Annotated in this window: 39 protein-coding genes, 2 pseudogenes and 1 other annotated feature (1 of these 42 cut by a window edge); of the genes and pseudogenes, 17 read left to right on the top strand and 24 right to left on the bottom strand. The window is 55.1% G+C overall.

Going from position 1 to position 45,237, the window contains the following annotated elements; genetic code table 11:
* The 4 genes from ACJ5NV_RS13920 to ACJ5NV_RS13905 all read right to left on the bottom strand — a co-directional run.
* A partial coding sequence (locus ACJ5NV_RS13920; protein WP_459167124.1) for a hypothetical protein occupies window positions 1–278 on the bottom strand: 278 nt, incomplete at its 3' end.
* Complete coding sequence (locus tag ACJ5NV_RS13915; RefSeq protein ID WP_411644613.1) at window positions 275–580, bottom strand: hypothetical protein; 306 nt, start codon at window positions 578–580, stop codon at window positions 275–277. The genes ACJ5NV_RS13915 and ACJ5NV_RS13920, both read right to left, overlap by 4 nt.
* Before the next feature lie 3 nt (window positions 581–583).
* Window positions 584–766, bottom strand: a complete 183-nt coding sequence (locus tag ACJ5NV_RS13910) for a helix-turn-helix transcriptional regulator (RefSeq protein ID WP_411644611.1) — start codon at window positions 764–766, stop codon at window positions 584–586.
* A gap of 700 nt (window positions 767–1,466) precedes the next feature.
* A complete protein-coding gene (locus ACJ5NV_RS13905) occupies window positions 1,467–2,021 on the bottom strand; it encodes a hypothetical protein (RefSeq protein ID WP_411644609.1) in 555 nt (184 codons plus the stop codon).
* A gap of 1,064 nt (window positions 2,022–3,085) precedes the next feature.
* On the opposite strand from ACJ5NV_RS13905, the gene ACJ5NV_RS13900 reads away from it, so the two are divergent.
* Window positions 3,086–4,144, top strand: a complete 1,059-nt coding sequence (locus tag ACJ5NV_RS13900; protein WP_411644608.1) for a DNA cytosine methyltransferase — start codon at window positions 3,086–3,088, stop codon at window positions 4,142–4,144.
* A 47-nt stretch (window positions 4,145–4,191) separates the two neighbouring features.
* Here ACJ5NV_RS13900 and ACJ5NV_RS13895 read toward each other — a convergent pair whose 3' ends face one another.
* The 3 genes from ACJ5NV_RS13895 to ACJ5NV_RS13885 all read right to left on the bottom strand — a co-directional run bounded on the left by ACJ5NV_RS13895 (window position 4,192) and on the right by ACJ5NV_RS13885 (window position 10,379).
* Complete coding sequence (locus tag ACJ5NV_RS13895) at window positions 4,192–5,862, bottom strand: response regulator receiver domain (protein WP_411644606.1); 1,671 nt, start codon at window positions 5,860–5,862, stop codon at window positions 4,192–4,194.
* Window positions 5,863–8,844 carry an ATP-binding protein gene (locus tag ACJ5NV_RS13890; RefSeq protein WP_411644605.1) on the bottom strand — a complete coding sequence of 994 codons (2,982 nt, stop codon included), beginning with the start codon at window positions 8,842–8,844 and terminating at the stop codon, window positions 5,863–5,865. It abuts the gene before it with no gap.
* A gap of 326 nt (window positions 8,845–9,170) precedes the next feature.
* The gene (locus ACJ5NV_RS13885) at window positions 9,171–10,379 is read right to left on the bottom strand and encodes a tyrosine-type recombinase/integrase (protein WP_411644603.1); all 1,209 of its coding nucleotides are present in this window, start codon (window positions 10,377–10,379) and stop codon (window positions 9,171–9,173) included.
* A gap of 478 nt (window positions 10,380–10,857) precedes the next feature.
* Between ACJ5NV_RS13885 and ACJ5NV_RS13880 the strand changes: the two genes are divergently transcribed.
* A complete protein-coding gene (locus ACJ5NV_RS13880) occupies window positions 10,858–11,916 on the top strand; it encodes an integrase (protein WP_411644602.1) in 1,059 nt (352 codons plus the stop codon).
* Window positions 11,917–12,559: 643 nt separating this feature from the next.
* Here ACJ5NV_RS13880 and ACJ5NV_RS13875 read toward each other — a convergent pair.
* Window positions 12,560–12,718, bottom strand: coding sequence for a hypothetical protein (locus ACJ5NV_RS13875; protein WP_411644600.1), 159 nt, complete (start codon window positions 12,716–12,718; stop codon window positions 12,560–12,562).
* 576 nt (window positions 12,719–13,294) lie between these two features.
* Here ACJ5NV_RS13875 and ACJ5NV_RS13870 point away from each other — a divergent pair.
* The 3 genes and pseudogenes from ACJ5NV_RS13870 (at window position 13,295) to istB (ending at window position 15,891) form a co-directional block, all read left to right on the top strand.
* Window positions 13,295–14,570, top strand: a pseudogene (locus ACJ5NV_RS13870) (IS3 family transposase).
* Window positions 13,582–13,698: a sequence feature (AL1L pseudoknot), on the top strand. (Overlaps the previous pseudogene by 117 nt.)
* A gap of 45 nt (window positions 14,571–14,615) precedes the next feature.
* Window positions 14,616–15,110, top strand: a pseudogene (locus ACJ5NV_RS13865) (IS21 family transposase); the annotation flags it as partial.
* Complete coding sequence (istB, locus tag ACJ5NV_RS13860) at window positions 15,100–15,891, top strand: IS21-like element helper ATPase IstB (protein ID WP_411644599.1); 792 nt, start codon at window positions 15,100–15,102, stop codon at window positions 15,889–15,891. The pseudogene ACJ5NV_RS13865 and the gene istB, both read left to right, overlap by 11 nt.
* A gap of 222 nt (window positions 15,892–16,113) precedes the next feature.
* On the opposite strand, the gene ACJ5NV_RS13855 is transcribed toward istB, so the two are convergent.
* Window positions 16,114–16,581 (bottom strand): AraC family transcriptional regulator ligand-binding domain-containing protein, encoded by a 468-nt coding sequence (locus ACJ5NV_RS13855; protein ID WP_411644598.1) that lies wholly within the window; start codon window positions 16,579–16,581, stop codon window positions 16,114–16,116.
* Here ACJ5NV_RS13855 and ACJ5NV_RS13850 point away from each other — a divergent pair.
* Both ACJ5NV_RS13850 and ACJ5NV_RS13845 read left to right on the top strand, forming a co-directional pair.
* Window positions 16,575–17,723 (top strand): efflux RND transporter periplasmic adaptor subunit, encoded by a 1,149-nt coding sequence (locus tag ACJ5NV_RS13850; protein WP_411644596.1) that lies wholly within the window; start codon window positions 16,575–16,577, stop codon window positions 17,721–17,723. The two genes, ACJ5NV_RS13855 and ACJ5NV_RS13850, sit on opposite strands and share 7 nt — an antisense overlap.
* Before the next feature lie 9 nt (window positions 17,724–17,732).
* Window positions 17,733–20,792 (top strand): efflux RND transporter permease subunit, encoded by a 3,060-nt coding sequence (locus ACJ5NV_RS13845; protein ID WP_411644594.1) that lies wholly within the window; start codon window positions 17,733–17,735, stop codon window positions 20,790–20,792.
* A gap of 425 nt (window positions 20,793–21,217) precedes the next feature.
* Here the strand turns inward: ACJ5NV_RS13845 and ACJ5NV_RS13840 are convergent, their stop codons facing one another.
* Complete coding sequence (locus tag ACJ5NV_RS13840) at window positions 21,218–21,901, bottom strand: GntR family transcriptional regulator (protein ID WP_411644592.1); 684 nt, start codon at window positions 21,899–21,901, stop codon at window positions 21,218–21,220.
* A gap of 130 nt (window positions 21,902–22,031) precedes the next feature.
* On the opposite strand from ACJ5NV_RS13840, the gene ACJ5NV_RS13835 reads away from it, so the two are divergent.
* The 6 genes from ACJ5NV_RS13835 to ACJ5NV_RS13810 are packed head-to-tail and all read left to right on the top strand — an operon-like array spanning window position 22,032 to window position 29,200.
* Entirely contained in the window at window positions 22,032–23,528 is a 1,497-nt protein-coding gene (locus tag ACJ5NV_RS13835) for an FAD-binding oxidoreductase (protein ID WP_411644627.1), read from the top strand.
* Window positions 23,529–23,549: 21 nt separating this feature from the next.
* Entirely contained in the window at window positions 23,550–24,524 is a 975-nt protein-coding gene (locus tag ACJ5NV_RS13830) for an MBL fold metallo-hydrolase (protein WP_411644590.1), read from the top strand.
* Between the two features lie 12 nt (window positions 24,525–24,536).
* Window positions 24,537–25,484, top strand: coding sequence for a Bug family tripartite tricarboxylate transporter substrate binding protein (locus ACJ5NV_RS13825; RefSeq protein ID WP_411644587.1), 948 nt, complete (start codon window positions 24,537–24,539; stop codon window positions 25,482–25,484).
* A 60-nt stretch (window positions 25,485–25,544) separates the two neighbouring features.
* Window positions 25,545–25,973 carry a tripartite tricarboxylate transporter TctB family protein gene (locus tag ACJ5NV_RS13820; RefSeq protein ID WP_411644585.1) on the top strand — a complete coding sequence of 143 codons (429 nt, stop codon included), beginning with the start codon at window positions 25,545–25,547 and terminating at the stop codon, window positions 25,971–25,973.
* A 9-nt stretch (window positions 25,974–25,982) separates the two neighbouring features.
* Complete coding sequence (locus ACJ5NV_RS13815; protein ID WP_411644583.1) at window positions 25,983–27,536, top strand: tripartite tricarboxylate transporter permease; 1,554 nt, start codon at window positions 25,983–25,985, stop codon at window positions 27,534–27,536.
* Window positions 27,536–29,200 (top strand): sulfatase-like hydrolase/transferase, encoded by a 1,665-nt coding sequence (locus tag ACJ5NV_RS13810; protein ID WP_411644581.1) that lies wholly within the window; start codon window positions 27,536–27,538, stop codon window positions 29,198–29,200. The genes ACJ5NV_RS13815 and ACJ5NV_RS13810 overlap by 1 nt, the downstream gene beginning before the upstream one ends.
* On the opposite strand, the gene ACJ5NV_RS13805 is transcribed toward ACJ5NV_RS13810, so the two are convergent.
* From ACJ5NV_RS13805 to ACJ5NV_RS13770, 8 genes are read right to left on the bottom strand one after another with little or no spacing between them, the layout of a single operon-like run.
* Window positions 29,197–30,138 (bottom strand): hypothetical protein, encoded by a 942-nt coding sequence (locus ACJ5NV_RS13805; RefSeq protein ID WP_411644579.1) that lies wholly within the window; start codon window positions 30,136–30,138, stop codon window positions 29,197–29,199. The genes ACJ5NV_RS13810 and ACJ5NV_RS13805 overlap by 4 nt on opposite strands.
* A gap of 23 nt (window positions 30,139–30,161) precedes the next feature.
* Entirely contained in the window at window positions 30,162–30,938 is a 777-nt protein-coding gene (locus ACJ5NV_RS13800; protein ID WP_411644578.1) for an SDR family NAD(P)-dependent oxidoreductase, read from the bottom strand.
* The gene (locus ACJ5NV_RS13795; protein ID WP_411644576.1) at window positions 30,935–32,038 is read right to left on the bottom strand and encodes an NAD(P)/FAD-dependent oxidoreductase; all 1,104 of its coding nucleotides are present in this window, start codon (window positions 32,036–32,038) and stop codon (window positions 30,935–30,937) included. The genes ACJ5NV_RS13800 and ACJ5NV_RS13795 overlap by 4 nt, the downstream gene beginning before the upstream one ends.
* The gene (locus ACJ5NV_RS13790; protein ID WP_411644574.1) at window positions 32,035–33,435 is read right to left on the bottom strand and encodes an FAD-dependent oxidoreductase; all 1,401 of its coding nucleotides are present in this window, start codon (window positions 33,433–33,435) and stop codon (window positions 32,035–32,037) included. The genes ACJ5NV_RS13795 and ACJ5NV_RS13790 overlap by 4 nt, the downstream gene beginning before the upstream one ends.
* Window positions 33,435–33,719 (bottom strand): 2Fe-2S iron-sulfur cluster-binding protein, encoded by a 285-nt coding sequence (locus tag ACJ5NV_RS13785; protein WP_411644572.1) that lies wholly within the window; start codon window positions 33,717–33,719, stop codon window positions 33,435–33,437. Before ACJ5NV_RS13785 ends, ACJ5NV_RS13790 begins: the two co-directional genes overlap by 1 nt.
* Complete coding sequence (locus ACJ5NV_RS13780; RefSeq protein ID WP_411644570.1) at window positions 33,716–34,615, bottom strand: dihydrodipicolinate synthase family protein; 900 nt, start codon at window positions 34,613–34,615, stop codon at window positions 33,716–33,718. The genes ACJ5NV_RS13785 and ACJ5NV_RS13780 overlap by 4 nt, the downstream gene beginning before the upstream one ends.
* A 4-nt stretch (window positions 34,616–34,619) precedes the next feature.
* Window positions 34,620–35,495: an SMP-30/gluconolactonase/LRE family protein gene (locus ACJ5NV_RS13775; RefSeq protein ID WP_411644568.1), complete on the bottom strand. Its 876-nt coding sequence runs from the start codon at window positions 35,493–35,495 to the stop codon at window positions 34,620–34,622.
* Window positions 35,492–36,655 (bottom strand): CaiB/BaiF CoA transferase family protein, encoded by a 1,164-nt coding sequence (locus ACJ5NV_RS13770; RefSeq protein ID WP_411644567.1) that lies wholly within the window; start codon window positions 36,653–36,655, stop codon window positions 35,492–35,494. Before ACJ5NV_RS13770 ends, ACJ5NV_RS13775 begins: the two co-directional genes overlap by 4 nt.
* Before the next feature lie 82 nt (window positions 36,656–36,737).
* Here ACJ5NV_RS13770 and ACJ5NV_RS13765 point away from each other — a divergent pair, with 82 nt between their 5' ends.
* Together ACJ5NV_RS13765 and ACJ5NV_RS13760 are read left to right on the top strand one after the other, a co-directional pair.
* Window positions 36,738–38,075, top strand: coding sequence for an aspartate aminotransferase family protein (locus tag ACJ5NV_RS13765; RefSeq protein ID WP_411644566.1), 1,338 nt, complete (start codon window positions 36,738–36,740; stop codon window positions 38,073–38,075).
* Between the two features lie 3 nt (window positions 38,076–38,078).
* A complete protein-coding gene (locus ACJ5NV_RS13760; protein ID WP_411644565.1) occupies window positions 38,079–38,957 on the top strand; it encodes a beta-keto acid cleavage family enzyme in 879 nt (292 codons plus the stop codon).
* Window positions 38,958–38,959: 2 nt separating this feature from the next.
* Here the strand turns inward: ACJ5NV_RS13760 and ACJ5NV_RS13755 are convergent, their stop codons facing one another.
* Complete coding sequence (locus ACJ5NV_RS13755) at window positions 38,960–39,748, bottom strand: IclR family transcriptional regulator (RefSeq protein WP_411644563.1); 789 nt, start codon at window positions 39,746–39,748, stop codon at window positions 38,960–38,962.
* 74 nt (window positions 39,749–39,822) lie between these two features.
* On the opposite strand from ACJ5NV_RS13755, the gene ACJ5NV_RS13750 reads away from it, so the two are divergent.
* Window positions 39,823–40,422, top strand: a complete 600-nt coding sequence (locus ACJ5NV_RS13750; protein ID WP_411644561.1) for a dioxygenase family protein — start codon at window positions 39,823–39,825, stop codon at window positions 40,420–40,422.
* 3 nt (window positions 40,423–40,425) lie between these two features.
* On the top strand, window positions 40,426–41,094 hold the full coding sequence (locus tag ACJ5NV_RS13745) for a dioxygenase family protein (RefSeq protein ID WP_411644560.1): 669 nt from the start codon (window positions 40,426–40,428) through the stop codon (window positions 41,092–41,094).
* A 25-nt stretch (window positions 41,095–41,119) separates the two neighbouring features.
* Here the strand turns inward: ACJ5NV_RS13745 and ACJ5NV_RS13740 are convergent, their stop codons facing one another.
* The 5 genes from ACJ5NV_RS13740 to ACJ5NV_RS13720 all read right to left on the bottom strand — a co-directional run.
* Window positions 41,120–41,620, bottom strand: coding sequence for a TroA family protein (locus tag ACJ5NV_RS13740; protein WP_411644558.1), 501 nt, complete (start codon window positions 41,618–41,620; stop codon window positions 41,120–41,122).
* Window positions 41,569–41,898, bottom strand: coding sequence for an ABC transporter substrate-binding protein (locus ACJ5NV_RS13735; protein WP_411644556.1), 330 nt, complete (start codon window positions 41,896–41,898; stop codon window positions 41,569–41,571). The genes ACJ5NV_RS13740 and ACJ5NV_RS13735 overlap by 52 nt, the downstream gene beginning before the upstream one ends.
* 249 nt (window positions 41,899–42,147) lie before the next feature.
* A complete protein-coding gene (locus ACJ5NV_RS13730; protein WP_411644554.1) occupies window positions 42,148–43,104 on the bottom strand; it encodes an ABC transporter substrate-binding protein in 957 nt (318 codons plus the stop codon).
* 287 nt (window positions 43,105–43,391) lie between these two features.
* On the bottom strand, window positions 43,392–44,369 hold the full coding sequence (locus ACJ5NV_RS13725; RefSeq protein WP_411644552.1) for an ABC transporter substrate-binding protein: 978 nt from the start codon (window positions 44,367–44,369) through the stop codon (window positions 43,392–43,394).
* Between the two features lie 52 nt (window positions 44,370–44,421).
* Window positions 44,422–45,237, bottom strand: partial view of a FecCD family ABC transporter permease gene (locus tag ACJ5NV_RS13720; RefSeq protein WP_411644551.1) — the 3' portion only. 237 nt of this gene lie beyond the right edge of the window; the window shows 816 of its 1,053 coding nt (coding positions 238–1,053); the start codon falls outside the window, past its right edge; the stop codon is at window positions 44,422–44,424.

Here is a 45,237-nt window from a genome sequence, read left to right as displayed (position 1 = left end):
TTGCTGGCTTTCTCGGCGCGGGCGCGCGCCGCCTGACGTGCCGCCCGATCATCTGCCCGCGTCTCGTGGGTATTCACCGGGCGCAGATCGGAGGACAGCGCGGCGCTGATTGCCGCATAGCTGCAGCCCGCGTGACACTTGAGCAAAACCCGCCCGCTTGTGCCATCCGCGATGCTGAGGCTCGGGGTCTTGTCGCCATGGGCGGGGCAGCACGCCACCCCGTAATGCCCCCGCCAGGACCCGCGCAAAGCGCGGGTCAGCTCTTGTGCGGCACTCATGACAGACCTCCTTTGCGGAAGTTCGGCGGGAGTGCCTCCAATTCCGGCCACGCATGGCCGCTATACTCCAGGGCGATACGGATCAGCGATGTTTTGGAAGCGACATAGGCGAGATAGTTCCACCCCGTTCCCCCCGGCTTAAAACGCTTGCGACGTTTCTGGAAAATCCACTGATGGTCATCCCGGCAAATGATAACGCGATATGGCCCATGGCGGACGATGACGCTATGATAGGTATCATCGGTTTCCCGGTGACTGACGGCGGGCGCGGCGCTGCGGGGCTGTTCAAGAACTGCTTGCATCGTTCAGCCCTCCACCTGGCGGCTGTTCAGCCAGGCGCGCAGATCGGCTTCGCGCCACCCAACGGCGCGCTTGCCCAGCTTGACCGGCTTCGGAAAGCTCCCTTCCGCGATCATCGCGTAAATCGTGGAGCGTGACAGGCCGACCATTTTCTCAACATCGGGTCGGCGACAGATATATTCGTGCATTGGCACACCTTTCCTGGCCCCGCGCCAACCCTGTTGACGCGGGAAAGTGGGTGGCAGTATGTCTGAGATCAGGGCGCCTCTCGGATGTCCCAAAGTCTCGTCGGTTCCGATGTTGGCGCATCGGGACCGACATGAAGCAAATACCGCCGATAAGCGCTTCGTAAGACCGATTAACACTCTAAAAATCGATCTGTGAAGGGCGCGCCAAGGCGGGCAATTACAGGCGCCATTTCAACCACTTGAGGCCATTTCAGGGGGCCTTATGTTAGGTAGCAATCTTCATGGGTTCCGAACTTATTTTTGAAACGCCAAAATCGCCTTGTTTTGTTGAAAACCGCCCGATGCGGCACACCTGGCGAAAACCGCAAAATGCAATCTATGGTTGCTAAAATGACATGAGCTATACGAATCACTGACGCTTGAAATGACCGGAAACGGCCCATTCCTGCCTTTCACGTCCCGGTCGGGATGCTGCAGTGCGGCCCGTCATTGCGGACTTTCGCCGCAACCGCAAAATCAGGTGAGGGGCGAATTCACACAATGCGGACGAAGCAGTCATAGAATTCCGAACCTTCGCTGCCGCAGCATATATCCGAATACTTAGCGTGTCCGTTGCTGCGTAGTGGGCCAAATCGTCGAAGCGGTCGTTGGCATTTGGTTCAAGGATGATGAAGCGCGTTAGAAGAATATCTTACGCTGGCTAGGTAATAACCGCCCACAAAACCTGAAACAGCCTCTCAAGGACAATAACGGCAAATAGAAAAGCTGACGACAGAAACAGAATGGCGCAAATCTTGCCGGCGCGCCCTGAACTTTCTGAGAAATGGAAATACGATTTCTGGCAATGCTCCAAGCAGGCATCAAATTTGTCTTGAGGATACAGAGAGGCAGACTTTTCCTTAATCTTGAGCATTTCGAAATACATGTCGTTTGGGCTAGCGAAGCGTTTGACTATAACTGGACAGAAAATATCGTAGATCAAGTTTGCAACGGCAAGGCACAAACTAGAGAAAAAACTGGCGATCATGACCCAATTGTACAACCCTAGCGCTTCAGTTACCGCATCATATCGGGCAGTAACTGGAACTAAAAAAAGAACTAAATAGGAGACTTTGAGCGCGGGAATACTGCCAACGGATCGCAACCCCCACCAATTGACACGCCCGTTAAGGCCCCAAAAAGGCTTATCGTATATGAATTCAACTAGTGCAAGCTTAGCCTGCTGATAGGTTCTTGAGATTTTGAATTTGGTCATCAGGCACCGGCAAAGTTCTACCCACTTTGTCCCAACGAACTAGGAGTGTGTGGGCGTGAGGTATGTGATCGATTTTCTTGGTGACCATGCCTTGGTCGCCAACACTGATAGTCGTCTGCAGATTAGGCCCGCCAATCTGCTGTTCGATTGTCAAAAAACTGGAGATACAAACACATCTATCTCCTACGCCCCAGCCATGGCACCCCATCTTTAAGTCCCTCTCGACCATTTATGATCGGAGCCTAGCCCATCCTCATCCAAAGGTAAACTTTAGCGAGTTTTTGCGAGTCTGGAGGATCGTAGTACGCCCATCCATCGTGAACACGGAAACGAAAACTTCCTGCGGGTTGTGCCTTTTCTAAACGGGTGCGTCAGTGCTCGACGAGAGCGACGCTGAGACCGGCATGTCCACGATCCGCACTGACGGGCGCCGAACACGGGCGTTGCACTTCGTAGGTTGCCAAATTTAGAACCCGACGCTTAGTCATTAGAAAGAAAGTCCGCGACATTCAGATCGCCAGCTTATCTTCGCTGCGCCGATTATTGATGGCCGATTTTCGCGCCGCGGCGCGGCGTCATCCTCGTTGCAAGCTTAGCGCTTTTCTTGCCGCGAGCGCGCGCAGCACAGTTTCGATAGGTCCGGTGTGGGCTCCCTGCCGCCGTTAGATCGGTTGCAGCATATTCGATTGTGAGGTCGTCCACCCCATCATGGACGGCCCAGTCCGGACATTGACCAGAGGGTCAAGATGCTGCGGCGCGGCGCTCCAGAGCTGCCATTCATCGCTCGTGCTTGACACTGCAGGTGACGCTTACGTTGCTTCCTTCTTCGGAGAGCAACAGTATGTCCGGCTAGTTGCTGTGGATCTCAGTGCCGGTGGAACGCTAGGACGCAGCTAAAACCGACTTTTCCTGTAGCATCAGGTACCAAATCAGTTGCAGCCAAGCAGGAAAATCATAGTATCTTGAAAAAATCTTTGGCATTGAGTATCTTCTCAACTAAAAAAATACAACAATACCAGTAACTTATGCGCCGTTAATCGGCGCGCAATTGGGCGAAAACAACAATGAGCGGGAAATCCCCCAAAAGACACGACAACAGATTAACAGCCGTAGACCTCTTTTCTGGCGCTGGCGGACTGACACTGGGACTGAAACAAGCGGGCTTTAACGTGTTGGCTGGTGTCGAAAAGGAAAAAACCCCCGCAGCAACTTATCGGCTTAACCACCCTGATGTTCATTGCTTCGAAAATGACATACGTGAAGTGGGAGCGGCCGCGTTGTTGAAGACCATCGGCCTGAAACGGGGAGAACTAGACTTGCTGGCTGGCTGCCCACCTTGTCAGGGTTTTTCAACGCTACGAACTCGCAAAAAATCTAATGCAGTCGCAGATGACCGTAACGATCTTCTCTTTGAGTTTCTGCGGATTGTTGAGGCTGTTTCACCCAAAGCTATCATGATGGAGAATGTGCCTGCTTTGGCTCAAGATAACCGTATCAAGACTTTCCTTAAGAGAATATCGGTCCTCGGATACAAAGTTGGGCGGAAAAACGTAAGGGTGGAGGATGCTTCGGAATACGGTGTTCCTCAACGCCGACACAGAATGATTTTGCTCGCATCCAAGATTGGCCAAGTCGAGGGTGCTGAAAAGTCAGAGATTATTACGGTTCGCAAATGTCTCGATGCCGTTCGGCTTGCGCCAGTTGGTGAAGCAGGTGACCCGCTACATGACCATATTCCAAACAGAGCTCCACATGTAGCGGAAATCATCCGCAATATACCGAAGGACGGGGGATCGAGAATATCGCTACCAGAACATCTGGTGCTTGATTGTCATAAGAACAAAAAGTCGGGCTTTCGCGATGTTTATGGACGGATGTCTTGGGACAAGGTGTCGCCCACAATGACTGGTGGCTGCGGAAATCCGTCAAAAGGGCGATATCTTCACCCAGAGGAGGATCGTGCAATAAGTCTACGTGAAGCGGCACTGTTTCAAACGTTTCCTGCTGACTATCAGTTTGATCTTTCCGAGGGTCGCGGCAAGGTTGCTCTTATGATCGGTAACGCATTGCCGCCAGAGTTCATCAGGCGGCATGCTGTGGAAATAACGAAGGCGTTGACATAGGTTCCAGAAGCTCGCGCAACTTACACCGTATAGTATCCCGTTGTTAGCTACTTGAACGGTTCAAATTCATCGAAGCCGATCCTAGACATCTGTTGGCTGACATTTTGAGCAATTCGTAGTGCTCTCTTGTACTTTAGGTTTGCCAACCATCGGTACTCATTTTTTTCGGCGTCCAGCACTTGGAATACGCCATTTTGTTCATCAAAATTTACGGGAATTCGACCGATCTTGCTGTCGATGGTACCGAAGTTCAATGAAAGCGATTTTGTGTAGCACTTTGGGGGTACTTGAAGCCCTATGTAATTGGGTTTTCCTTCTTTGCATTTGTGCGGCACCACTATTTCAGGGGAAGCGGTTGCAGCAACTAGAGGCACGAAGAAAAACAGTCCATCGCCACGTACAGCGTCACAAGTGGCTTGTAAGCAAAGCAAGTAGCCTAGTTTTTCGGAGAAAACTACCGATCCGAGTTCCAACTTCGGCAGTACTTTCCGATGCACTAAGCTCAATTCGCTAGACCTAGAATTGGTCAAGAACGAAAAGTGCATCATTGCATCTGTGGCTGCATCCCTGGATTCGGAAAAAACTGTCGAAAAATATTTCTTGAAGCCTTCTTTAGTTGGCTTTGGGTTGCTCGCGTTCTGCTTTCTTGCCTCGGCCACCTTTCTTAAATCTTCCGGCCATTTCTCGTGTCCGTGCTCTATAATTGCCTCAATATCATCCAAGCAAAAGTTGAACTCTTTTTCTTGATCTCCTTTGAGATAGCGCAGAGTGAAATCGTCACTTCCATTCGCCATTGCTTGAAGACGTCGCCTTACTGCGTCTGTAGTCGTAAATCTCTCTGCAATCTCGGACTTATTGACCTCAGATTTCAAGGCGCTAATCACAATTGAAACCGCATAGTCCATTGATTCTGAGGGGTTTTCGAGAAGCGCACGATGATGAAAGAACGGACCGTCGAGCGCTTCAGAAAACTTGCTTAGCACGTGATGCGTTGTGTCCCGCATAGCTGAGATTGTCGCAAGTGCGACATTTGACAACAATCCGGACGAAAGCTTGGCAAATTCGGCCAAGAGCTCCTGTGGAAGCTGTGCCTCACTGACTGCGCCCTCCAACTTTTCGTTTAGCATTGCTTTCTGCCGCCAGACTAAGCGAAGTCCAGTCTCGTTGGTAAGAACCTGACCCATTCTGACAACTTCAGTATTTTGATCTTTTCTATCATTCAACCGTGCCTCGATTTGTCCAAGAATTTTCTCTTCATTATTGTTGCCGGTGTAGATCGCAATTAACCGCAAGCGGCCTCCAATCGCCGCATCGTTGCGAAGGATTTCAGCAATGATTTCACATGCCAAATCTCCATCATCATCGCCATGCATGTGCCAATCAAGAGAGATGATATCCGCGCGGATTGAAGCTCTGGCCACACCTTTCGCGACATTGTCCTCATCTCCGCTTGGATTAACCACAGAGCAGACCAAGCCCAAATCCAGCGCGCTTTTTATCAAGGCTTTTGCATCCAAAAGATGCGTAGTCTTGCGTTCAGGTTCAGCAACTGGCTGGTCCGGCGCGCTTGATGCTTCTTTAGCGTCTCGCCTACCGGGAGTTTGAGTTTTTGTGATAGTTTCCGCCTCAGCGGGATCAGCGATGGGTTCATCATCGACAACTATCATCGTATGGGCGAAAGCGCTGGCTGCATTGACTTGATCATCTGCAAAAGTCATCTAAACAAACTCTTCTGAAGAAATTTTTGAAATACGGAAACACGCACCAGAACTGGGCGTCGGTGGATCTATGTTCAGTTCGTAACCAAGCCGGCCAAGCGCCTGCCTTGAAATATGCAGTCCCATACCCCTCCCGCCCGGCTTTCGAGTAAAGCTGAGCTCAAAAATGTTTCGGACATCAATGCTACTCACTCCACGACCGTTGTCTCTGACACAAAGGTCGCCATTGTCTTCAATCAGTTCAATGATGCCCGCGTCGTTTCTCGCACTGGACGCCCAATAGATCGCATTATCGATTAGGTTGACGAAGACAGGATAGAAGTCTGCGTGAAACCCATGAAGAGTATGAGCCTTAAACCCCTCATCAGCGACCAGCTGTACATTGTGACGTTTAAGCCGCTTTTCAAACAAGTCAGACACAAATCGAAATATGTCACTGCCTTTGATATCGACGGCTGTCGACTGAAGCTTCCGGTCTAGTGGGTTGAACAATGCCAAGTAGCTGTCCAAGTGATCAAAATTGACGCGCATGTCATCGTATAGGCGCTTCATGTCAGGATTGGCATGGGCCCAAGATTTCATGCGTCTAAGGCCGTCTCGCAAGCTACCAGCCGTCTTTCCAAATTCATGATTAATCGTGTTAAGCGCCATCCCAATTTGGGCGAGCTCAAAATCGACCTCTTGGCGCTCGCGAAGCGCGACGACTTCCTCTTCCAGCGCTTCAGTGACTTCGACCATATCTGAACCGCTGGATTGGGTTGATGAGAGAACAGCGTCGAGTTGACTGTAGATCTTCCGCAGTTTTTCGCTCTCTTCTTCGAATGCGTCAGCCACCAAGGTCTCGAAAGCCTCCCGCTGTTTTGAGAAATCGAACTCTGCCTGCTTCTTACCTTTAACGGCCTCAAGTTCGGCGAGGACCTCATCAACGACTTTCGACACGTTTCGAAAGCTGTTTTTTGTTGTATCCCTTACCGTGCGTGTCAGGTCGGTGAGCGTCTCCTCTGTCTGCGTCCGCAGGGATTTCATGGTTGAAAGGGTCTCTCTTGTGTGCTTTTGGACAGCTGCATTTAGCCGCAGACCCGGTTCAAGGTTCAGCTTGTTGTTTTTTACGGTTGTTGTGACGATGTTCTCAATCGCCTTTTCTGCCGGCAACACCAGATCATTCGTTATCCGGCCCATTTCTGATTGGTAGGCCTCCCAGTTGTTGCGCAGTTCAGTGTTAAGACCAACGCCTCGAGGTTTTGAGATAGCATGTTCCTTACGGAGTTGGTCCAAATGCAACTTCGCTTCTGCTTCTAGGCGGCCAATTGCAAGCGCCTTCGCTTGCGGATTCTTCTTGCTATTGAGTTCGGAAAGTACGTCCGCTTCAAAATCTGAAACGGTACTGGAGATGGTTTTTGGCAGCTGCCCTGAGTCTATTACCTTGAAGAACCTCTCTAACTGTTCACCGAACTTGTCCTTCTTGCCCCTTGACTGTTTCTCTCGGGCCTTTCGGACCTTATCAAGGTGTTGCAATTCTTCACGCTTTTCAACCCATTCTTCCGAGTACTTACCGCCATTTTCCCTAAAGAAATCGGCTGCCGACTGTATGAAGAAATTGATCAATATGCTTCGGAACTGTCGATAAGCTTTATCCTCGCGGAAACCTTCCCTCCCTGCTTTCTCGACCAAGTTGGGGTTGTCTCTTGATGTTAGTTCAACAGCCCCCATGATATTTCGGAAGGAGTAGTACGCTGTTGCTGCTCGCAAGTTCCGCCTGCGTTCAACATCGAGGAAATCGAAGTCAGGGCCACCATACGGCTGAACTCGGACGCCGTCTTTGTAGATGTAAACACCGCCGAAGCGAGCGAGTTTATTTTTGATTTTGGCATGTTCGATAGGGTCAACCAACGAGTCAATTGACGTCGGTTGGATCACTGCCATGGAAAAGTCGAACGGACCACAACTGGTTGGCTTGCCATCAGAATTTTGCCAGTTGAGAATATATTTCGTTGGTAGCATTTGATATACACCAACAGAGCCCCGAAATTGACCATATTCATCAAAGCGTCCTCGGAAATGATGATCGACTTGCCTGAACTCGTCAGGGCTAAAGAAGGCTTTTTCTCCAACTCTCTCTAGAGCTTCTCCTTCGTCTACATGATCTCTGAATCTGGTAGTGATCTTTGGCTTCCGGAAGTCTGGCGTCATGGTATTTGTGAAGCCAATGAGGTTTTTCTCGAACCTTGTAGCCTTGGTTGATTCATCCCTGTTATCAATATCTTCTTGGATAATCTCATCTGCAGGCAGTATATAGAAATGGGTGCCTGAACGATTCAATTCGAAAGAAGGCTGGCCAAGGTAGGTTGATGCGTCTCTAGGATCTACTTTGAAAGCCTCCATGTCATCGCGGATAGTCTTAGCAACCTTCTCGTCTATTCGGCTGGATAGGGTTTCCAAGCCATCCCGGGCTTTCGCTACCATCTGTTGCACGTCTTCAAGGTTCGGCAGGGTGTCAGCTTTGAAAGTTTCAAGTGGGATAATTATTTCGTCGAGATCGATCCCAGGTAGCTCAAACAAGCCCCAATGGATGTAGGCAGCGGTAATGCTGTCCTCAGCTTTTCCGTCAACTCTCGCGCGAGTTAGTACCAGTACTTGTCTGCCGATAACTGCAATTGCTAGCCGTCCTATACCCTTTTCGCCAAGTAGCGGACGAATCTCTTGCCCGCTGTCAACCGGGGGACGCTTAAGGCCTGCAAACGAACCAACCTTGCTATCGGTTCCGAGTGTTAGCCAACGATCTTCAAAGTCCTGCTTGGTCATCCCAAGGCCATCGTCTCTTAAGACAAATAAGCCATCGTCTCGAAAATAGTCGACTTCCGCTGTTGTGGCATAAGCATCATGTGCATTTTTGAAGAGCTCACTTATCGCCGTCGAAATGCTGGCAATCTGTTGACGACCGAGAAGGTCGATGGTTCTTGCTCTGATGTGAAACTTAGCCACTTTATTGCTTTCTAAGTTGTGTGCTCTAACGCTGACTTCTCGGCCAGCAATAAATCATTGGTTTTTCAAGATTCATAGTGCAATCAGGCTCCTGCCAAACGGCAGCTTGGCAAGAGATGTAACGTGGGGCGCGGCTCGATTGCAACGGCGAGCTCAATGTCCACTGTGATATGAATGGCTCAGAGATCTTGCATTCGCAGCGAATGACCGGAATCCGCCCTTCGTGTGAGCACGCCGCCCCAAGGCGAAACCTCGACAGTCTAGCGTCCGCTTTGCCGCCGTCGGATCAGCTTGAGCGCTCCTGCAGCAAAAGTACGATTTCCGCCCTACGCTCCCACGAACTCGGACCAATCTTGCATCAGTTCCACCCGGCGCTGCACCAAGTCTGATCGACGATAGGCTCGCTCAACGGTGCTGCCGACATTATGCGCCAAGGCGAGTTCGGCCAAGGTATGGTCAACGCCGCGCTCTGCGGCCCAGTCTCGGAAGGTGGAGCGCAAGCCATGCGGCACGGCGGGCAGATTGGACCTTGCGTCCAGGAACCGCTTGCCATTCTCAGCTTGGGCGCTTTCGTCCATGCGCCGCATCACGGCTGAGAGGGACATATCGGACAATTGCCCGCCTTTGTTGGAATAAAACACGTAGTCGCAACCCCGCATACGCGGCAGGCTGCGCAACAAAGCCACAGCGGCGGGCGACAGCGGAACCCGATGTTCCCGGCGCGCCTTCATCCGGTCTTTGGGGATAATCCAGAGCGCGGCATCCAAGTCCACCTCGTCCCAGGTCATGCCGCGCACCTCACCGGATCGGGCGACAGTCAGGGTCACGAATTGAAGAGCTGCAGCGCCCATGCCATCGCGTTTGCCCAGCTCTCGCCAGAACCCAGGCATATCCGCGATCTGTACCGCCGGGTGGTTCTTCTTTTGCTTGACCCGGTCTGGCTTCGGAAGAACCTCGGAAAGATTGCCTTTCCAGACTGCCGGATTGGTGGCCTCCCGGTGTCCCGATACAATGGCCCAGGACAGGACGGCCTCCATCCGCTGCCGCAGCCGTGTGGCGGTTTCGGTTTTCACAGTCCAAATGGGTTCGAGAACAGCAAGAATGTCCTGCCGGGTCAGGTCCCGCACCGGCTTGGTTCCGACAATCGGACTGGCATAGGTATCCAAGGTCGCGCGCCACTGCTTCTTGTGCTTTTCGTTTCGGAACTCAGAGACCTTGATGTCCAGATAGGCATCTACTGCCTCGGCAAATGACATGACGCCGCGCTGCCGTTTCTGCTTTTCTTCTATTGGGTCTAAGCCAGCACGAACCGCCCTTTTGTTGTCCAAGGCCTCATTTCGCGCGTCTGCGAGCGATACGATAGGGTAGCGCCCCAATCCAGCCTCGCGTACCTTCCCATTGAGCGTGAAGCGTTGAAGCCAATGTTTGCGCCCATCTGGCTTGACCCTCAAACGGAGACCCAATCCGCCCTTGTCACTGTAGACTCCCGGCTCCTTAATATTCTTTACAAAAACTGCCGTCAGAACCCCATTCATTTTGCGCGCACCATATAACTTTGTCCCCCTTATTGTTCCCCCTTTTAGTGCTGGATGTCGCCGGAAAAAGCAAGACCGCTTCGGACGCTATTCCACGAATTATCTCTTATAAACAAAGACTTTACCGGAAAGCAAAGTAACCTGTCGGACCTTGTAACAGCGGACTTCGTCTCCGCCATGACCAAATCTTGAAAACCCAATATTTGCGAGTAGTTAGCCCTCACGCGGGTTATTTTCTCGCCTTTCAGGGCCGCGAAATAGCCCAAAACTGCTACACAGCAGGTCCGTTTGAGGGTGTGTCATGTTTGTGATGCAACGTGGAAATCAGTGATATCTGCGCTGGCGTGTCCTAGCGGAGTTTCAGGAGATTGAGCGTCGGAAAGAGGTCTGGATCAGCCTGAAGACAGATTCCCGTCAACTCGCCACTGACAAGGCACCTGCGGTCTGGGATGAGCAGATCGCGTTTTGGACAGCTCGTTTGACTGGCAATGATGGTGATGCTGCAAAGCACTATGAAGCAGTTCAGAATTTGGCGGCTGCGAAAGGAGTTCGATATCTGCCAATCGATCAGGTGGTACAATTGCCAGTCGACAAGCTGCTTGAACGGATCGAAACAATTGCAGCCCGTAACCAACAGCCTGATCCAGGGGAGGCGGCAGCCATTCTGGGGACCAAACAGGAGCCAATGATGACGGTGACGCAGGCTTTGGAGCAATATTGGCCGCTCGCCAAAGATATGGTTTTGAACAAAAGCCTAGACCAAAAACGCCGCTGCGCAGACCCGATCAAGAAGGCCTTCAAGAATTTTGTTCATGTTGTTGGCGACAAACCAATCAATGAGATTTCCGCCGATGATATGCTTAATTTTTGGGAATACTGGTTAGAACACATCGAGCTTGGTGACGTTGTGGCAAGTACGGCAAACAAGGACTTCACCCACTTTGGCAAAATGTTGCGAACTGTGAACAGGATGAAGCGTCTTGGACTGGAACTTCCGCTCAGCGGATGGGCCTTCAAAGAAGGGGCCAAGGATCCCAGGCCGCCATTCTCGGATGAATGGATGAAAACCAGAATTCTTCGTCCCGGTGCGCTATCAGGGCTGGACCCTGAAGCCCGTGCAATTTTGTTGGGTATGGTCAACACCGGCTACCATCCGTCCGAAGCAGCCTGCGCTTTGCCAGACCAATTCTGTCTCGATGCTGACATCCCTCATTTGTCAATTAAGCCTCGCAAGGGGCGTGAAATTAAAAACAGGAATTCGATATGGGTCATTCCGTTGCTTGGCGTTAGTCTTGAAGCGTTTCGGGCAATCCCCAACGGCTTCCCAAGCTATCGCGAAAACAATGCGACGCTGTCCTCGGATGTGAACAACTTCCTTCATGATAACGGGCTTATGGAAAGTGAAAAGCACGTGATCTATTCGGTCCGTCACAATTTCGAAGATCGTCTGCTGAAAGCTGGCGTTGATAACCGCGTCCGCGCAGATCTCATGGGGCATGGATTGGATCGCCAGCGATATGGGGATGGTAGCGGCTAGCGCGTTCGACAGCATCTGCTTGCGATTGAATAGCCGCTAGTTCCCGTTCCAAACGCTCGAAAACAGGAAGGAAATCATGATCCTCGACGACCAGTTGAGCCATCTTCCCAGCGCAGCCAAAAGCCGTCGCTCCAGCCATGTCGGCGCCGTCATCGCTGTGAGGGCGTCTTGCTGACGTAGGATATGTGGCTCGGCATGCCGCAAGGAAAGGTCCTCGGTTCGCGCGAACCCGGTTGGAGATCATGATTGATCCGGTTGATTGCCCAGACGGGGGCGTTGGGAACAAAGACAACGTATGAGGAATGATCAGCATTTTCTGCGCCCCGCGCGGATTTTTGGGCCGAATTATGTGGATAACCGACTATTCTCTATGACATGAAATCGGGCAAATCGGCGTCAGGGTTGATCCCGAGGCCTGGTTCTCGGAATTCATGAACCGAATGAAAATCGCCTCCAATGGAGGCGAGGATATCTCTGTCAGCAGGGTCTCGAGCCACCCAGCTGCCGGGCTCCCGTGTGGTCAGTCGCCAACCATCACCAGACAAAATGCCGACTTTCTCGCCGTCCACGGTGGAAATCCCGGCTCGCCATGTGCGTTCAGGCAGTGTTTGTTTGGCCGATCTGATCACAAAGCCAAGCAGGCCTACCCATCGATGGTCGCTTCCAACTGGTGTCGGACCCAAGACGTCTCTTTCCTGATCTGCGTGATCATTGCTTTCAGCTGATCCTGCTCTTGGATCATCTGCTCCATGCGCGTCGCGCGGGGTATGAGTGCTTCCATCGCTGTTGCGTGGCGCATCATCCGGGTGCGGATGCCTTCGAATTCCGCGACCAGTGCTTACAAGTTTGCCGCGACGTCTCGGTCTTCGTGGCTGTAGAGGACGGCTGTCAGTAGCCCGATCAGCTCTGTCATTTGGGTCTTCAGTTGGTCGGTGTCCTTGTGAAGGTCTGGCATATGGGATGGCCTTTATTCTTGATTTCAGAAGTTCAATCTACGGGTGAAATGAATTGAGATGTCTGGCGGCAAGGACCTCAGCGCGCTGCCGCTGAAGTCCCAGGGCAACTTTTGAAATGACCCCCGCGAGCTTCTGCGCCACAGAGCTTGACAGCTTATGCGGAAGATGGTCCTGAAGTCGGGCAATCTGGGGCACCTCTTGATATGCACCGGCAAACCCATACCGCGCCTAATTTGTTTTCGCTGCTCGCCGCCAAAGTCGGTCGTAGGTCGTATGTGGCGGCCCGTCGTGGGGTGATCTGTTTGCCAAAGAGCGACTGCCGAACAACCCACCTCTCAACACAAGTCTTTGGGCACTGGATTTAGATTTGACTGAACCGCCCCTGGTTTACCGGAGAGTAAAACCCTCAAAGGATGAGTCCTATGACGAAGAGACGATTCACCCCCGCCTATCCGGCTGAGCTTCGCGAACGCGGCGTTCGGCTATTTCAAGAGAACCGCGCCGACTACACCAGCGATAGCGCTGCATACCGTGCGATTGCGCCGAAGCTCGGCTGTTGGCCAGACAGTCTGCGCCTCTGGTGCCAGCAGGCCGAGCGTGATGCCGGACAAAGGGCCGGGCTGGCGAACGCCGAAAAGGATCGGATCAAAGAATTGGAGCGGGAGAACCGTGAGCTTCGAACCGCCAATGAGATATTGAAGAAAGCGTCTGCATATTTCGCGGCGGCGTAGCTCGACCGCCCATTCAAGCGATGACCACCTTTATTGAAGAGCTCCGAAGTGTCTTTGGTGTCGGGCCGATCTGCCGGGTTCTGAAGATCGCATCATCCATTGCCCGGCAGTCGTTTTGCAAAGCAAACGATGAGAGGGGACGTTCTACGCACACAAGGCGGTTAAACAAGACCCTGGCCTGGCGTCTTCCCGGGCAAAGCGTGACACGTTGGACGAAGCCGCAATCAAGCGTGTTCATGGCGCGAGTGGCGGCCGCTACGGTGCTCGCAAAGTCTGGCACGCCCTGCGCCGGGTAGGACGCGACATCGCCCGTTGCACTGTGGAGCGGTTGATGCGAACCACCGGGTTACAAGGCGTTGTGCGCGGCAGACACGTCATCACGACCAACCCGGATGCAGCACAGCCCTGTCCTGATGACAAGGTGAACCGGATCTTCGTGGCGGACATGCCGAACCAGCTCTGGGTCAGTGACTTTACCTATATCTCAAGCTGGCAAGGGATGGTCTATGTCGCTTTCGTGATCGACGTCTTTGCCCGCAAGATCGTCGGCTGGCGTGTGTCGACTTCAATGACCACAGGCTTTGTTCTCGACGCCCTGAACCAGGCCATATGTCAGCGGGCGCCGTCCGGGACAGACAAGCTGATCCATCATTCGGATCGCGGATCGCAATACCTGTCGATCAAGTATACTGAGCGTCTGGCCGAGGCCGGCATCAACACGTCTGTCGGCAGCGTCGGAGATTCTTATGACAACGCCCTGGCCGAAAGCATCATCGGCCTGTTCAAGACCGAGGTCATCAACTTCCTCGGCCCATGGAAGTCAGTCGGACAAGTCGAATGGGAAACGATGAAATGGGTTAACTGGTACAACACCGAACGCCTACATAGCGCCATCGGATATGTCACGCCGCAAGAAAAAAAGGAGGCATACTACGCAAACTTGAGCGCCACTGAAAAAGCGGCATAACTATTGAACCAGAAACTCTCCGGTAAAACCGGGGCGGTTCAGCATGTCTATCCCGAACGGCTGGTTGTCGTCGTTGAGGGGCAAACGGTTTTTGAACATGCGCGGATCATTGATCGGTCTCACCGCAAACCTGGCAAGGTCATCTATGACTGGCGTCACTATCTGGCTGTCATTCAACGCAAACCGGGGCCCTGAGCAATGGCGCGCCGTTTATCGAGATGCCGGATGCTTTCCGCCAGTTACAGGATCATATGCTGCGCAAGGAAGGTGGCGACCGGGAAATGGTCAACATCCTGTCATTGGTTCTCCAGCACAATGAGGAAGACGTCCTGTGCGCGGTAGAATTAGCGCTGGACGCGGGTGTGCCCACCAAAACGCACATTTTGGACTTGTGACCTGCACCGATTGATTGACCGCAAGCCGACAGATCATCCCAAGGTCGACCCGCCGGACGCAATGACACTGCAGACAACGCCAGAAGCAAACGTCGATCGCTATGATGGCCTGAGACAATCTGGGGAGAAGCGCCATGCGTTATGATCCAGCCGGAGCCTCAATTGTCATCATGCTGCGCAGTCTCAAGCTCTACGGCATGGCAAATGCTGTGGAAGATTTGGTTGCCCAGGGTGCGCCAGCATTCGAAGCTGCTACGCCAATGCTGTCACATCTGCTCAAAGCTGAAATCGCGGAACGCGAAGTGCGGTCGATCGCCTACCACACCAAGATCGCCCGCTTCCCAGCGTATAAGGATCTCAGCGGTTTTGATTTTGCGTCCAGCGAGATTGACGAAGCGGCAGTACGTCAGTTGCATCGGTGCGATTTTATCGAAACGGCCGAGAATGTTGTGCTGATCGGTGGACCTGACACGGGCAAAAGCCACACAGCTACAGCAATCGGCGTCCAAGCCATTGAGCACCACAGGCGCAAGGTCCACTTCTTCTCGACCGTGGAATTGGTCAATACGCTGGAGCAGGAAAAGGCACTCGGAAAGGCAGGGAAGCTGGCTGAGATGCTGACGAAAGTCGACTTGATCATCTTGGATGAGCTCGGCTATCTGCCGTTCAGTTCATCTGGTGGGGCGCTGCTCTTCCACCTGCTGAGCAAGCCCTACGAACGTACCAGCGTCATCATTACCACCAACCTCAGCTTCGCAGAGTGGGCACAGGTCTTTGGAGACGCAAAGATGACGACCGCACTGCTCGATAGGCTAACGCACCGCTGCCACATTCTCGAAACCGGCAACGACAGCTACCGCTTCAAGGCCAGCGCTGAGGCTGCAAAGAAAACACAGAACGAGACCAAAACATTGACCGCGTCATAAACCACGACGCATAACTGAGGGTGGGTCAAATCTCGGTGAAAATACCGGGTCAGTTCTAAGTGACATTTAACAGGACTACTCAGTATAGAGAAGGTTAGACGGAGGTCCCGTTCCCTCCGCCATAAACCCCTTTTTTCTCTGCCTTCGAGTCTGTCATGACCATTTTCAAGAAACCTTGAAAGCCTAATCTTTTGGCGTAGTTGGACCTAAATCGAAATGTATTTATGCTGTATGGGCCAATCCAACACACCGAAATTCCATCGATAAGAAGTTGATGGAAACCGTGTTGGGAATAAGCAGGCCAGGGTCTTGCATATCGATCCGGAGCGCCGTTCCCTGAAAGAAAATAAAGCGCGCAACAATGCTGGAGGCTTCAGCGGGGGTGCTTGCGTTCATCATGATAAGCCTAAGTATACCCAGAACTTCATGATCCTGATATTTGGCAATACGCAAGCCGAGGTCAGGACACTTTGCTACCAGACTGCTGGCTTCAAGCAGTCCGCACATAGCGCCGATCGGTAGAAGTGCGGCTTCATAGTTCAGCATTTCAGCGCTGATTGCGAATTGGCTCAGCACGTTGGCGTAGGAAATATCCAATGCCTGCATGACGTCAATGTAGCCCCGTAGGGCGTAGGCGCGGATAACATATGTTATGTCCTTAAACGACAAATTTTTGTCTTTAAATGTCAAGACACATCATTCCCAGGTGCATAAGTGAACGGTTCAGTTTAGATGAGGGTTTTTGTGATAGGTCCATGATTCTATCTCAGCAAGGAGAGCTCAACGTGAACCGGATACATCTCGCACTACGAACAATTGCCATCACAGCAGTTTTAGCATTTCCAAACATCAGCTTGGCGCAAACACCAATCGTCAAGATTGAGTCCGTTGATGCAATCGGTTCCGGCCTTAGCCGCGTTTTCTTTGGTCACGTTGTGGCCAGAGAAACTGTAGACTTGGCGTTTCAGGTCTCGGGACAGATCGTCGAATTTCCACTGGATGAGGGTGCGGATGTTCCCATGGGTGGCTTGGTCGCACGCCTGGATCTCGTGCCGTTTGAACTGGCCTTGGAACAAGCGCTGGTCAATAGCCAGCAAGCCGCGCGGACGTTGGATCGCTACCGTCAGCTTGAAGGAAACGTCGTGAGCCCGACAGCCGTGCAGGACGCCGAAACACAAGTCGAATTGGCGCGCATTGCAGTGAGTAATGCTGAACGGGCTTTGGCGCAAGCAACCCTTGTTGCGCCTTTTGATGCATTGGTGGCGTCGCGTCTGGTGCCCAATTTTTCGACGACGGCAGCCGGAACCCCTGTTGTGCGGTTGCACGATATGTCAGACCTTCGGATTGAAATCGAGGTCCCCGAGACCCTTTTCCGGCAGGCCGGTCGTAACCCGAATGTCGATATTTACGCCGAGTTTACAGGTGATCCAAACCGCTATCCACTTGAAGTCCGAGAGGTGAATGCCGAAACGGCGACCGTGGGCCAGACCTATTCCATCACGCTTGGCATGGCACCCACAGAGGGGTTAACCGTTTGGCCCGGGTCCTCGGCTAAAGTTACAACAACGTTAGCAACGGGTGTTTCCAGAATTTCGGTGCCTGCCTCGGCCGTGGTTATTGCTAACGACGGGTCCACGCATGTCATGGTGTTCACGCCAACGGGCGATCTCGACGGACAAGTGACGCTGACCGCAGTCGAAATTGCGGCCACAGAGCGCGGCAAAGTCGAAATTGTTTCAGGTCTTGAGGTCGGGCAGGAGATTGTGACAGTTGGCGCCTCCTCTTTGACGGATGGCGACGACGTCCGCCGGTTCACTGGTTTCGGGGGCTAAGAGCGGATTATGGATATCGCACGCTTTTCAATCAACAACCCGATTTACACTTGGATTGTAATCCTGACGTGCCTGTTCGGCGGCATCTGGGGGTTTTCTTCTCTTGGGCGGCTTGAGGATCCTTCATTCACCATCAAGGTGGCAATTGTCGTTACCCAATATCCCGGTGCAACCGCAGAAGAAGTCGCCGCTGAAGTGTCCGAACCGATTGAATCGGCCATTCAAAAGATGGGTGAAGTCCGCCTGATCGAAACAATGAACCAACCTGGGCTATCTTGGATCACTGTCGAAATGCAGGACCATTACGATGGCAGCGAATTGCCCGAGATTTGGACCAAATTACGCAACCGTGTCGGCGAGGCGGAGCTACCAAGCGGCGCCACGTCTCCGTTTATTAACGACAGTTTTGGCGACGTTTACGGATTATACTACGCGATTACAGCGCCCGGGTTTAGTGACCGCGAAATTAATGATCTTGCAGATTTTTTACGGCTCGAGGTGTTGTCGGTCGATGGTGTGGCGGATGCGGTGATTTCGGGCAATCCTAACGAACGCATTTATGTAGAACCTGATCTGGCCTTGTCGACGTCTTTGGGTATTCCGCCAGCGATGATGCAAGCCGCCCTTGCCAACGCGGATGAAATTGTCGACGGGGGATCGATTCAAAACGATGAAGGGCGCACACTGCTGCAACGTCCCGAAGGGTCGGATAGCGTATCGGCCATTGCGGCGCTGGATGTTGGTGTCGGCGGGCAAGTCGTCAATTTGTCCGATTTCGCCAATGTCTATCGCGGCCGCGAAGACAACCCTAACCTGATCCTGCGACACAACGGTGTCGAGGCGTTCAGCCTAGGGGTTGCAGGTCTTGCCTCGGAAAACATTGTCGAGGTTGGCCACGCTGTTGATGCGCGATTGGAACAACTCAAGGCCTCTATTCCCTTAGGTGTCTCAATCGAGCCGATCTATCAGCAACATGTTGTCGTCGAAGAGGCGTCCAACACTTTCTTGGTAAACCTTGCGATGTCGGTAGCGATTGTAATCATCGTACTGGCGATCTTTATGGGCTGGCGTGCTGCTGTTGTAGTTGGTGCAACGCTGTTGCTAACCGTCGTTGGCACGTTGTTTTTCATGGCGCTCGGATCAATCGAGATGGAACGCATTTCGCTTGGCGCGCTGATTATCGCCATGGGGATGCTGGTGGATAACGCCATCGTGGTCGCCGAAGGCATGCAGATCAATATGCAGCGCGGCCAGACCTCTCGTGAGGCATCAACAGAGGCCGCAAGTAAAACACAAATTCCGCTGCTCGGTGCGACAGTGATCGGTATCATGGCCTTTGCCGGCATTGGACTAAGCCCCGATGCCACGGGTGAATTTCTGTTCTCGCTGTTTGCGGTGATTGGAATTTCGCTGCTGTTGTCATGGGTTCTTGCGATCACGGTCACGCCTTTGCTTGGGCACTATTTTTTCCGTCAAGGCGAAGAAGGTGGCAGTGGGGGTTATGACGGGGTGATGTTCCGTGGCTATGCCAGCGTTCTGCGTGTCAGTCTGAAACTGCGTTGGCTTGTGCTTGTCGTGCTGATCGGCACAACGGTTGTCTGTTACGTGATGTTTGGTCAAATCAAGCAGCAGTTCTTTCCAGACAGCAACACACCGCTCTACTTTGTGAACTACAAGCTGCCCCAAGGTGCGGGTATCAATCAGACATCAGATGATATGCAGGTCCTTGAAGACTGGCTGATTGAACGCGACAACGTGGTCGCGGTGACGTCATATTCAGGCATGGGCGCGTCGCGCTTCATGCTGACCTATGATAGCGAAGATCCGAACCCCAGCTACGGCCACCTGATTGTGCGTGTCACTTCGCTCGACGTGATCGAAGATGAGATGAACGAGCTAGAGGCATTCGCCCTAGAGGCCGTGCCGCAAGGTGAATTCCGCGTCAAACGTCTGGCTTTTGGCCCCGGCGGTGGTGCCCCGATCGAAATTCGGTTTTCCGGCGCTGATCCTAAAGTCCTGCGCGATTTGTCTGATGAAGCTGTTGAGCGTTTGCGCGCGTCGTCGCCCAATATCATGTCGCCCCGCTATGACTGGCGTGAAAAGGAACTGGTGCTGCGGCCGATCTATGCCGAAGACCGTGCTCAAGAGTCCGGTATTTCACGATCCGATATCACCAGAGTTTTGCAATTTGCCACCGAAGGTAGCGTTGGTGGCATTTTTCGCGAAGGGGATCGGCAAATCCCCATCATCCTGCGCACCGCGCCAGATGCGGATTTGTCGTTGATCGATCATGTAATTTATTCGGATAGCAATGCGGCGTTGGTTCCGTTGGCACAGGTGATTGACGGCTTCAGGTTCGAACCTCAAGATACGCTGGTGTTCCGCCGCAACCGCACCAACGTCATTACTGTAGGCGCGGATATCCCACGCGACATGACTGCAACGGAAGTCCTATCCGAAGTGCGCGCCACAATCGAAGATATGGAAATTCCGGACGGCTATGTCATGGAATGGGGCGGCGAATATGAAAGCTCAACTGATGCGCAGGCCTCTCTTGGCTCGCAACTTCCGTTGAGCATGATCATCATGGTGCTGATCACCGTCCTGCTGTTCAACGCGTTACGCCAGCCAATCATCATTTGGCTGTTGGTGCCGATGTCTGTCAACGGCGTCAGCCTTGCGTTGCTAGGGGCGGGGCTACCGTTCACGTTCACTGCTTTGCTCGGTTTGTTGTCACTCTCCGGAATGTTGATCAAGAACGGCATAGTGCTTGTCGAGGAAATTGACCTGACACGCGCAGCAGACCCAACCATGCCTTTGGAACAGGCTATCGTCACGGCTTCAACCTCACGGTTGCGGCCGGTTTTTCTTGCGGCGGCGACGACGATCCTGGGGATGTTGCCGCTGTTGTGGGATGCGTTTTTCCAGTCCATGGCCGCGACAATCATGGGCGGACTGGCATTCGCATCTGTTCTGACAATGATCGCGGCACCGGTGCTGTATTACCTTTTCTTCAAGCGCTTGGTCGCGCGCACAAGTAGAATGACACCGGAGGTTAGCTCCGCATAACTAGATATTTTGGGGGTGTCGAAATCCTATGTGCAAATTGCTTTTGTCGTACTCCAGTGCATCGTCAATAATATCTGGAATTTGGTCGAGGTTCACCGCATTGGCACCCACAGCGATATTTACAAGTCATGGGGCTGTTCCTTCGTGCAGCACACAGAGGTGGTCGCGGAAATTTGGTCCTGCCGTTAAGGTGGATCGCATGAAGAAAGTGACGATCCGAAATGAAGAAACGAAAGAACCATTCGTCCCGCTGCCCGGCAGTTAAAACGCCGTTTGATGAGAGGGAGAATTCAAAGCCAAGGTTGCGCTTGAGGCGATCCGCGAGGAGATGACGCTGGCGGAGTTGTCCAAGAAGTATGGCGTTCACTCTACGCATATCGGAACATGGAAGCGCGCAGCGATAGAGAACATTGCGACTGCATTTATCACCGCAATATGTCCGTGGCTTCAGGCTGATTGGAATGTCCAATGCTGAATGCAGTTGCGAGATGTCCGATGTGTTCGCTTAAATGCTGTGCAGCCAAGTCCGCATCCTTACAGCGGCACGCCTGCAAAATGCTGATATGCTGTCCCATCGAGCGGTCAGTGTTTTCATTGAGTATCATAAAAAGATGCGTGCGCAGTGCTTTGGCGGGGCTGATAGTGTAGCTGTACGCCTTAATGATCGAGCGGTTTTGGCAGGCGTCTAGAATAGCCGTATGGAATTGATCATCCGCCACCGAATAGCCCTTGTTGTCTGATTTTTCCAAAGCAAGTTCCATTGTGGCGCATGCAACTTCCAGATTTTCGATGAGCGTGTCGAAATTGCGCTCTATGCCCATTCTGATCGCCGCAGATTCGAGCACGGCGCGATGTTCGCAAAGCTCATTCACGTCACGCATGTCGGGCGTGAAGACAAAAGATCCACGTTTTGGCAAAACGTTTACAAGCCCCTCAATTTGCAGCACAGCGAGAGCATCCCGCACCGGCGATCGACTAATACCAAGCATATCTGCAAGCCGTTGTTCGGATAGCTTCGACCCCAGCGGCAACTCACCTGCAACGATGGCAGTGCGGATCCTGTCGGTCGTGACTTCCATCAGAGATTTTGGTTGTTTGATCGATTGCACGGCAGAGCTCCTTAAGTGACAGGGCGAGTTTGCCAAAAAGCGGACAGGCATACCATGTTTCTTGACAGGAAATCTAACATGTAACATGGTAGATTGGAATTGGCTTTGGGAGGAGCTTGTTTTGTCTGCCATGTCTCGAACACAGACGCGCTCATCGAACACCGAAGCCCTGTCGCAAACGGCAACTTTGGCTGCGGTCAGAGAGATTGTCGGCGCGGCACATGTGCTTGTCGAGCCCGCAGACATGGCCGGATTTTTGGAAGATTGGACCGGCGTCTATCGTGGCGACGCCCTGGCTGTTGTGCGCCCGTCAAGTGCCGAAGATGTTTCAGAGGTTGTGAAGATCTGTGCGGCGGCGGGATGGGCGATTGTGCCGCAGGGTGGTCAAACCGGTCTGTGTGGCGGGGGCCTTCCGGTTGCTGGTCGCGCTTCGATCATACTGTCCCTCTCGCGCATGAATGCTGTGCGTTCGATTGATCTTGCTGGCCGCACCGTCATTGCCGAAGCTGGGGTTGTTCTTGAAACCCTACATGAAAAAGCGACAGAGCACGGGCTGGTTTTTCCTCTCATGTTCGGTGCCAAGGGCAGTTGCACAATCGGCGGCAACTTAGCGACCAACGCAGGCGGATCGAACGTCGTGCGCCACGGAAATACGCGCGAGCTTTGCCTTGGGATCGAAGCGGTCATGCCCGACGGCACGATTATCAATGCTCTCACCGGGCTGCGTAAGGACAACACCGGTTATGACCTGAAAAACCTGCTGATCGGGGCTGAGGGTACGTTGGGGATCATTACAGCGGCGGTTTTCAAGCTTTCTGCTATGCCGCTGACCCGCACCACTGGGTTTTTGTCGCTTGCGTCATTGGCTGATGCGCCTCGGGTGTTGAACGCGATGCAAGACAGAACGGGCGGCGCCGTTGAGGCTTACGAATACATGCCTGCGTCGGCGGTTGATGTGATCTGTCAGGCGTTCCCTGATACCCGCAGGCCGTTGGATTCCCCCGCAGAAACCGGATTGTTCTTTGAAGTTGCTTCGAACCGCAAAGACGATGCGGAGTTGGATGAGGCGGGCGAAAGTCATCTGCAAAGCCTCGTTTTTGAGACCCTTGAAGAGTTGATGGAAGACGGTGCGATCAGTGATGCGATGATTGCCCAATCCGAACAACAGCGCCTGGATCTTTGGAAGATGCGCGAGTCGATTCTAGAAGCGATCACCGAAAACGGTCCAGCCTATCACATGGATATTTCATTGCCTCTGGCGGCAATTGCAGACTTCGTAGGGGCAATGGATACTACGGTAGAGAGCATGGGATTTCGGCCTTTGACTGTGGGGCATCTCGGCGACGGTAACCTGCACTACGCATTGAGTGCTGCCGAAGGTCGCGACTGGAACACGCTGCCGCTTGCGGAGGCAAAGGAGGAGGCCTTTGCCTTGCTGTCGCGTTTGAACGGATCGTTCTCGGCGGAACATGGGATTGGTCAAAGCAAACTGGACCTGATGGCCAAACTGAAACAGCCCAGCCAGTTGGCGGCGATGCGCGCGATCAAAGGGGCTTTGGATCCGGCTGGGCTGATGAACCCAGGCAAGTTCATACCGGACCCGGTTGAACCAACTGGGGGCCGTTAGGGGTTTTTAGGGGGAGTAACGATGAAACTGATAACTGCAAAACGATTGGCGGCGGCACTTGCTGTTGGTTTATCCATGCCAGCGCACGCTCAAGCGCTGTTTGATGGGTGCCCATCGGACGAGATCCTCGCAGAGTTTGTCGCGTTTGGCCGGACCGGTCAGATGCCACCAAATCTGGGCCGCTGGTTGAACACGCCAGATGCACAATACGTCGCACCGTGGGCGGCGTTCGATAATGTCGACTATGTCGGGATTTGCTGGGTTTCGGCATGGCTTGTCCGCACGGATGAGGGTAGCGTTCTGATTGATACGCTCTATGGTCCGTTTGTTCCGACACTGCTGGACAATATTGCCAAAACGGGCACCGATCTGGCGGACATCAAATATGTGATGATGACCCATGGGCATTTTGACCATGTGGCAGGTGCATCTGCGCTGAAGCCACTTTTGCCTAATGCAACATTTATAATGACCCAAGGTGGGTGGGATGAGGCTGTTGAATCTGCCGCAGCCTCGCAGGCTGGGCCGCGTGCATGGGAAATGATCGCACCAGAGAGGGTCGTGGCTGATGGTGACACGATCGCGCTGGGCGACAATGATTTTACCGTATTGGAAACGCCGGGGCACACATGGGGCACAGCATCATATCTTTATGACGTGAAGGATGGCGATGAGACCTACCGCGCCATTACCATTGGTGGTCTCGGTCTTAACGCTATCGAAGGGCCGCCGCAGGTCGCGGCGTTTATCGAAAGTCTTGATCGTGTTCGCGCGCTCACCGAGGCGCAGGGTATCGGCATTGATGTCCATCTGACCACCCACGGCTTTTCTAACGGTCTTGATGAGGATCGTCAGACGCTGGCCGCACGCGAAGCCAGGACGCTCAATGTTCTGGTCGATCCGAATGGGCTTTTGGCCCAGATCGAGACCTTGCGCGCTGGCGCCGTGGAGCGGCTGGCGATTGAACAAGACAACGAAAATATAGACGATAAATAGGGAGGAAGACCAATGAAATTTACGTCAAAACTCAAGGCGTTGAGTACAGCCGCCTTAATCGCGATGGGTGCGCCCGCTGTGGCTCAGGATTGGGAGCCAAGCCAACCGATTACGATTGAAATCGGCTTTGGGGCGGGGGGCTCCACTGATACGATGGGCCGCGTTCTTGGCGAGGTGATCAAAGAGCAGACCGGGTGGAATGTGATCGTCGAAAATCGTCCCGGTGGCGGCGGTGTGGCGATGTTCACCAGCTTGTCGCAGCGTCCTGTCGACAATCACACGATCGGCATGGGCGTTGGTATTCCAGTGCTGGTGCAACTGGTGCAGCGCGGGGATGAACTGCCGTTCGACGTCGATAGCTTTGACTATCTGGGCACGATTGCCAAGGCAGAGCTCGCTTTGGTGGCAAGCGCCGATGCGCCCTTCGACAATCTTGAAGAAATGATCGCTTATGCCGATGAGCAGGGCAATATACCCGTGGCGACGATGGCGCCACCGCAGGTACTGATGATGAACGCGGCAACCAAAGCTTCGGGCGTTGATTTTAACCTTGTGACCGCAGATGGCGGCGCCGAGGTCATCCGCCTGATTCTCGGTGGTCAGGTTCTGGCAGGTTTTGCGTCAGGCGAACATGCGCCTTACCTTGAGTCCGGCGATATGAAGGTCATCGCCAGCGCAAATCAGGCCCGCCTGAGCTATGCACCAGACACGCCCACATTCATCGAATCCGGTGTGGACGCCTATGTTGATGCGGTATTCTTTCTTGCCATGAAGGCAGGGTCCGACCCTGCGGCAACGGCGGCCATCGCCGCTGCGATTGACGCGGCTGTTCAGTCGCCTGAGATCGCAGAGATCGTACGCAACGCGGTGCAGGGTGATCCGGTCAACATGGGCCAAGAGGGTGCCAAGCTGATGATGACCGATGGTCTTGTAAACGCCGAACGTCTGTTCGCTAACTAAAAGCGAATGCCCCGCGGGGACGCGCTGCGGGGCATTCGTCATTGCGGGAGGGGAGGGCAAATGAGCATTTCAGCAGATCGTTTCACCGGAGGGTTCTTTTTGCTCTTCGGGTTAGCAATGCTTTTCATTGTGATCCCTGAATACGTCGAAGACATCGACGGCGGAAACCTGTCACCTAAGACCATGCCAACTATTGTGACTTGGGTCATCACAATATGTGGGGGCCTTCTGGTTCTTAAGCCAACAAACCATACCGCACCTGACATGCGGTTTTTTGTCTGGGCCTTCGCTTATATCGTCGTCTTGGCGGCCGCTATCTATGCGATGTTCCTTGTTGGGTTTTTGTATGTCGCGCCCGCGCTTGCGCTTGTCATCATGCTGATGCTCGGTGAGCGTCGCCCGCTATGGCTCGGCTTTGGGGTCGTACTGATGCCCGCCCTGATCTGGTTTCTTGTCACGCAACTTCTGGAACGGGGCTTGCCCGGATAGGACGCCACTATGGTGGATTTTACAATTATTCTTGCAGGCTTCGGCGATGTTTTCACCCCAATCAATCTGCTGTTTGTGGTCTTCGGCGTTGTGCTGGGTCAGTTTGTAGGTGCGGTTCCGGGGATCGGCCCAGTGATGGCGATGGCTATCGCTATTCCGTTTACCTTTGGCCTTGATCCGCTACCTGCCATCGCGTTCCTCGTCGGCGTTAACAAAGGTGGGCTAGTCGGTGGGGCGGTGCCTGCGGTTTTGATGAACACGCCGGGCACGCCCGATGCCGCTGCCACTGCGATGGATGGCTATCCGTTGGCGCGACAGGGCAAGCCGTTGAAGGCAACCAAGATGGCGCTTTTTTCTTCAATTACAGGCGATACGTTTAGTGATGTTGTGCTGATCACAGTGGCCGCTCCGCTCGCGATCCTTGCACTTAAAATGGGACCGGTCGAGATTGTTGCCCTGATGATCTTTGCCTTTTCGATCATATCAGGTCTGATGGGTGAATCCTTGATTAAAGGGGTGATTGCTGCGGCTTTGGGCCTCTTGTTTGCGTTCGTCGGCACCGACCCCGAACATTTCACCCCGCGACTGATCTTTGGCTATTGGGATCTGTTTGATGGGCTTGCCCTGCCGTCTGTCGCCATCGGGATGCTGGCCATTTCGGAAATCTTGCGCCGTATGTCAGAATCGCGCGGTGGCGATGGCAAAGGCCTGTCGGTGACGGATACAGGCAATCCCGAAGACCGCCGCGTTTCATGGGCCGAATACTGGGCCTGTCGCTACACGCTGCTACGGGGTGCAACGATCGGCACGGCCCTTGGCGCGCTGCCGGGGATTGGGTCCACTGCCGCTGCGTTTATGTCGTATGCGATGACAAAAGCATCTTCAAAAGAACCTGAAACCTTTGGCAAAGGCAATCTGCACGGTATCGCGGCGACGGAATCCGCGAATTCCGCCGTCGTTGGTGCCAATCTTATCCCGCTGTTGACTTTGGGCATCCCGGGAAGCGTGACCGCCGCCCTGATTATCAGTGCGTTCATGATTCACGGGATGCAGCCCGGCCCCCTGTTGTTCCAGACACAGGGGCGGCTGGTTTATGGTCTGTTCGGCGCGATGATTATGGCGAATTTCGTCAACCTCTGGGTCGGGCAGGTAGGTCTGCGGCTGTGGGTCAAGGTTGTTTCGGCCCCAGAGGCCGTGATCTTTTCATCCGCATTGCTGTTGTGCTTCGTTGGTGTGTCGATGGCGACCAATGGGTTGTTTGGTGTCGGCGTCATGCTGATCTTTGCAGTCATCGGTCTGCTGATGCACAGCTTTGGCTATTCCATGGTCATCTTCATCATCGCTTTCTTTCTTGGGCCGCAATTCGAAAAATCCTTGGCGCAGGCGACTGCGCTCTTGAACGGGAACCTCTTAAATATCTACACCAGCCCTGTTGCTGTCGCCCTATTGGTCTTGTCTGTTGTATCGATATTCTGGTTTCTGTCGAAGCGCACCAATGCGGACGCAGATATGACGAATCTGGGCGTGCCGAATGGCGAAACACTGGATCAAAAGGGCGCGTGATGGCGAAACCCAAGAACATTCTTTTCATTATGTTCGATCAGCTGCGTTGGGATTATCTAAGTTGTTACGGCCACCCACACCTGCAAACCCCCAATATTGACAAGCTGGCGTCAAAGGGTGTGCGATTTGATCGCGCATATATTCAATCGCCCTTATGTGGGCCGTCGCGCATGTCGACCTATACGGGGCGTTATGTCCATAGCCATGGGGCATCTTGGAACAATGTACCTTTAAAGGTGGGCGAGCGTACAATGGGGGACTATTTGCGCGATCTCGGCATGGGCTGCTGGCTGGTTGGCAAAACCCATATGAAGGCCGACGCCGAAGGTATGGCGCGCCTGGGGCTTGAGCCAGACAGTGTCATCGGCGCGCGGGTGTCCGAATGCGGGTTTGATGTGTTTGAGCGTGATGATGGGATGCGCCCTGAAGGCCCTGATGGGTTTTATGACGACGGGGGCGCGCTGAAGTACAACGAATATCTGCGCATCAAGGGGTATGAAAGCGATAACCCATGGCATGACTACGCCAATTCAGCAAATGACGGTGCTGGGAATGTCCTGTCCGGCTGGTTCATGGAAAACAGCGACAAACCCGCCAATATTGCTGAAGATGATAGTGAAACGCCCTATCTGACGCGCCGCGGGATCGAATTTATCGAAAGCCGCGGCGATGCCCCGTGGTGTTGCCACCTGTCCTATATCAAACCCCATTGGCCCTATATCGTGCCTGCCCCTTACCATGACATGTTTGGGCCCGAACAGTTCTTGGACGTAGTGCGCACAGACGCGGAACGCCAAACAGACCATCCGGTATTTGGCGGCATGATGAAGGCACCGGTGGGCCAAGCCTTTTCCCAGACCGAGGTGCGCGACAAGGTTCTGGGCGCTTACATGGGCCTGATAAAGCAATGCGATGATCAGATGGAGGTCCTGTTTGACTGGCTGGAAAAAACGGGCCGGATGGATGATACGATGATTGTCGTAACATCAGACCATGGTGACTACCTGGGCGACCACTGGCTGGGCGAAAAGACATTTTGCCATGACACATCTGTGCGGGTGCCAATGATTGTCTATGATCCGTCGGCTGAGGCCGATGGCACGCGTGGCACAGTATCCGACGCTTTGGTGCAATTGATTGACCTCGCTCCGACCTTTGTCGAAATCGCAGGCGGCAATAGTGCCGACCTTGACCATGTGCTTGAAGGTCAGTCTCTTTTGCCGCTGTTGCGTGGGCAGAAGCAATTACGCGAATATGCCTTTTGCGAATATGATTTTTCTATGACGCCACTGGCCAAGCGGCTTGATCTGGACACGGCAGAGGCGCGGTTGTTTATGGTAACGGACACGCGCTACAAGTTGATCGAATTTGGCGGTGGCATTCGTCCAATGCTTTTCGATCGGCATGATGACCCAGATGAGCTGGTTGATTTGGGCGAAAGCGACGCCCACGCCGGTGTGATGGCGCAGCTGTCCAGCGCTCTGAATACTTGGGCACGCAGACCCGCGCAGCGCACGACAATCACGAATGAGACGTTGCGCCAGACACGATCCCAACGCAGCACCAAGGGGGTGATCCTTGGGGCTTATGGTGAGGCCGACGCCGATGCTGACCTCACCGAGAAATACCGAAACCGCAAAGCTGCGCCTGTGCGGGGTGCCTAGCCGCGCGGCTTGGCCAGCCCCGCGATGACTTTGGTGCGTTTGACGTATTTGCCACGGATGCTTTCCGCAGCGACACGGCTGTCGTCCTTGGACGCAAGGCTGGCAGTGTCACCAACAAAGCGCAGACAGACCCGCGCGTGGACGTCGTAAGTTTCCGATATCGCGTTGCTGATCCGCTCCAGCTCTTCCTCGAAATCGTCGGGCACCTGTTTGAGGACGCGCAGACTGGTGACCAGTTCTTTGTGATCCGCGTAAAACAGTCCTGAAAAATGCGGGTCATGTGCGGTCATGTCAGGGCGGATGCGTGTTTCGTAAGCCTCGGGTGAGAAATCACCAGCAAGGCAGAACGCCACGGTGGAAGCCTCCATCAAATCAGCGAAATCCGTCAGGATCGCTTGGGTCACAGGGGCATGTTCACGGTCCAGCGCTTCTTCCAGCACATGCAACAGATAAAGCATCCCGTGGATGATCAGAAAGAACAACTGGTGCTGTTGTTTCCAGCGAAACAACGGATCTGCGTCGATTTTGGGCTGTATATGTTCTGGGATCGCCGTTGGGATCAGCGCCCAATCCGCAAGGCGGTGCAGGCCACGGGCAAGCGTGGCACGTTGTTCTTCGCTTAAATCCGCGCCTGTTTCGATGTCGGCAACGCAAACCGGCAAGGCCTGCGCCATCGCCGCGCGCAGCATATCCACCGGGGAACCCGCCGCACGTTGCACAAGAAAATAGCTGTCGAACAGTTTCTGTGCGCCGTCCAACGTGCTGTCGGAAGGGGCGAAATCAACACCCTCAGCCGCCTGCGCGACCCGTGCTGCGAGGCCCTGCATCGGGCCGCCGTTTTCCATCAGTTTTGACATGCGAAAACGATTTTTTGGCAGGGCGGTTTGGGCTGCAAACCAATCGTGGGGCAATGGTAGCGTAAGTGCTTCAACGTTCATTTTTGGATTCTCCCTTGGTGGCGCTAGAAACGGCCGCAATCCACTTTCATTTTGTCGCCGGTGATAGCGGAGCTTAGGTCGCTTGCGTAATAAAGCGCGGCGCGGCCCACTTCTTCTGGGGCGACCCAGCGTTTCAGGGCCGCAACATCGGTGTAGTTCTCGCGCTCAATCTCGGACGCTGGGCGGCCTTCAGCTACGGCCCGGCGGGCGAGGATACGGTCCATATTCTCGCCGGATACGGCACCAGGCATCAACGCATTTACACGCACACCCACGGGACCAAGTTCGCGGGCCATAGTTTCGGTGATCCCGATCAGCGCGAATTTCGATGCCACATAGGCAGAGCGCATCGGATAGCCCTGAATACCCATCAGCGACGACATATTGATGATCGATCCTGATCCTTGGACTGTCATGATTCTGGCTGCTTCTTGCAGGCAATACATTGCCCCGACGAGGTTGATGTTCATGCAGGTCACCCAGTCGCCCATGTCGACCTCGGCCACAGGCGCGATAGGACCGGGGCCGCCTGCATTGTTGAGCAAAACATCAACGCGGCCCGTGATTGCGTGAGCCTTGGCAAACATCGCGCGCACATCGTCTTGGTTGGACACGTCACAGGCAATCGCATGGCCGCCGACGGCCTTGGCGACGTTTTCAAGCGGCTCCAATCGGCGCCCCGTCACGATGACCGTCGCGCCCGCCTGAGCAAATACATGGGCAGTCGCTTCACCAATGCCGCTGCCTCCGCCGGTGATGATCGCTGTTTTCCCGTCAAGACGGCTTGGGTCTTGTGTCATATCATGTCCTTTTCAAAGTCGCGCCCCGGATCGAACAGGGGCATTTCGGGCTCTCGCCCAAGAATGGACTCGCCCATCAACTGCCCGATGTAGGGGCCGATGGTGTAACCGCCCCGCACGCAGCCGAGCACATAGGCATCAGTAATACCGGGCAAGGCACCGGCGAGCGGATAGAAGTCCGGAACATTCGCTTCAAACCCTGTCCAACTGCGGGTCACGCGGGCTTTGGCCAGGGCAGGCACAGCATATTGCGCCAGCGCCAGATTGGGTTTGACGGTCGCCGCGTTGACGGTGCCGCGCCCTTCTTGGGGGGTGCCAATACCCTGCCAGCCGCCGCCGACTAGAACAGTGCCGTTTGCTTTCTGCTTCATCGTCAACAGGCCTGTCGCATGACCGATGACGCTGCTCATCAAGGCTGGCATACGTTCGGTGACGGACACGGTATTGACCCGCGCGTTGACCGGTAGGTCAACATCCAGCAACGCTGCGAGTGGTTTCAGCCAAGCGCCAGCGGCGAGCAAAATGCGCGTGGCGCGCGTAGGGCCTTGCGGCGTCTGCAGGGTGAAAACTGTGCCGCGATCAATCGCGGTGACTTTGCAACCCTCGCGATAAGGAATGCTCGCATCGCGTAGACGGCCACGGTAATACTGTCCAGTGAGCGACGAATTGGCATAGCCGTCCTCGGCACAGAAACTCGCCGCTTCAACCTTTTGGGTCAGGTTAGGTTCAGCAGCCCGCAACCGATTGTTAGAGACAAATTCAATCGGAGCGCCCGCATCGGCTTTCAATGTCTGGCGCTCTTGCAACATCTCGGCTTCGCGGGCGTTGAAGGCCAGCGTGTAGCCGCCGGTTTTGGCAAAGCCCACGGCGTCGCCCATTTCTTCCCAAAGGTGATGACCTTTCAGCGCGTAGGGCATCAATTTCACACGTTTGATTTGCAGGCTTAAAGTGCCTGCATTCACGCCAGATGCGCCTTGGCCGAGGTCGCCTTGATCCAGAACGATAGCAGACATGCCACCCTCGGCGACCCGCAAGGCCGTTGCGCAGCCCATGATGCCGCCACCAATGATCGCGATGTCATATGTGGTTTGATCGCTCATAGCGGTGCCGGTTTCGGGATTGGAAGATCGTCGTAATTGAAGTCGCCGGCAGCTTCGCCCAGCGGAACGGGGCGCAGGGGCGGGCGCGGTGTGGGTGGTGGGATTTCAGCGATAGGTCTGCTGGTTTCCTTGGCAATGAGGGCGGCGATTGCTGATTGGCAATATTTGCCGCCGCATGGCCCCATGCCTGCACGACGGCCCGATTTCACCGCATTGGTGCTGGCCGCACCTGAACTGATCTCAGCACGGATGTCCGCGCGTTTCAAGCTTTCGCAACGGCATAGAATTGTATCGTCCGTGGTGAGAGACTCGACATCCGGTTTCGGAATGCTGAGGGCGGTCATGGCTCGGCCGAACCGCGCGGCGCGGCGCCATTTACTGACCGGCGGGGCGGCAGCCGATTTGCCCAGATCGCGGGCGACGCGCGCGCCAGTGAGGGTGCCTTGAACGCCCGCAGCAAGCGCGCCGCGAATACCACAACCGTCGCCACACAAATACAGCCCATCAGTGGGCGTTGCGCCGTCGGGCTGTGCTTCGGGCACCCAGCCGCCTAAGGCGGGGTCATGGTGGATGGGCACACCGAGCATTTGCGCCGCTTCGATCTGCGGGACCAACCCATTGCCCAAACACAGACTATCAGCGTCGAATGTTGGTCCGTCCGTGCCTTTAGACAGGTTGCGGGTTTGCACCGAAGTGACGTGTTCATCGCCCGAGACTTCAGCCACCGCATGGCCCCAAAGAATTGGCACTTGTGCTAACATAAGGTCCGCCATCCAGATCCCGCCACGGGCCAAGAGCTTGGGTTGCACAGCCATCGCAGGCAAGGAACGCGCCCATTCGGTACGCGTATTTGGCGTAACAATTGCAGCAACAGTGCCGCCCAAACGGCGAATTTCACTGGCCACAAAAAACACCAGCGGCCCTGTGCCGCTGACGACAGTTTTCTTACCGGGCAAAGACAGGGTTTGTTTGAAAAGCGCCGTGGCCCCCGCGAGTCCGATGACGCCCGGCGTGGTCCAGCCCTTCACAGGCTGAACATATTCCCGTGCGCCGGTGGCGAGGATCAGCGCCTTTGCCGTAATCTGTTCTGGGGCGTCCTTGCCAAGGATTTGCAGCGCCCAGTTCTCGCCATCGCGGCGGATATCCCAGACACGGGTATCAGTGAGATGTGTGACCTCGCTCGCGTGGATCGCATGACGCAGGGCGTCGCCTGCTTTAGTTTCGGGGGTCATGGGGGCTGATAGGATGCTGGCGGCTTTCCCGCGCCAGACTTGCCCGCCAGCGGCGGGTTGTTCATCAAGCAGCACAACGCGTAATCCGGCATTGGCTGCCGTCAGCGCGGCGTTGCCACCCGCAGGCCCCGCGCCGACAATGGCGATATCATAGGGGTCGGCCATTAGATACGCTCGACAATAAGGTCAGCGGAGACATACGTGCGGCAGGCCTCAATCGTTTGCCCGTGAATGCGCACTGTGCATTCCTGACACAGGCCCATGCAGCAAAACGCGCCACGTGGCGCTTGATCATTGGGTGCTTCACGCAGTGACAAATGCCCCGCGCGCAGCAGCGCAGAGACAAGGGGTTCACCCGCGTGTCCATGCACGGGCTGACCTTCAAATGTGAAGGTCACCTGCGCGGTCCGTTCAATCCGGCCTGCGTGGTTTGGCACCAATCGGATCATGAATAGGAAATGCCCAATTGATCAAAGGTGCGTTTGATCTTGTCGATATCCGCCTCTGCCAAAGGCATGACCGGATCACGCGGCACACCGGCAGGTTGGCCGATCAAGTTCAGCGCCGCTTTGAACGATGCTGGCCATGTTCCTGTGCCCATCAGCAATTCATATAATACGGTCAACTGATAATGGGCGTGGCGATATGTGTCGTCCGGCGCGCATGTGCCGACAGCGGCCATTTCTGATGGGAGAAGGTCGGTGAATTCCGGCCCCGTCGCGATAAAGCCTTTCGCGCCAAGACCAAAGGCAGGCATGATATAATGACATGGGCCCGTCATGACGGACAGTTTATCCCCCAAACGCGCCAATAGATGTGTGTGATAGAAGAAATCACGTTGGCTTTCTTTGATGCCGATAACGTTGTGATTGTTCAGCAGCGTTTCTGTCTGGTCGATGGTTAGCGAAAACCCCATGCGGCGGGGCGAGTTATAAAGCACAAGGGGTAGCTTGGTGGCCGCCGACACCTTGTCAAAACGGGCCATCAGTTCAGCCTCTGACGCCTTGAGCACATAGGTCTGCGGCATGGACAGCAATACATCCGCGCCGTTGTCTTGGGCGGCTTTTACATAGGCAAGCGATGCGTCAATTGTGGGCGCAGAGATGCCCATCATCACAGGCACGCGACCTTTGGCGGTGTCTTTCGCCAAGCGGACCAGACGGCCACGTTCTGCTGCGTTCAAGGCCCAGCTTTCACCATTGTCGCCTGCGATGCAGATGCAGGTCGCGCCGCGTGACAGCAGAAATTCGAACAGATCGACAAACGCGTCCTCCATGATGTCGCCGCTTGCGTTAAAGGGCGTGGCAATGGCGGGGACGTAGCCGTGAAGGTCTTCTTTTTGCATGGGTTTAAGTCCTGGGATCTGGAGTGTTGCAGGTGAAAACGCCGCCAAATTGAGCGTCGACAATGATAAGGCGTTGCGGGTCGCGGGGATCAAACGCGACAGAGGTGGTCCACGTACCGCGCGGCAGGCGAACCTCGGCAATCAGATCGCCAAGAGCATCAAACACATAGGCACGGCCTGCCTGAGCCTGCGCTACTGCAAGCCAGCCGTGGGCATTGCAGGCCAGACCGTCAGGTCCAAGCCCGCCGGATAGCTGCAAATAAGTGCCGACCATCGGCGGACCCGTTTCGGGCAGACGGGTCGAGAACTTCCAGACCTGATTGGCACGGGTCGCGGCCACATAGACCCATGCGTTATCAACTGAAACCGCAATGCCATTGGAATAGGGCACGCAATCCAGAACCATCCGCAAATCACCGTTCTGCCAACGGTAGACCCGCCCACAAGGATTGCTCAGGCTGCTGCGGCCACTGTCGGTAAACCACAATGTGCCATCGGAGCCGTAGGTCATATCAGATAGGCCAAGGAATGCGGGTTCGCCTGTGCTGAGAACATTGTAAGACGTGTCGCCTGTCAGCTCGATCAGCCCATGTTTGTAGTCAACCGCGATATGACGCCCATCCGGCGCGATGCGCATTGCATGCGGTTCGCTGTCAATTTGGTGCACTGTGGTCCAATCGCCCGCCGGTGAGATGCGAAAGATGCGCCCATACGGCACATCAGACAGCCAAAGATTGTGATCCGTATCGAAGAATGCGGCCTCCAGGAACGAATGCATCGGCTGTCCCGGGCGGGTCATCTTCGCCCAGTTTGAAGGCTCCCCGCGGTGATGTAGATCATCGGGCAGTGCGGTCCAAAGGGTGGCGGTGAGATGCGTCATTTAACAATCCCCGCATCATAAAGCTGCTCAATCTGCTGCGGGGCCAGCCCCATTTCAGATAGCACCGCACGGGTATCCTCACCAAGGGTGGGTGGGGTTTTGTGGATGGTTGCTGGGGCACCGTTCATGTGAAACGCACTTGTGGGCAGGGGCACGCCAGTTTCGGGACTATTCTGGAAATAGCCGCGCGCGGCGAGTTGCGGTAGCGCGACAGCTTCGGACAAGGTTTTGATTCGCTCGGCGGGCAAGTCAGCGGCGCGCAAACGGCTGACCCATGTGTCGGCATCCGCCGTCATGAATATTTCGCTGAGTACGGCATTGGTTTCTGCATCCAAGGCCCAGACATCTGGCCAATCGTTGATCTGCACTAAGACAGGAACAGGGTGACCCAGCTGTGTCAGCATGGCCGCAAGTTTGCGATACTGCGCCGGGCGGAATGCACCCAACATCAAACGCCCGTCTTGGGTGTCATAGCTGGCGATGCCCGGTTCTTTGCCGCGTGATATGGGGGCCGTATGTTGCGCAAATGCAGCCTCTGGTGCCATCATCTGCATCCCGACCTCTAACATAGAAACAGATATATGGGTGCCACGACCAGATTGCGTGCGCCCGTTCAGCGCTGCCGTGATAGCAAAGGCTGCGGCGTAACCTGTCGCATAGTCGATAAAGGACACCCCAGGTTTTACCCCACCACATTGCGCAATCGTTCCGCTGGTGGCCTGAATGACATTGTCATAGGCACCATGTGCGGCTTGTGGCCCCGTGTCCCCATAGCCGGTGATCGAACAGTAGATCAGCCGTGGATTGACCGCCATTAGCGCGTCATGGCCCAGACCAAGGTCGTCCAACGCGCCGGTCGTGTAGTTTTCGACAAGGATATCGGCCTCCCGCACCAAAGCACGCAAAACATCGGCCCCTTCAGGGTGACGAAGGTCCAGCGCAAGGCTGCGTTTGTTGCCGCCCTGCACCTGATAGTTCAACCCAAGCCCAGCCGCGTTCAACGCATCATCAGGCCCGCGTCCGCGCGCGCAGTCAGGATTTTGCGGATCTTCGACTTTGATTACATCCGCGCCGAGCAGCGCCAATTGATAGCCACAGAAGGGACCTGCCAACACATGGGTCAGATCCAAGACTGTGATGCCTTTCAATGCGCCTGTCATGAGAGTTTTGCCTTGCGAAATCCGGATGCGTTTAATATACAAAACATACGTTTATATGCAAGACATAAAAGGCGACAGCGTGATGGCTCAAAGCAGCGTATTCCACCGAGACCTCAATGCGGAACTGCCTGTGATTGTTTCGGGTGATGGAAGCTACCTGATTGATGATACGGGGCGGCGGTATCTGGATGCTTGTGGCGGGGCGGCTGTGTCCTGCATTGGACACAGCAATGCCAAGGTGCGCGAAGCGATTAAAGCCCAGGTTGATACGCTGGCCTTTGCGCACACAGGGTCCTTTACCAACCAACCCGCCGAAGACTTGGCCGCACATCTTGTGGCGAGAGCCCCCAAGGGGACAGGTGCGGGGCGGGTCATGTACCTTGGGTCAGGCTCCGAAGCGATGGAAGCCGTGTTAAAGCTCGCGCGGCAATATTGCATCGAAAAGAGCGAGCCTGAGCGCCAGCACATCATCGCGCGCAAGCCCAGCTACCATGGCAATACGCTAGGCGCTTTGGCGACGGGCGGCCATGCGGGACGACGCGCGCCCTTTGCCCCGCTTTTGATCAATGTCAATCACATCGACGCCCCCTATCCTTACCGTTTGCAGCAGGATGGTGAGAGTGAGACCGATTTTGCGCTGCGGATGGCCAGTCTTTTGGATGCGGAAATCACCCGTCTGGGGGCTGAGACAGTGATGGCTTTCGTCGCTGAGCCCGTCGTCGGCGCGTCTCTGGGCACGCAGCCCGCACCCAAGGGATACTGGGCGCGTATCCGCGAGATTTGCGACAAGCGCGGCGTGTTATTGATCGCAGACGAAGTGATGAGCGGCATGGGCCGCACCGGAACAACCTATGCGCTGGAACAAGAAGGTATCGCCGCTGACTTAACGACAATGGCGAAAGGGCTTGGCGCTGGATACCAGCCAATCGCGGCTGTCTTGGCCGCGCAGAAGGTGGTGGATGTGGTCAAGGCGGGCAGCGGCAAGCTCTGGAATGGGCACACTTATATGTCCCACGCGATTGCCACAGCAGGGGCCTTGGCCGTCCAGCAGGTGATTGAAGAAGAGAACCTGTTGGCCAATGTAATGACCCGCGGGGCGCAATTGAAAGCAGGGCTGGGCGCTGCCTTTGGACAACATCCGAACGTGGGCGACATCCGTGGACGCGGGTTGTTCTGGACGATTGAACTGGTGGCTGACTGGGCCACCAAGGCGCCCTTTGATCCTCTCGACGGCATTGCCATGAAGGTCGGCGCGGCTGCCAAAGCGCGTGGTGTCATGACCTATCCGTCACAGGGCTGCGTTGATGGGGTGAAAGGGGATCATGTGTTGTTGGCCCCAATGTACACCGCGACCGAGGCCGAAATCGACCTGATCGTTCAGACATTGGCCGCCGCAGTGGCCGACGTGTTGGAGGCTTAATACATGGCGCGCAAAACAATCCTTACAGCCGCAATCACCGGCAACCTGATGACGCCAGAGATCAGCCCACATCTGCCAGTAACGCCGGAACAAATCGCCACCCAAGCGCTCGACGCCGCAAAAGCAGGGGCCGCGATTGTGCACCTGCACGTGCGTGAACCTGAAACGGCAAAAGGCTCTATGCGGTTGGACCTGTATACCGAGCTGGTCGAACGCATCCGCGCAAAAAACACTGATGTGCTGCTCAACCTGACAACGGGTGAAGGCGGGCGGTTTATCCCGTCTGATGAAGACCCCAAGGTGGCCGCCGCAGGATCAACGCTGTGCATCCCTGAAAAACGCGTGGCCCATATCGAAGCCCTGCGCCCCGAGATCTGCACATTGGATTTCAATACCATGTGGTCCGGGCAAGCGTCCGTTATCAATGCGCCCCGCAACCTTGAGATCATGGCAGAACGGATCTACGCAGCAGGCGTCACACCCGAGATCGAGATTTTCGACAGTGGCGATTTGCATATGGTCAAGGATTTTGTCGCCCGTGGCGTGCTGAAAACGCCGTTGATGGTGCAGATGGTTCTGGGCGTGCGGTTCGGCGCGGTCGCCAATCCGGCGACGATGGCCTACTTAGTCAGCCAATTGCCCGAAGACACCCAGTGGGCGGCGTTCGGTATCGGCAAAATGGCCTTCCCGATGTTGGCGCAGGCATGGTTGCTTGGCGGACATATCCGCATCGGTATGGAAGACACGGCACATATCGCAAAGGGTCAACATTGCGAAAGCAACGCACAACTTGTGCGCAAAGCGGCTGGGATTATCGGTGATCTTGGCGGTGAACTTGCCACCCCAAACGAGGCCCGCGAAATTCTGGGAATTGCCGGATGAGCCTAACCGCCCTGATACCCCAACCCGCGCGAAATTTGCAGTGCGGCATCTTGGGTTTGGGGCACAAGGTCGGTTTCGATGCGGTCGAAATCGAACCCACTGTCGGGGCCAGACAGGTTCACACAGGCAACGATTGCGCCGGTATTGTCGCGCACTGGCACAGCCACGCTGGACCCGCCCGGTTCGCGAAACCCGCGGGAAATCACAAAGCCCGCATCGCGGGTTTCGGCTACACGTGTCGCGAGGCTGGCAGCGTCAGTCGGCGTGTGCTCTGTGAAACGATCCCACGTTTGGCGGGCGGCGAACGCCTGCAGGTCGTGAGGGCTCAACGCCCCAAGCAAACACCAGCCAATCGCCGAGGCATAGGCCTGCGTGCGGGTTCCCGTGCGCATATTGGACACATAGCCAGACCGCGCCTGATGGCTCACGAGATACAAAACATCATCACCCTCCAGCACGCTCAGATGCGTGGAAACCCCCGTATCATCGCGCAACTGCGCAAGGATCGGGCGGGCAATGGCTGTAATGGGCTGTTGGTTCAAATAGGCAAAGCCAAGGTTCAGGACGCGCGCACCAAGGGTGAAAGTATTGGCTTGCTCCGCCTCTCGGATGAACTCCATCTGCCGCAAGGTATAGACCAGACGAAAAGCAGAAGAGCGGCTAAGCTCCATGGCGCGGGCAATATCGCTCAGAGACATAGGCGCCTCATGCGCGCCAAGAATTTCCAGCACACGCAACCCCCGATGCAAACCGGGGACGAAATACACATCATGGTTAGACGCTTTGGGCATAGGCAATCACTTTGTCACTGTCGGTCCTCGGTGTTTAATATACAAAACACGCTAAAGACAATGGAGGACAGCCCATGAGCGATCCGGCATCCAATCTTTTGCCAGCCACGAACGAAGATACCTGCGGGCCATATTTCCCGATCTACTTCGCGGACCCGGCATTAGAGGACTTAACGCAGGTTGATCCGGGGCTGGTCGGACAGGCCACCGGCACGCCAATCATTTTGCGTGGTCGCATATTGGACCGCCATGGTGAATTGGCGCATGGTACGCTGCTTGAATTTTGGCAAGCAAATGCCAAAGGAGTTTACCGCACGCCAGAAACTCAAAGACACGACGACATTGACCCGTGGTTTCACGGTTACGGGCGGCTGCGCACGGCGGACGGCACCTATACGTTCAAAACAATCATGCCCGGTGCTGCAGAGGGACGCGCGCCTAATATCACCATTACGATCTTTTCCGACGGGATCAGCCGGATCGTCACGCAGATGTTCTTTAACGATCAAGCGGGCAATAACACCGATCCCGTATTGCAGGCCGTGGGCGATGATGCACACAAGTTGATCGCCCGTCATGACGGGCGCACAGCCAGCGGGGCCGAGGTGTATGTCTTTGACATCATCATGGCCGGTGATGGCGAAACCCCATTTTTCGATGATCTGGAAAGCTGAGATATGGCAAACCAAGGACGTATCCTGGGCATTGGCCCAACCGATAACACATCCGATCAGCGCACACCGCGCCAACCCCTGCGGCTGATCCCCGAAGCTGCACGAAACAGCTTTGTTCCAGTGGTGCCAGCGCGCTTCGCCACCCGTAGCCATGAATGGGACATGACCCGCACTGCCCCAGACCGCCCTCGCGCGGATGGCGTCCCGATCGAGGTCACGGGCCAAGTGCGCACGCCGTCCGGTCGCCCATTAGCGGGTGCACTGCTGGAGATTTGGAGCGCGAACCACTACGGGCGCTACCGCCATGTCGAAGACCACTCCGGCTTGCAACTCGATGAAAATCACCTTGGGGTAGGACGCGTGTTGACCGACGATGAAGGACGCTACAAATTCTGGGCGATCAGCCCCGGCGCCTACCTTGCAAGGCCCGACATCGGCCGCTGGCGTCCCAAACACATCCATATGTCGATCAGTGGCGGATCATCGCGACTGGTAACGCAGATGTATTTTCCAGATGAACCGAACAATGCATCTGACCCGATGGCGATCCTGATGGGGGATGCCTTCAAGCGCAACATCGGTCAGCCCCGAGATATTGGTAGTACAGAAGTGGATGAAGCGTTCGACTTCAATATCGTCATCGGCGGATGCAACGCGACCTTCTTTGAATAGCGCTTGGTCATGTCCTCAGCGCCAGTCAATGCGACGTGTCTGGACCAAGCGGGACAAAGTCGCGAGTTGCGATTTGGGAAACCAACACGCCAAGCACGTAGTCAAGGGATTCAAATGTTACCGGGCGCTGCTTTTCACGTTCGATCATGAAATACTGGTTGTTCCGGACCGCGTGTAGTGTTTCGCGCCAGATCGGGAGCGTGCTGTCCCATAGTTCATAAATGGCCGCGACGGTGGTGCCATTTGCGGGCCAATAAGTGCTGATCATGAAATCCGCTTCAAATTGATCACTCAGCTCTGCGCTGATGTCGATCCGTGCTGCATCTTGGCCGGTGATGGTCTCTGGCATGGAAAATCCGAGGTCGCGTATGATTTGCGTCAGCGCGTCATAGTTGCGAAAGCCCCGGATCGTGCCATTTTTGCGTGGCTCGATGACGCCGATAGAGATTGCGGACGGGTCTTCAAAGGCGTCGTTTACAACGACCTGAGCTTCGCCGAATGTGCCTCCCAAACCGCACAACGACACGCGAAGGCGTCCAACGCCCCGGCAATGTTGGCAACTTCGCGGTAACAGTCTAGGAAACTCTCGTTCCAGTTTTCAATGGAAACGGTCGGTGCGATCAGCGAGAGGTTGTCGTAGTTTTCGGGGTCGGTATTGAGCATGATAATCAGGTCAGGTTCAGCGGCAGCAATGGCTTCGTAATCATATTGGTTCGGGTCACCGACCCACGCGATATCTGATGTCTCAAACCGAAATCCAAGGGCATGGTAGGCGCCGCGCACATAGGGTTCTCCGCCGTTCACAGACAAATCGATCCTGCCGGTTGAGCCGACGAGATTCGCGCAGTTCGAGCAGCGGTGCTGTCACAGCCTCACCCCGTAGGGAAATGATGCGTTGCGGGTTTTCGGGGATGCAGCTTTCGCCAAGGGCATGGGTATAGGCGCGAAATCCCGGCTGGCAATCTTGGGCATGCGCCTGCGTGGTGATACAGGCGAGAAGACCAAGGGTGAGCAGGGGATGCATGGCTGGGTCCGATCAGAAATGGATTTGATTTATTCCGGCACAAGTGTTGCGGGGTCCCCGTCAATCGCCGCGGCGATTTTTGGTTCCAGTGCCTCAAGCGCATAGGGCAGGCTAAGCAGTGAGGCGTGGCTCATGGCACTGCTAAGCATCGCATCAACGAATATTTCGCGACCCTCGTGATAGGCGGTGAGCGCGGGACGCAACGCCAAATCTTCGATGCTCTGAATGTTATCTTCTGAGCCATCAGTGAACCAAAGTACGACATCGGCGTCGATGATTGGCAGCTCTTCTTGAGAGAAAGATGCCACAAATTCCCCTTCAGCAGAGATATCCTGCACAGCTGCGGGTGTGATAAGGCCAAGATTGGCCAGCAAAAGCGTGCGGATATCTTTGCCGGTGTAAACGCCAAGGCCATTCCAGACATAGGCTGGTGATGCCGTGCGTCCTTGCCAATCGGGGTGGCGCGCTCTGATGGCGGCGAGTTCGTCGTTCACGCCCTGAACCAAGGTTTCAGCCAGGTCTAGCTTGCCGGTCGCCTCGCCTGCGATCAGGGCCAGTTGGTCCCAGGGCAAAGCAAAATCGCCGGTGCCTTCGGGTACGGCGACAACCGGCGCGATGCGCGACAGCTGGGTATATTCCTCTGTCGTGATGCCAGACCAGAGGGCAATAATTACATCCGGCTCTGCGGCGGCGATCTGTTCAAAGTTCAGATCGCCCCTCAGGATTTCGGGATTGCCCATCAACAGCGGCGCGGCCCATGGCCAAACTGCTTTGGGGTGGTCGCCATACCAATCCCGTATCGTCACAGGTTGGATACCAAGGGCGAGCAGATTGTCGGCCCCATTATAGTCGAGGCTGGCCACTCGCACGGGCGCGCTTTCAATGACGGTTTCACCGAATTTATGCGTGATCGTCAGCGGAAACTCCTGCGCAAAGGCGCATGTCCCCAGCATGATAATTAACATGGCGATCAGTTGGGTTTTCATATGTACTCCGTTCATTCTACCAGCGCACAACTGTGTCGGTGACAGCGCCGTGCCAGACTGTTCTTTGGGGGATGGGGCCGTTCGCCGGGACGAGGCGGCCATATATACGCGTGGCCGGAAGCACTTGCGTGCCACCGGCAAAGCCCCATTTGCGCAGCAGGCATCATGCTTGCCATGGGTGCAAACCAGCACGGCGGGGTGCCGTGCGGGTGTCACGGCGAAGGGTGACAGATCCTGCCTGTAACAATGGCGCGCACAAAGCAGCGGTAATTGCGCGCTGCCAAAGATCACCAATTGTCCGGCCTGTCGTCGGCATGGGTGGTTGGGTCGCCGTCCATTGCGGCGGTGATGGCCATTTCCATACGGTCCACGGCGTAGGGCATGCTTAACAGCGATCCATAGGAAAACGCGCCTGTCACATCGACGGTGAAGATGATCTCGCGGCCTTCCTGATGGGGCTTGATGTAGTCCAGCACCTCTAGTCCGCGAATAGGGTCCAGATTGCCGTCGCCGCGGATCCAGATCAATAGATCCACATCCAACAGATCGACCCGCTCTTCGCTGACGCGGACGCCAGCGCTGCCGTTTGGATCAAGACCATTAATGGCCTGCGGGGTGACGAAACCCAACGCCTCCAAAAGCTGTTGGCGCGCATCGTGCGAGGAATAAACGCCAAGCTGCCCCTCTCGATCAACCCAGCCGATCAATGCGGTTTTGCCGGCCCATTGCGGGTTTTCGGCGGCGATCGTTGCAATTTTATCTTCGATAGCAGCAACCATCTCAATGGATTGCGCTTCATTGCCGGTGGCACGCCCTGTTATCAAGGCGCGTTCATTCCACGTCAGGCTCCAGTCACCGCGGCCTTCGGGTACAGCAACAACCGGGGCGATTTCTGACAGTTGGCCGTATTCTTCGGGCGTCATCGCGTTATAGAGCGAAAGGATGACATCGGGGTCAGCAGCGGCGATGGCCTCAAAATCCAACACACCGCGTTGCAGCAGGACGGGTTTGGTTGTCAGCAGCGGCGCAGCCCAGGGCCAAAGACCAAACGGCTGCCCGCCATACCAGTCTTCAATCGTGACAGGCTGCAACCCAAGCGCGAGGATATTGTCAGCCCCGTTGCCGTCAACGGTCGCAACGCGCGCCGGGCGCTCCGGGATGATCGTCGTGCCAAATTTATGCGAGATTTCGAGCGGAAATTCTTGGGCAAATGCAGGGACTGCGGTCACACAGGCAATAATAACGGCGAGGACGGATTTGTTCATAATGGTTCCATCTGTGGTTAGAGTGCGATGCGTGCTGGCGTTGGCTGGCAGGTCAGAGCTGGTTGCGGCCTTGGGTTTTCAGGATCAGGATGACGAAGACGGGAACGCCGATAATGGCGGTGACAAGACCGGCGGGGATTTGTATCGGCGCAAAGGCGGTGCGGCCGACAAAATCCGCCAGACCGACCATAAGCGCACCCGTCAGCCCGGTGAGCAGAAGATGCAGACCAACGCCCGAATGGGCGAGCTTGCGGGCCAGATGTGGCGCAACAAGCCCGACAAAGCCAAGCGGTCCAACAGCGGCCACCGCAGTTGCCGCCAGTGCAACGGCAAGGGCCACAAGGGCCAAACGCGCGCGGCGCAGCTGCACACCAAGGCTGATTGCGGTTTCTTCGCCAAAGCGGATGGCGGAAAGCGGGCGCGCGGCCACAAGCAGCGCTGGAATGACGAGGGCAGCGGTGGCTGTCAGCCAGACAACCTCTTTCCAGCCGACAGAATGTACCGATCCAGCAAGCCACCCCAAGGCAGCCATTGCCCGATCAACATTGCCATAGGTCAGCAGGGCGGATGTAAAAGACGAGATGAGTGCGGCAACGCCGATACCCATCAGGATAAATCGCAACGTCTCACCGCCGCGCTGCCGTGACGATGATGCCGCCAGCACCAATACCGCGACAATCAAAGAGCCTGCAAATGCCAGAAACGGGCGCAGGAAAATGCCAACCTCTGGAAAGAGAATGGTGAAGGTGACAACCACAAGCGCGGCCCCTTGGCTGACGCCAACAAGGCTGGGGTCGGCCAGCGGATTGCGGGTTACATATTGCAGGGTCGCCCCGGACAGCGCGAGGAACGCGCCGACGATAAAGGC

This window comes from Loktanella agnita, from assembly GCF_046640325.1.
GTDB lineage: Bacteria > Pseudomonadota > Alphaproteobacteria > Rhodobacterales > Rhodobacteraceae > Yoonia > Yoonia agnita.
Note: the sequence above shows the minus strand (reverse complement) of the source record. Positions and strands in the feature narration are given on the sequence as shown.

Coding starts and splice junctions, on each gene's coding strand:
- ACJ5NV_RS13915 (WP_411644613.1), bottom strand. CDS start 580: ATGCAAGCAGTTCTTGAACAGCCCCGCAGCGCCGCGCCCGCCGTCAGT.
- ACJ5NV_RS13910 (WP_411644611.1), bottom strand. CDS start 766: ATGCACGAATATATCTGTCGCCGACCCGATGTTGAGAAAATGGTCGGC.
- ACJ5NV_RS13905 (WP_411644609.1), bottom strand. CDS start 2,021: ATGACCAAATTCAAAATCTCAAGAACCTATCAGCAGGCTAAGCTTGCA.
- ACJ5NV_RS13900 (WP_411644608.1), top strand. CDS start 3,086: ATGAGCGGGAAATCCCCCAAAAGACACGACAACAGATTAACAGCCGTA.
- ACJ5NV_RS13895 (WP_411644606.1), bottom strand. CDS start 5,862: ATGACTTTTGCAGATGATCAAGTCAATGCAGCCAGCGCTTTCGCCCAT.
- ACJ5NV_RS13885 (WP_411644603.1), bottom strand. CDS start 10,379: ATGAATGGGGTTCTGACGGCAGTTTTTGTAAAGAATATTAAGGAGCCG.
- ACJ5NV_RS13875 (WP_411644600.1), bottom strand. CDS start 12,718: ATGATGCGCCACGCAACAGCGATGGAAGCACTCATACCCCGCGCGACG.
- istB (WP_411644599.1), top strand. CDS start 15,100: ATGCGTTATGATCCAGCCGGAGCCTCAATTGTCATCATGCTGCGCAGT.
- ACJ5NV_RS13850 (WP_411644596.1), top strand. CDS start 16,575: ATGTCAAGACACATCATTCCCAGGTGCATAAGTGAACGGTTCAGTTTA.
- ACJ5NV_RS13845 (WP_411644594.1), top strand. CDS start 17,733: ATGGATATCGCACGCTTTTCAATCAACAACCCGATTTACACTTGGATT.
- ACJ5NV_RS13835 (WP_411644627.1), top strand. CDS start 22,032: ATGTCTCGAACACAGACGCGCTCATCGAACACCGAAGCCCTGTCGCAA.
- ACJ5NV_RS13830 (WP_411644590.1), top strand. CDS start 23,550: ATGAAACTGATAACTGCAAAACGATTGGCGGCGGCACTTGCTGTTGGT.
- ACJ5NV_RS13825 (WP_411644587.1), top strand. CDS start 24,537: ATGAAATTTACGTCAAAACTCAAGGCGTTGAGTACAGCCGCCTTAATC.
- ACJ5NV_RS13820 (WP_411644585.1), top strand. CDS start 25,545: ATGAGCATTTCAGCAGATCGTTTCACCGGAGGGTTCTTTTTGCTCTTC.
- ACJ5NV_RS13815 (WP_411644583.1), top strand. CDS start 25,983: ATGGTGGATTTTACAATTATTCTTGCAGGCTTCGGCGATGTTTTCACC.
- ACJ5NV_RS13810 (WP_411644581.1), top strand. CDS start 27,536: ATGGCGAAACCCAAGAACATTCTTTTCATTATGTTCGATCAGCTGCGT.
- ACJ5NV_RS13805 (WP_411644579.1), bottom strand. CDS start 30,138: ATGAACGTTGAAGCACTTACGCTACCATTGCCCCACGATTGGTTTGCA.
- ACJ5NV_RS13800 (WP_411644578.1), bottom strand. CDS start 30,938: ATGACACAAGACCCAAGCCGTCTTGACGGGAAAACAGCGATCATCACC.
- ACJ5NV_RS13795 (WP_411644576.1), bottom strand. CDS start 32,038: ATGAGCGATCAAACCACATATGACATCGCGATCATTGGTGGCGGCATC.
- ACJ5NV_RS13790 (WP_411644574.1), bottom strand. CDS start 33,435: ATGGCCGACCCCTATGATATCGCCATTGTCGGCGCGGGGCCTGCGGGT.
- ACJ5NV_RS13785 (WP_411644572.1), bottom strand. CDS start 33,719: ATGATCCGATTGGTGCCAAACCACGCAGGCCGGATTGAACGGACCGCG.
- ACJ5NV_RS13780 (WP_411644570.1), bottom strand. CDS start 34,615: ATGCAAAAAGAAGACCTTCACGGCTACGTCCCCGCCATTGCCACGCCC.
- ACJ5NV_RS13775 (WP_411644568.1), bottom strand. CDS start 35,495: ATGACGCATCTCACCGCCACCCTTTGGACCGCACTGCCCGATGATCTA.
- ACJ5NV_RS13770 (WP_411644567.1), bottom strand. CDS start 36,655: ATGACAGGCGCATTGAAAGGCATCACAGTCTTGGATCTGACCCATGTG.
- ACJ5NV_RS13765 (WP_411644566.1), top strand. CDS start 36,738: ATGGCTCAAAGCAGCGTATTCCACCGAGACCTCAATGCGGAACTGCCT.
- ACJ5NV_RS13760 (WP_411644565.1), top strand. CDS start 38,079: ATGGCGCGCAAAACAATCCTTACAGCCGCAATCACCGGCAACCTGATG.
- ACJ5NV_RS13755 (WP_411644563.1), bottom strand. CDS start 39,748: ATGCCCAAAGCGTCTAACCATGATGTGTATTTCGTCCCCGGTTTGCAT.
- ACJ5NV_RS13750 (WP_411644561.1), top strand. CDS start 39,823: ATGAGCGATCCGGCATCCAATCTTTTGCCAGCCACGAACGAAGATACC.
- ACJ5NV_RS13745 (WP_411644560.1), top strand. CDS start 40,426: ATGGCAAACCAAGGACGTATCCTGGGCATTGGCCCAACCGATAACACA.
- ACJ5NV_RS13730 (WP_411644554.1), bottom strand. CDS start 43,104: ATGAAAACCCAACTGATCGCCATGTTAATTATCATGCTGGGGACATGC.
- ACJ5NV_RS13725 (WP_411644552.1), bottom strand. CDS start 44,369: ATGAACAAATCCGTCCTCGCCGTTATTATTGCCTGTGTGACCGCAGTC.